Annotated in this window: 55 protein-coding genes, 3 tRNA genes and 1 pseudogene (2 of these 59 running past the window's edge); 29 read left to right on the top strand and 30 right to left on the bottom strand. The window is 52.1% G+C overall.

All coding sequences use genetic code 11. The features are described from left to right. The 5 genes from btsT to FEK43_RS05255 form a co-directional block, all read right to left on the bottom strand. Positions 1-647, bottom strand: the start of a protein-coding gene (btsT, locus tag FEK43_RS05275; protein ID WP_001309197.1) for a pyruvate/proton symporter BtsT. Its footprint begins 1504 nt before the window's first position; the window shows 647 of its 2151 coding nt (coding positions 1-647); the start codon lies at positions 645-647; its stop codon lies off the left edge, out of view. Positions 648-1148: 501 nt separating this feature from the next. Continuing rightward, positions 1149-2414, bottom strand: coding sequence for an FAD/NAD(P)-binding oxidoreductase (locus FEK43_RS05270; RefSeq protein ID WP_130204728.1), 1266 nt, complete (start codon positions 2412-2414; stop codon positions 1149-1151). Further along, positions 2395-2658: a 2Fe-2S iron-sulfur cluster-binding protein gene (locus FEK43_RS05265; RefSeq protein ID WP_131161293.1), complete on the bottom strand. Its 264-nt coding sequence runs from the start codon at positions 2656-2658 to the stop codon at positions 2395-2397. The genes FEK43_RS05270 and FEK43_RS05265 overlap by 20 nt, the downstream gene beginning before the upstream one ends. Beyond that, positions 2655-3764 (bottom strand): FAD-dependent oxidoreductase, encoded by a 1110-nt coding sequence (locus FEK43_RS05260; protein WP_130259569.1) that lies wholly within the window; start codon positions 3762-3764, stop codon positions 2655-2657. Before FEK43_RS05260 ends, FEK43_RS05265 begins: the two co-directional genes overlap by 4 nt. After that, the gene (locus FEK43_RS05255) at positions 3761-4708 is read right to left on the bottom strand and encodes a 4-hydroxyproline epimerase (protein WP_130259570.1); all 948 of its coding nucleotides are present in this window, start codon (positions 4706-4708) and stop codon (positions 3761-3763) included. Before FEK43_RS05255 ends, FEK43_RS05260 begins: the two co-directional genes overlap by 4 nt. A gap of 311 nt (positions 4709-5019) precedes the next feature. Between FEK43_RS05255 and FEK43_RS05250 the strand changes: the two genes are divergently transcribed. The 5 genes from FEK43_RS05250 to FEK43_RS05230 all read left to right on the top strand — a co-directional run bounded on the left by FEK43_RS05250 (position 5020) and on the right by FEK43_RS05230 (position 11179). Beyond that, complete coding sequence (locus FEK43_RS05250; protein WP_135408828.1) at positions 5020-5847, top strand: AraC family transcriptional regulator; 828 nt, start codon at positions 5020-5022, stop codon at positions 5845-5847. 151 nt (positions 5848-5998) lie between these two features. Continuing rightward, a complete protein-coding gene (locus FEK43_RS05245) occupies positions 5999-6919 on the top strand; it encodes a dihydrodipicolinate synthase family protein (protein ID WP_130204736.1) in 921 nt (306 codons plus the stop codon). 14 nt (positions 6920-6933) lie between these two features. Next, the gene (locus FEK43_RS05240; protein ID WP_135408830.1) at positions 6934-8544 is read left to right on the top strand and encodes an aldehyde dehydrogenase (NADP(+)); all 1611 of its coding nucleotides are present in this window, start codon (positions 6934-6936) and stop codon (positions 8542-8544) included. A gap of 11 nt (positions 8545-8555) precedes the next feature. After that, positions 8556-10157: an APC family permease gene (locus FEK43_RS05235; protein WP_130259572.1), complete on the top strand. Its 1602-nt coding sequence runs from the start codon at positions 8556-8558 to the stop codon at positions 10155-10157. An 11-nt stretch (positions 10158-10168) separates the two neighbouring features. Beyond that, on the top strand, positions 10169-11179 hold the full coding sequence (locus FEK43_RS05230) for an Ldh family oxidoreductase (RefSeq protein WP_135408833.1): 1011 nt from the start codon (positions 10169-10171) through the stop codon (positions 11177-11179). Between the two features lie 58 nt (positions 11180-11237). Here FEK43_RS05230 and FEK43_RS05225 read toward each other — a convergent pair whose 3' ends face one another. Next, positions 11238-12458: an amino acid deaminase gene (locus FEK43_RS05225; protein ID WP_135408835.1), complete on the bottom strand. Its 1221-nt coding sequence runs from the start codon at positions 12456-12458 to the stop codon at positions 11238-11240. A gap of 200 nt (positions 12459-12658) precedes the next feature. Between FEK43_RS05225 and FEK43_RS05215 the strand changes: the two genes are divergently transcribed. From FEK43_RS05215 to FEK43_RS05205, 3 genes are all read left to right on the top strand, one after another. Beyond that, the gene (locus FEK43_RS05215) at positions 12659-14101 is read left to right on the top strand and encodes a D-aminoacylase (protein ID WP_135408838.1); all 1443 of its coding nucleotides are present in this window, start codon (positions 12659-12661) and stop codon (positions 14099-14101) included. Between the two features lie 9 nt (positions 14102-14110). Then, positions 14111-14500, top strand: coding sequence for a RidA family protein (locus tag FEK43_RS05210; protein WP_000023754.1), 390 nt, complete (start codon positions 14111-14113; stop codon positions 14498-14500). A gap of 102 nt (positions 14501-14602) precedes the next feature. Further along, positions 14603-16072 (top strand): sodium:solute symporter family protein, encoded by a 1470-nt coding sequence (locus FEK43_RS05205; protein WP_130259575.1) that lies wholly within the window; start codon positions 14603-14605, stop codon positions 16070-16072. Between the two features lie 9 nt (positions 16073-16081). Here the strand turns inward: FEK43_RS05205 and FEK43_RS05200 are convergent, their stop codons facing one another. Further along, positions 16082-16945: a MurR/RpiR family transcriptional regulator gene (locus FEK43_RS05200; RefSeq protein WP_064530245.1), complete on the bottom strand. Its 864-nt coding sequence runs from the start codon at positions 16943-16945 to the stop codon at positions 16082-16084. A 181-nt stretch (positions 16946-17126) separates the two neighbouring features. Here FEK43_RS05200 and tsr point away from each other — a divergent pair, with 181 nt between their 5' ends. After that, positions 17127-18791, top strand: a complete 1665-nt coding sequence (gene tsr, locus FEK43_RS05195) for a methyl-accepting chemotaxis protein (protein ID WP_130204749.1) — start codon at positions 17127-17129, stop codon at positions 18789-18791. Positions 18792-18840: 49 nt separating this feature from the next. Here tsr and FEK43_RS05190 read toward each other — a convergent pair whose 3' ends face one another. Further along, positions 18841-20199 carry an MFS transporter gene (locus FEK43_RS05190; RefSeq protein WP_135408840.1) on the bottom strand — a complete coding sequence of 453 codons (1359 nt, stop codon included), beginning with the start codon at positions 20197-20199 and terminating at the stop codon, positions 18841-18843. A gap of 212 nt (positions 20200-20411) precedes the next feature. Continuing rightward, positions 20412-21326, bottom strand: a complete 915-nt coding sequence (locus tag FEK43_RS05185) for a GntR family transcriptional regulator (protein ID WP_135408842.1) — start codon at positions 21324-21326, stop codon at positions 20412-20414. 139 nt (positions 21327-21465) lie between these two features. Between FEK43_RS05185 and lgoD the strand changes: the two genes are divergently transcribed. Beyond that, positions 21466-22488 (top strand): L-galactonate oxidoreductase, encoded by a 1023-nt coding sequence (gene lgoD / locus FEK43_RS05180; protein WP_138158451.1) that lies wholly within the window; start codon positions 21466-21468, stop codon positions 22486-22488. A gap of 166 nt (positions 22489-22654) precedes the next feature. Here the strand turns inward: lgoD and opgB are convergent, their stop codons facing one another. From opgB to FEK43_RS05150, 6 genes are all read right to left on the bottom strand, one after another. Beyond that, on the bottom strand, positions 22655-24946 hold the full coding sequence (gene opgB / locus FEK43_RS05175) for a phosphatidylglycerol--membrane-oligosaccharide glycerophosphotransferase (protein WP_135408845.1): 2292 nt from the start codon (positions 24944-24946) through the stop codon (positions 22655-22657). A gap of 254 nt (positions 24947-25200) precedes the next feature. Next, positions 25201-25695, bottom strand: coding sequence for a DUF2501 domain-containing protein YjjA (yjjA, locus tag FEK43_RS05170; RefSeq protein ID WP_135404049.1), 495 nt, complete (start codon positions 25693-25695; stop codon positions 25201-25203). A gap of 48 nt (positions 25696-25743) precedes the next feature. Next, positions 25744-26481 carry a DNA replication protein DnaC gene (dnaC, locus tag FEK43_RS05165; protein WP_130204755.1) on the bottom strand — a complete coding sequence of 246 codons (738 nt, stop codon included), beginning with the start codon at positions 26479-26481 and terminating at the stop codon, positions 25744-25746. Between the two features lie 2 nt (positions 26482-26483). Further along, entirely contained in the window at positions 26484-27023 is a 540-nt protein-coding gene (dnaT, locus tag FEK43_RS05160) for a primosomal protein DnaT (protein WP_130259582.1), read from the bottom strand. A 106-nt stretch (positions 27024-27129) separates the two neighbouring features. Next, the gene (locus tag FEK43_RS05155) at positions 27130-27603 is read right to left on the bottom strand and encodes a threonine/serine exporter (protein ID WP_135408847.1); all 474 of its coding nucleotides are present in this window, start codon (positions 27601-27603) and stop codon (positions 27130-27132) included. Continuing rightward, positions 27594-28364, bottom strand: coding sequence for a threonine/serine exporter ThrE family protein (locus FEK43_RS05150; protein WP_130204758.1), 771 nt, complete (start codon positions 28362-28364; stop codon positions 27594-27596). The genes FEK43_RS05155 and FEK43_RS05150 overlap by 10 nt, the downstream gene beginning before the upstream one ends. Positions 28365-28992: 628 nt before the next feature. Between FEK43_RS05150 and FEK43_RS05145 the strand changes: the two genes are divergently transcribed. Together FEK43_RS05145 and bglJ are read left to right on the top strand one after the other, a co-directional pair. Then, a complete protein-coding gene (locus FEK43_RS05145; RefSeq protein ID WP_130204760.1) occupies positions 28993-29718 on the top strand; it encodes a response regulator transcription factor in 726 nt (241 codons plus the stop codon). Beyond that, complete coding sequence (bglJ, locus tag FEK43_RS05140; protein WP_130204762.1) at positions 29676-30353, top strand: DNA-binding transcriptional activator BglJ; 678 nt, start codon at positions 29676-29678, stop codon at positions 30351-30353. Before FEK43_RS05145 ends, bglJ begins: the two co-directional genes overlap by 43 nt. Before the next feature lie 37 nt (positions 30354-30390). On the opposite strand, the gene fhuF is transcribed toward bglJ, so the two are convergent. Next, a complete protein-coding gene (gene fhuF / locus FEK43_RS05135) occupies positions 30391-31179 on the bottom strand; it encodes a siderophore-iron reductase FhuF (protein WP_135408849.1) in 789 nt (262 codons plus the stop codon). Between the two features lie 140 nt (positions 31180-31319). Between fhuF and FEK43_RS05130 the strand changes: the two genes are divergently transcribed. Continuing rightward, positions 31320-31556, top strand: a complete 237-nt coding sequence (locus FEK43_RS05130; RefSeq protein WP_130259585.1) for a DUF1435 domain-containing protein — start codon at positions 31320-31322, stop codon at positions 31554-31556. A 27-nt stretch (positions 31557-31583) separates the two neighbouring features. On the opposite strand, the gene FEK43_RS05125 is transcribed toward FEK43_RS05130, so the two are convergent. The 4 genes from FEK43_RS05125 to rsmC all read right to left on the bottom strand — a co-directional run bounded on the left by FEK43_RS05125 (position 31584) and on the right by rsmC (position 33244). Beyond that, a tRNA-Leu gene (locus FEK43_RS05125) sits at positions 31584-31670 on the bottom strand. Between the two features lie 33 nt (positions 31671-31703). After that, a tRNA-Leu gene (locus FEK43_RS05120) sits at positions 31704-31790 on the bottom strand. A 28-nt stretch (positions 31791-31818) separates the two neighbouring features. Beyond that, positions 31819-31905: transfer RNA gene (locus tag FEK43_RS05115), tRNA-Leu, on the bottom strand. A 307-nt stretch (positions 31906-32212) separates the two neighbouring features. Then, positions 32213-33244 carry a 16S rRNA (guanine(1207)-N(2))-methyltransferase RsmC gene (rsmC, locus tag FEK43_RS05110; RefSeq protein ID WP_135408851.1) on the bottom strand — a complete coding sequence of 344 codons (1032 nt, stop codon included), beginning with the start codon at positions 33242-33244 and terminating at the stop codon, positions 32213-32215. 102 nt (positions 33245-33346) lie between these two features. On the opposite strand from rsmC, the gene holD reads away from it, so the two are divergent. From holD to FEK43_RS05070, 8 genes are all read left to right on the top strand, one after another. Then, complete coding sequence (gene holD / locus FEK43_RS05105) at positions 33347-33760, top strand: DNA polymerase III subunit psi (protein WP_130204768.1); 414 nt, start codon at positions 33347-33349, stop codon at positions 33758-33760. After that, positions 33729-34175, top strand: a complete 447-nt coding sequence (rimI, locus tag FEK43_RS05100; protein WP_001092450.1) for a ribosomal protein S18-alanine N-acetyltransferase — start codon at positions 33729-33731, stop codon at positions 34173-34175. The genes holD and rimI overlap by 32 nt, the downstream gene beginning before the upstream one ends. A gap of 14 nt (positions 34176-34189) precedes the next feature. Next, the gene (gene yjjG / locus FEK43_RS05095; protein ID WP_000870705.1) at positions 34190-34867 is read left to right on the top strand and encodes a pyrimidine 5'-nucleotidase; all 678 of its coding nucleotides are present in this window, start codon (positions 34190-34192) and stop codon (positions 34865-34867) included. A 90-nt stretch (positions 34868-34957) separates the two neighbouring features. After that, positions 34958-36547, top strand: coding sequence for a peptide chain release factor 3 (gene prfC / locus FEK43_RS05090; protein WP_000175943.1), 1590 nt, complete (start codon positions 34958-34960; stop codon positions 36545-36547). Between the two features lie 401 nt (positions 36548-36948). Next, on the top strand, positions 36949-37554 hold the full coding sequence (gene osmY / locus FEK43_RS05085) for a molecular chaperone OsmY (protein ID WP_112035949.1): 606 nt from the start codon (positions 36949-36951) through the stop codon (positions 37552-37554). A 126-nt stretch (positions 37555-37680) separates the two neighbouring features. Continuing rightward, positions 37681-37842 (top strand): DUF1328 family protein, encoded by a 162-nt coding sequence (locus FEK43_RS05080; RefSeq protein WP_000490275.1) that lies wholly within the window; start codon positions 37681-37683, stop codon positions 37840-37842. 121 nt (positions 37843-37963) lie between these two features. Further along, positions 37964-39037, top strand: coding sequence for a patatin family protein (locus FEK43_RS05075; RefSeq protein WP_138158449.1), 1074 nt, complete (start codon positions 37964-37966; stop codon positions 39035-39037). Then, positions 39034-39816, top strand: a complete 783-nt coding sequence (locus FEK43_RS05070; RefSeq protein ID WP_135408853.1) for a metal-dependent hydrolase — start codon at positions 39034-39036, stop codon at positions 39814-39816. Before FEK43_RS05075 ends, FEK43_RS05070 begins: the two co-directional genes overlap by 4 nt. A 601-nt stretch (positions 39817-40417) precedes the next feature. On the opposite strand, the gene FEK43_RS05065 is transcribed toward FEK43_RS05070, so the two are convergent. Together FEK43_RS05065 and FEK43_RS05060 are read right to left on the bottom strand one after the other, a co-directional pair. Next, the gene (locus FEK43_RS05065; RefSeq protein ID WP_135408855.1) at positions 40418-41281 is read right to left on the bottom strand and encodes a YjjW family glycine radical enzyme activase; all 864 of its coding nucleotides are present in this window, start codon (positions 41279-41281) and stop codon (positions 40418-40420) included. Beyond that, entirely contained in the window at positions 41253-42803 is a 1551-nt protein-coding gene (locus tag FEK43_RS05060) for a YjjI family glycine radical enzyme (protein ID WP_130204778.1), read from the bottom strand. Before FEK43_RS05060 ends, FEK43_RS05065 begins: the two co-directional genes overlap by 29 nt. A gap of 257 nt (positions 42804-43060) precedes the next feature. Between FEK43_RS05060 and deoC the strand changes: the two genes are divergently transcribed. The 4 genes from deoC (at position 43061) to deoD (ending at position 47339) form a co-directional block, all read left to right on the top strand. Continuing rightward, on the top strand, positions 43061-43840 hold the full coding sequence (gene deoC, locus FEK43_RS05055) for a deoxyribose-phosphate aldolase (protein WP_088544469.1): 780 nt from the start codon (positions 43061-43063) through the stop codon (positions 43838-43840). A 125-nt stretch (positions 43841-43965) separates the two neighbouring features. Beyond that, positions 43966-45288, top strand: a complete 1323-nt coding sequence (gene deoA, locus FEK43_RS05050) for a thymidine phosphorylase (protein WP_000477811.1) — start codon at positions 43966-43968, stop codon at positions 45286-45288. A 51-nt stretch (positions 45289-45339) separates the two neighbouring features. Continuing rightward, a complete protein-coding gene (gene deoB, locus FEK43_RS05045; RefSeq protein ID WP_130204780.1) occupies positions 45340-46563 on the top strand; it encodes a phosphopentomutase in 1224 nt (407 codons plus the stop codon). 56 nt (positions 46564-46619) lie between these two features. After that, positions 46620-47339: a purine-nucleoside phosphorylase gene (gene deoD / locus FEK43_RS05040; protein ID WP_000224878.1), complete on the top strand. Its 720-nt coding sequence runs from the start codon at positions 46620-46622 to the stop codon at positions 47337-47339. 160 nt (positions 47340-47499) lie between these two features. On the opposite strand, the gene FEK43_RS05035 is transcribed toward deoD, so the two are convergent. The 3 genes from FEK43_RS05035 to FEK43_RS05025 are packed head-to-tail and all read right to left on the bottom strand — an operon-like array spanning position 47500 to position 49483. Next, positions 47500-47763, bottom strand: coding sequence for a helix-turn-helix transcriptional regulator (locus tag FEK43_RS05035; protein WP_130217528.1), 264 nt, complete (start codon positions 47761-47763; stop codon positions 47500-47502). Positions 47764-47794: 31 nt separating this feature from the next. After that, a complete protein-coding gene (gene lplA, locus FEK43_RS05030; protein ID WP_130221684.1) occupies positions 47795-48811 on the bottom strand; it encodes a lipoate--protein ligase LplA in 1017 nt (338 codons plus the stop codon). Between the two features lie 27 nt (positions 48812-48838). Beyond that, positions 48839-49483, bottom strand: a complete 645-nt coding sequence (locus tag FEK43_RS05025; protein WP_130204786.1) for a YtjB family periplasmic protein — start codon at positions 49481-49483, stop codon at positions 48839-48841. Positions 49484-49588: 105 nt separating this feature from the next. Here FEK43_RS05025 and serB point away from each other — a divergent pair, with 105 nt between their 5' ends. Genes serB through nadR form a run of 3 tightly spaced genes read left to right on the top strand, consistent with a single transcriptional unit; the run spans position 49589 to position 53241 of the window. Further along, entirely contained in the window at positions 49589-50557 is a 969-nt protein-coding gene (gene serB, locus FEK43_RS05020) for a phosphoserine phosphatase (protein ID WP_001132956.1), read from the top strand. Positions 50558-50605: 48 nt separating this feature from the next. Then, positions 50606-51988: a DNA repair protein RadA gene (gene radA, locus FEK43_RS05015; RefSeq protein ID WP_001029698.1), complete on the top strand. Its 1383-nt coding sequence runs from the start codon at positions 50606-50608 to the stop codon at positions 51986-51988. A 20-nt stretch (positions 51989-52008) separates the two neighbouring features. Next, positions 52009-53241 (top strand): multifunctional transcriptional regulator/nicotinamide-nucleotide adenylyltransferase/ribosylnicotinamide kinase NadR, encoded by a 1233-nt coding sequence (nadR, locus tag FEK43_RS05010; RefSeq protein WP_130204790.1) that lies wholly within the window; start codon positions 52009-52011, stop codon positions 53239-53241. 271 nt (positions 53242-53512) lie between these two features. Here nadR and FEK43_RS05005 read toward each other — a convergent pair. The 5 genes and pseudogenes from FEK43_RS05005 to FEK43_RS04985 all read right to left on the bottom strand — a co-directional run. Beyond that, positions 53513-53641 (bottom strand): annotated as a pseudogene (locus FEK43_RS05005) (hypothetical protein); the annotation flags it as partial. A gap of 66 nt (positions 53642-53707) precedes the next feature. Continuing rightward, on the bottom strand, positions 53708-53920 hold the full coding sequence (locus FEK43_RS05000; RefSeq protein WP_000848792.1) for a DUF1471 domain-containing protein: 213 nt from the start codon (positions 53918-53920) through the stop codon (positions 53708-53710). A gap of 157 nt (positions 53921-54077) precedes the next feature. Continuing rightward, the gene (locus FEK43_RS04995) at positions 54078-54494 is read right to left on the bottom strand and encodes an SRPBCC family protein (protein WP_001140838.1); all 417 of its coding nucleotides are present in this window, start codon (positions 54492-54494) and stop codon (positions 54078-54080) included. Between the two features lie 25 nt (positions 54495-54519). Beyond that, positions 54520-55317: an SDR family oxidoreductase gene (locus FEK43_RS04990; RefSeq protein ID WP_000762716.1), complete on the bottom strand. Its 798-nt coding sequence runs from the start codon at positions 55315-55317 to the stop codon at positions 54520-54522. Positions 55318-55336: 19 nt separating this feature from the next. Next, positions 55337-56347, bottom strand: a complete 1011-nt coding sequence (locus FEK43_RS04985; protein ID WP_000023622.1) for an aldo/keto reductase — start codon at positions 56345-56347, stop codon at positions 55337-55339. A gap of 133 nt (positions 56348-56480) precedes the next feature. On the opposite strand from FEK43_RS04985, the gene FEK43_RS04980 reads away from it, so the two are divergent. Beyond that, positions 56481-56947 carry the 5' portion of a LysR substrate-binding domain-containing protein gene (locus tag FEK43_RS04980; RefSeq protein WP_000566334.1) on the top strand. 421 nt of this gene lie beyond the right edge of the window, so the window shows 467 of its 888 coding nt (coding positions 1-467); its start codon is at positions 56481-56483; its stop codon lies off the right edge, out of view.

Genomic DNA, 56947 nt, shown 5'->3' with positions numbered 1-56947 from the left:
CGAATAAAGCGCATGTAGATACCCATAAACAGCGCAATTGGTACGGTTGAGCAAACGGTGAAGACACCCCACGGACTTTCGGCCAGGGCTTTAACCACAATCAGCGCCAGGACGGCAAGGATGATGATCATGATTAAGAAACAGCCAAACAGCGCGATAGTTCCCGGTACTGGCCCCATCTCTTCTTTGATCATCTCACCGAGAGATGCGCCGTTACGGCGAGAGGAGATAAACAGCACCATAAAGTCCTGTACCGCACCGGCCAGCACTACCCCCGCCAGCAGCCACAGCGTGCCAGGCAGGTAGCCCATCTGCGCGGCGAGAACCGGACCAACCAGCGGACCAGCACCGGCGATAGCGGCGAAGTGGTGACCAAACAACACGTAACGGTTGGTCGGAACGTAGTTCAGACCGTCGTTGTTAATAACCGCAGGCGTCGCGCGCGTGGGGTCGAGTTTCATCACCTTCTGGGCGATGTACAGACTGTAGTAGCGATACGCCACCAGATACACCGACACAGAGGCGACCACGATCCACAGGGCGCTGACGTGCTCCCCCCGACGTAATGCAACTACCGCGAGGCAGAATGCACCGATGATTCCGAGAATCACCCAGGGTATGTGCTTGAATAGTTTTTTCGTATCCATAGTAAAACCTGGCATTTTACTCGTCGTCTTTTGGCTTACAGGCGCGGCAGCTGCGTTCGTTCACCTCTGTCACTTACTGTTGTAAGCTCCCGGGGATTCACTCACTGGCTGCCTTCCTGCAAACCAAAATCCATAGAGTAATTTGTTAATCATAGGCCGAAGCCGTTCTAGGTTTGCGTTGCGTTTGAGGAGGTAAATTGACCGCTATCCTGCAGTGATGTTGCCAGAGTTACGCGCGCGTAAAGTAAGGTAAATAACTGAGTGGTTATATTAGGGACGTAAGCGGTCAGGAATGGCGGTGAGCGGTTGGGCAAGAATTATTCGCCGGGCTAATATGTGATTGAGATCACGAATTTTTTTGCCTGGATAGATTTCTCGTTTGCGCCTCAATAATTGCCAGATGCGCCATGCTTATCTGGCCTGGATAGATTCTGCAATGTATTGAATTTGTAAGATTTACCAGACCGGATAAGCCATTAACGTCAAATCCTTATCAGGGATTTAATGTGGTGAAGGTGGCTGGTGCGCCAGGGCAATTAACGTTTCGCTGCGAGAGGGGGAAAGGGGTTCTCGCGGTTGCGGTAATGGCCAGCCGTACAACCATCGAGCGGTAGCGGCGCAGGTTCTCCCCTGACAGGCTCCCATGCCGCAGCGGGTCGTTAATTTGGCCTGCAGCCAGCTTTGTGCTTGCTCTACATCGCTACAGCGAATGTCTTCGCAGCGGCAAAGCAGCGTTTCTGGTGTCGCAACGCGCTTGAGACTTTCGGGCAGGGCAAAGGTTTTATGAAGTGCAAGGGCGAAGCGCTGCCACCCGGCACGTTTTTGTTGCAGAAACCTGGTTTCATGGGCGCGATCGGCCGCACAAAGTCCGGCTATCTCACCTTCTATCAGTGCCAGTTCACTGCCACCAAATCCAGTACATTCACCGGCTGCATAGATGTTTTTAACCGAGGTTCGCTGAAGTTCATCCACCTGCACGGCATCATTGCTGATGACACAATTGAAGAACAACCCTGGTTCAAGATTAGGCACCAGACCATAGCCAATAGCCAATTTGTCGCATGGCAGTGTGATTTCCCTACCATTGTGTCGGAGGGTGACAGCACGCAATGTGGCGTCGCCGTGAGCAGCGATAACCTGGCTTGCACTGAGATAACGACGAGGAAATAGTGTCGCCAGTTGGCGCAGCTTACCCGGCCAACGCCATAGCCCGAGGCCAAAGCGCAATAGCGCTGCGCGTGGGGCTTGTTCCACAATCGCCACCACTTCGCCTCCGGCACGGCGAACGGTGTCAGCAACGGCCAGTAATAGTGGCCCGCTTCCGGCAATAACCACTTTTTGATTCGCCATGTGCAGCCCCTGTTTCACTTGTGCCTGTAACCCACCCGCGCCACTGACACCGGGCAGCGTCCAGCCTGGAAACGGTAATGCAAGTTCACGAGCACCGCAGCAGAGAATCAGCTTATTCCAGCTTACTGTGCCGTAGTCTTCTGCAGTTTCGAACAGTACACAATTTTCGCTGCGGCGGGCGATTAACCTCGCTCCGTTGAGCACACGAATCCGCGATTCGTTGGCAACGGCATCGCGGTAATGGCGGGCCAGTGGAGGAAGCTGACTTTGTGGGCCATCGCGCCAGATTTGACCGCCAGGACGCGGATTATCATCAAGAATGATGACCTGCTTATCGCACTTTGCTGCGGCCAGAGCAGCTGATAGCCCCGCCGGACCTGCACCGAGAATTAAAATGTCACACTGTAAGGTCTGCATATCCGCTCCTTTCAATCTGCATGTCTGGCTGGCAAAGGGTCTGACAACCTGGTACCCGACGACCATTAACGCTCACCCGACACTCCTGGCAAACTCCCATGCCGCAGAAGGGTGTACGTGGTTGCCCGCTCACCGAAAGGCGCGTAATGGGGTTATTAGTTAAGGCCAGTGCCGCCGCTACGCTAATACCCGTCGGGACAAACCAGGGCTGTCCGGCAATAAAAACTCGAATGGTGCCACTCATGCGCTGGCCTCCAGGGAGATAAGTCTGGCGGGTAGCCAGGGGGCAGGAGATACGAGGCTACGTTCACCCAGCAACTGTGCGGCTAACAGCGACGCGCTGGCGGGGGCAGTGGTCACGCCAAGCCCTTCATGACCAAGAGCCAGCCAGACGCCAGCACGGGAAGGATGCGGACCGAGAAGGGGATTGCCATCCTGCGAGGCGGCGCGAAAACCGCTCCAGCAACGAATAATATTGAGCGTTGCCAGAGACGGCAGAAAGTGTTGCGCTCTGGACAGCATCGCGGCCAGGAGTGGAAGGTCCAGTTCGCGATCCAGGTTATCGAACTGACGCGAAGAGCCAACCAGCAGTTGGCCGGTGGGACGAGGCTGCACATTAAAGGCCACTGACGTGCCGCCGCCGTGAGCACTGGCGCCGTAGCCAAGTTCAACCAGTTGGTGATTGACCAGTGGACCATAGCGATCAGTAATCGCCAGTTGGCCTTTCTTCGCGCGCAGCCATGGCTCCCCCAGTAACGTATTGGCCCCCAGACCACTGGCGATGACGATCGCGTCGGCGCGTAATTGGCGACCGCTCTGTAATGTCACTGTTGGTTCTTCCAGACGAATGGCGGGATCAACCAGATGTGTCAGCTTATCGCCCGCATTGGCAATAAACCAACGGGCAACGTTTGGGGCATAGACGATGCCATCGCCCGGCACCCATAACCCGCCGGATAGCCCCGGGCGTAGCATAACTTCTCGCTCGGCCAATTGTGCGGTGCTTTGCATTTCGCTGTTTACTTTCTGCGATGCCAGACGTCGCTGCTTCTCTCGGGCAATTTCCAGTTCTTCTGGTGTTTCCGCCAGCCACAATGTGCCACAGCCGCGCCAGGCACAGCTTTGTGGTAACTGAGGCGTCAACGTGCGCCACAATTCCAGCGACCAGGCAGAGAGCGTAAGTTCTGCGGGATCATCATCCATACAGACCAGATGCCCCATTCCTGCAGCTGTAGCTCCGGCTCGGCCGTCGTCAATTAACGTGACTCTCACCCCTCGTTTTGCCAGTTGCCATGCGCAGGCGGCCCCGATGATGCCTGCGCCGATGACAATGACCTCCGTGCTGTTCACAGGCTAATCCCCCAGCAGAAGGGATCGTCCGGATTAAGGAGCAGGCGATTGTCGCCGCATACCCAGGCTTCTCCACGAATGGTGGGGATAATCTTCTCGCCATGGCGGGTATAGTGAGCCGTAAACTGGCTACCAATAATACTGGCCTGGCGCCAGATATCGCCGGGGGCGAGTTTTCCGTCCTCTGCCAGACAGGCCAACTTGGCGCTGGTGCCTGTGCCACAGGGAGAACGATCCCACGCTTTGCCAGGGCAAAGGACGAAGCTACGGCTATCCGCCTGATCGTCATCGGCAAAAAGTTCGATATGATCGATAATGCCACCATTTTCACCGACGATACCCGCATTATCGAGTCCTTCCCGTACCGCCCAGGCGTATTCAGTTAACTGCGGGATTTGTTCCGGCACAATATCAAATGGATGATCATTAATAAGAAAAAACCAGTTGCCACCCCAGGCGATATCACCTGTAACTGTACCCACCGCCGTTTCCACACTTACCTGTTTTTGCCAGCGCCAGGCCGGAACGTTTTCAACTGACACACTGCCATCGTCATGCAATGTGGCGTTTACATCTCCAACAGGGGTTTCAATGCGATGAACGCCTGGTTTAATACGATCTAACCAGGCCAGTGAAGCAACAAGCCCGATAGTGCCGTGCCCACACATATTCAGGTATCCAGCATTATTGAAAAAGATGACACCTGCCGTGGCATGAGGGGAAACCGGCTCACACAGTAGCGCGCCGACCAGCACGTCGTTGCCGCGTGGCTCAAGAATTATGGCTTTGCGCCAACTGTCAAATTCCCGGGCAAAACGTTCGCGCCGTTCGGCCATGCTGCCGCTACCGAGATCGGGAAAGCCATCAATAATCAACCGGGTCGGCTCGCCTCCGGTATGGGAGTCGATAGCCCTGAGTTCAGTGATTTGGTGAGGAACATGCATGCTTTGGCTCCATGTGGTTAACGAAATGTTTCTAAATGCTGGCGTAATTGCAACTTTATCGCTTGAAGGGTTTCTGCAAGGGAAATGACGAAATCAGCACAGTGAATTATTTTGCGACACCAGGAGCTGTCATACTTTTTTAATATTAATCATCTTGTTAGTGATGTGTTAGACCAAGAACAAGCGTTCGTCAGTAGTGAGAGCAACGGAAAGTGGAAATACACGGAAGGATCGCAAAATGCGCTTTCAGTACTTGTTATGTTAACTAAAGGTTAATAAACATTCATCCTCAATCGCTATGAGGAACAGCTATGTCCAGCATATGTCATCAGACTATTGAGTTTTCCCCTTGTGAAGAAACTGCGCTGGCCGTTGATGAACTTAGTCAAATTTGCGAGGGGCTGGCGCGGCAGCGTCCACAAAATATTCAGGCATTGTTAAATGCACTGGCACTGATTGCGCCACTTCTTAACGCCATTCCTAATGTGGTGTTTTTTATTAAGGATGTGCAGGCCCGTTATCTGTTAGTCAATATGACGTTGGCGCGACGCTGCGGGTTTAAAAACGTGACATCGCTACTGGGGAAGACATCGGCAGATGTTTTCCCTTCTGCACTGGGACGAGGATATACCGAACAGGATCTGCGTGTGCTACGCGAAGGGGTTGCGTTACGTGATCAACTGGAGATGCATCTCTATAACGGGCGCGAACGCGGCTGGTGCCTGACGCAGAAACTGGCACTGCGCGATATGCAGGGGCGTGTGATTGGAATGGCGGGGATCTCACATGATCTCCAGGAAGCACATGCGCGTCATCCTGCCTGGCAACGTCTGGCGATCATCGATGAGCACATTCGCAATCACTACCACCGCGCGATCTCTATGGAAGAGTTGACTGAAATGAGCGGAATGTCTGTGGCGCAAATTGAACGCTACTGTAAGCGGATTTTTCACCTGACTCCTCGCCAGATGATCCACAAAGTTCGACTGGAAAAGGCCACTGAGTTGCTTGCAGGAAATACGCCGATTACCGATATCGCTTTGCAGTGCGGTTATACCGACCACAGTGCGTTCAGCCGTCAATTTAAGGCGATGACAGGCTCAACACCGCGTGATTTTCGGATGACGTTGGTCGGGTAGCACGACAAATCGCAACCGGGCATTGTGCTAATTTCGTCATCCTGGGGAAAGAAAATCGACAAGCCGCCAGCGCAAGGAGAGGTCAATCTGTTAATGAGGATTCACTTTTAATTCACATTAACGCAACAGGTTGACAATAAGGAAACCAAAGATGAGCAATAAAGCGATTAACTGGAGTGGCGTTTTTCCGGCGGTTAGCACTCAGTTCCGTAGTGATTACTCACTTGATTTGGATGCCACCCATGCGGTGATGAAAAACCTGGTTAAAGACGGGGTTTCTGGCCTGGTAGTGTGCGGTAGCGTAGGAGAAAACACGTCACTTACCACTCAGGAAAAACTGCAAATCATCGAAGTCGCGAAAGATGCTGCTGGCGGAAAAATTCCGGTGATTGCCGGGGTTGCTGAGTTCACCACCGCCTTTGCCCGGACGATGGCAAAAGAGGCCGAGAAGGTCGGTGTTGATGGCGTTATGGTGATGCCTGCTTTGGTTTACTCGTCTAAGCCTCATGAAACTGCAGCGCACTTCCGCAGTGTGGCAATGGCGACCGACCTGCCGATCATGGTCTATAACAACCCACCGATTTATAAAAACGATGTCACCCCTGATATCCTGGAAACACTCGCTGATTGCGAAAATATTGTCTGCTTTAAAGATTCCTCTGGTGATACTCGTCGTTTTATCGATCTTCGCAATGCGGTAGGAGATCGCTTTGTGCTGTTTGCAGGGCTGGACGATGTCGTGGTTGAGAGCATTGCGGTGGGCGCTGAAGGCTGGATTTCCGGGATGTCAAACGCCTTCCCACGCGAAGGTGAGACGTTGTTCCGTTTGGCAAAACAACAGCGTTTTGACGAGGCTATGGCGCTGTATCGCTGGTTTATGCCGCTGCTGCATCTCGATGCGCGCCCTGACCTGGTGCAGTGTATCAAGCTGTGCGAAGCCCTGTTGGGGCGTGGCAGTGAGGTTACTCGCCCGCCGCGTCTGGCGCTGGAAGGTGAAACGCGTGCCCAGGTTGTGGCGATAGTTGAGAAAGCGCTGGCGACTCGCCCTGCGCTGCCGGACGTGGGCCTTTGAGGTGGGGAGAGACTATGACTGAAACTTTCCCTTTCACCGGGCAACAGTTCATCGCCGGGCAACGTGTTGCCAGCGGTGAACCGTCGCTGGTCAGCCTGCGAGCGCAGGATGGCGAACCTACCGGGCAACGTTTTTACCCGGCCTCCGTGGAGGAGGCCGCGCAGGCGGCTATTGCGGCGCAGCAGGCTTTTGTGCGCTATTCACAGACCAGTGCCGGGCAACGTGCCGATTTTTTAGAAACCATCGCCGATGAACTTGATGCGGCAGGCGACGAACTGTTCGCTACGGCACATCAGGAGACGGCGTTACCCCTGGCGCGTTTACAGGGAGAGCGGGCAAGAACCAGCGGGCAGATGCGCATGTTTGCCGGGTTATTACGTCGGGGCGATCTGTTTGAGGTAAGAATTGATACTGCGTTGCCAGAGCGTCAGCCTTTGCCTCGACCGGATTTGCGCCAGTATAAAACGGCTCTCGGGCCGGTGGCGGTATTTGGTGCCAGCAACTTTCCACTCGCTTTTTCTACCGCCGGTGGTGATACAGCAGCGGCACTGGCTGCAGGATGCCCGGTAGTTGTGAAAGCGCATCCTGGGCATATGGCAACGGCAGAAATTATCGCGTCAGCGATCGCTCGTGCCGTGACTAAATGCGCCATGCCCGCAGGCGTATTCAATATGATTTTCGGTACTGATATCGGTGCTGAACTGGTGAAACATCCCGCAATTCAGGCGGTGGGTTTTACCGGCTCATTACGTGGTGGCATGGCACTCTTTCGTTTGGCTCAACAGCGTCCACAGCCGATACCGGTTTTTGCCGAAATGTCGGCTCTCAATCCCTTTTTCATTCTGCCGCAGGCGCTATCAGTACGTGCCGATACGCTGGCCCGCGATTTAGTCGCGTCGTTCACGCTGGGATGTGGACAGTTCTGCACTAAACCAGGCTTGGTTGTGTTGCTGAAGGGGGAGAAAAACGCGGACTTTTTGCAGCAACTGGTTGAGAAAGTGAATGCCGCCTCACCGCAACTCATGCTGAACGCCTCCACGCTTGAGCACTATCGCCACAGCGTAGAGAAACTGGCAGGACATCCGACAATTCAGTGTTTGGCGGGGGACGATAATCATCAGACCGGACGTGCAGAGGCTCGTCTCTATCAGGCTCAGGTGGCAAGCGTACTTGAAAAAGATCCTCTGTTGCAGGAGGAAGTGTTCGGGCCGCTCGCGATTGTGGTTGAAGCCGCTGATGAAGCGGAGTTGTTGCAGGTGATTAACGCTCTGCAAGGGCAACTTACTGCCACACTTCAGGCGGATGAGGATGACCGGCAACTGGCTGGTCGTTTATTGCCGTTGTTGGCTGATAAAGCCGGACGCGTATTGTTCAATGGCTATCCCACCGGCGTCGAGGTTTGCGATGCCATGGTACACGGTGGTCCGTTCCCGGCAACCACCGACGCGCGCGGCACGTCCGTAGGCACGCTGTCCATTACTCGTTTTCTGCGCCCGGTATGCCTGCAAAATGTACCTGCTGCTCTATTACCGCCTGCGTTGCAGGACAGTAATCCATTAAACCTGCTGCGCCTGGTTAACGGCCAGTGGACCCGGGAAGCCATTTCCTCCTTGTTGACTCATTGAAGGGCATCACTATGACAATTCCTTCTACCCAAAGCACGCAAACCGTCGTTGTTGAGTCGGGGAAGTTTAAAAAGCAGTTAACGCTCACCGACTTGACCTTTATTGGTCTGGGGGCGATTTTTGGTTCTGGCTGGCTGTTTGCTGCCAGCCATGTCGCATCGATCGCTGGCCCAGCCGGGATTGCTTCCTGGGTTATTGGCGGTTTTGCGGTGTTGCTACTGGGGATTATTTACTGCGAACTGGGGGCGGCGCTTCCCCGCGCGGGCGGTATTATTCGTTACCCGGTATTTTCGCACGGCGAATTGATGGGCTATCTGCTGGGCTTTATTACCCTGATTGCCTTCTCCAGCCTGATCTCCATTGAGATTGTAGCCGCACGGCAATATGCTGCCGCCTGGTTTCCGGCGCTGACGCAGACGGGGAGCAGTGACCCGACGCTGTTAGGCTGGGTGGTGCAGTTCTTACTGTTGTGCTTCTTTTTTGCCCTGAACTACTACAGTGTCAAAACGTTCGCCCGCTCGAACAATTTTATTAGTGTGCTGAAGTTTCTGGTGCCGTTGCTGGTGGTAATAACGTTATTTGCCTTCTTCAAACCGGAGAATCTGCATATACAGGGTATGGCTCCATTTGGTATGTCAGGAGTGGAAGCGGCAATTAGCGCGGGTGGGATTATCTTCGCTTACCTTGGGCTGACACCGATTATCTCCGTTGCCAGCGAGGCGCAAAATCCGCAACGTACCATCCCATTTGCGCTGATCCTCTCGGTAATTCTCTCGACCATCATCTACGTTCTGTTGCAGGTCGCCTTTTTGGGTAGTATTCCTACTGAATCGCTAAGTGGGGGTTGGGCGGAGATCAGTAAGAACTATTCGCTGCCGTATCGTGATATCGCCATTACCCTTGGGATGGGCTGGCTGGCATTTATGGTGGTATGTGATGCTATTGTGTCTCCCAGCGGCACTGGCAATATTTACATGAATGCGACACCGCGCGTGATCTATGGCTGGGCGAAGGCGGGAACATTCTTTAAAACCTTTACTCATATCGATAAGGAGTCAGGTATTCCACGTCCGGCACTGTGGCTGACGTTTGGTTTATCTATCTTCTGGACGCTGCCGTTCCCGTCGTGGGAGCAATTGATTAGCGTGGTTTCTGCGGCTCTGGTACTGAGCTACGCCATCGCGCCGGTTACAGCTGCCGGGCTGCGTCGTAATGCACCAGATATGCCGCGCCCGTTCCGCGTTCGTGGTTTTGCGGTGCTCGGCCCACTCTCTTTTATGATTTCCGCGCTGATTGTTTTTTGGTCTGGTTGGGGAACGCTTTCCTGGCTGCTGGGGCTACAAATCGTAATGTTTGTGGTTTACGTGGTTTGTAAGTCGAAAGTGCCTGTTCAGCATGTCAGCCTGGCGCAGCAGATTAAATCTTCATTGTGGCTTATTGCCTTCTATGCCCTGATTATGCTGTTTTCCTGGTTGGGTAGTTTTGGCGGTAGCGGCATTATAGGTCACCCGTGGGATACTATCGTCGTCGCGCTGATGTCGTTGGGAATTTATTACTGGGGCGCATACACCTGCCTTCCTCGGGCGAACTTTAACGGGGATGAAGAAGAATAAAGGAGTAGAAAATGGATAGAGTAATCCTCTCATTATCAGAGGCTTACGCACTAGCCTATCATGCGCTCATCAGTAACGGATTTAGTGAGCAACATGCGGTGGTGATTGCGAAAAACGTTACCGCCGGGGAGCGCGACGGCTGTGCCTCGCACGGTTTATGGCGACTGCTGGGGATTGTTGACACGCTGCGAAAAGGGAAAGTCTCTGCCGATGCTCTGCCGACAGTGGAATCTCAGGCTCCGGCAATCGTTAAGGCCAATGCCAAAGGTGGCTATTCGCTGTTGGCTTATCAGCAGGCACTGCCGTTACTGATCGAGAAAACGCGTCAGTGCGGGATTGCAGCACTGGCGATTAATCATTGTGTTCACTACTCCGCCTTATTTGCGGATGTTGAACCGCTGACTGAAGTCGGACTGGTGGCGCTGGCGACCACGCCAAGCCATGCCTGGGTTGCGCCGAAAGGGGGGCGCAAACCTCTATTTGGTACTAACCCAATCGCGTTTGGTTGGCCGCGCGACAAGCAGCCGCCATTTATTTTTGATATGGCGACCAGTGCGGCGGCACGCGGGGAGATTCAGTTACATCAGCGAGCCGGGAAATCACTTCCTGAAGGTTGGGGGATCGACAGCAATGGCAACGCCACCACCGATCCACAAGCTGTGCTGGACGGAGCAATGTTAACCTTCGGCGGTCATAAAGGTTCGGCACTGGCAGCGATGGTGGAGCTGATTGCGGGGCCACTGATTGGCGATATGACCAGTGCTGAGTCTCTTGCGTGGGATAATGGTGCAGGTGGTTTGCCATATGGTGGAGAGTTGATCCTGGCACTCGATCCGCAGCGTTTTCTTGGTGAGGATGCCGGGAGGCATCTGGCAAGGGCGGAAACACTGTTTAGTCAGATGCAGGCACAGGGCGCGCGCCTGCCGGGAGAACGTCGCTACCTGGCACGATTGCGCAGTGAGCAACAGGGTGTAGAGATCAGCCAATCACTCTATGACGATATTCGATCCTTAAGTAGCTGATAGATACTAAAGGATATACATACAATTAATGGCGGGAAGGATCCCGCCATCTGCGCTATCAAAACAACGTATCCAGCTCTGCCAGTACGTTGTAGTCGTCATCAGTCAATAACAACGTTTTCCATTTGTCGAAGGTCAGGCACGGATGGGAAGTGCCAAACACCAGAATATCCCCCACCTGCACGTCGCTATTAGCTGACAATTGCAACATGCAGTGCTGATCCATAATGCCGACACTGCGAATAGCCTCAGGATCAAATGCCAGTGGCTGGCCGTTGCGATAGTGGGCGACTGGTTGCGGCAGTCCGGCGTCGAAGGCGCAATCACGCTTACCAAAATTAACCACTGCACGATCGGCCTCTGGCACCGATTGCACCATGGCGACCAGTTCCAGTGCAGATGTGAGATCGCCTGCCAGATCGCAAGCCACGGGATCACGGGCGATCAATTGCTGTTGCGCGATGTCGTAGATCCCTGCGTCATGGGTGATGTAGCAGCCTGGGCGAATGACGATTCGGCAGTTAGTCGGTTTTTCTGCCGCCAGCCAGATATTGCACACCACGTCATACCAGACCGTGCCTGCTCCGGTGAGAATAAACTCGCCATCAACCAGACTTGCCATATCACAAGCCAGTTGTGCGGCATCCTGCAGCAGAGCTTCTACCTGCGGCTGTGGATCGTCACCGTGTAAAACCCCTTCATATAACTCCAGCCCGCGCAGACGTAGCCCTGGTAATTGGGCCGCTTGTTTAGCCAGTGCCAGTGCGGCATCCGTTGAGCGGCAACCACAGCGCCCGCCGGGAACCCCCAGCTCAATCATCACGTTCAGCGTCTGTTGCTGGCTGGCAAAAAAGACAGACAAAGCGCGGGCGTTCTCAATGCTGTCGATACAGCAGATAAAATCGACTTTCGGGTAATGCCGTTGCAACTGGGCAATCAACTGCATATTCGCCTTGCCGACCAACTGGTTAACCATCAGCACACGCTGAATACCGCTCGCCATTGCCGCACCAGCCTGCCACGCGCTACCGACACCAATTGCCCAGGCACCAGCCGCCTGCTGCGCCTGAAAAATCCACGGCGTCATGGTGGTTTTACCGTGCGGTGCCAGCGAAACGCCGCGCGCGTCAGCATAGCGTTGCATCCACATAATGTTGTTCTCCAGAGCCTGCTTTTTAATGATCGCGGTAGGTAAACAAACATCTTCGGCAAGGATATTTGCGGGCATTTGCATCAGAGCAGATTTATGGGGAACCAGAGGTTCTGAGTGGTATTTCATAACATTTACCTTTTGAGTTTTTCACCGTATCGGATGCGAGTATCATTTGTAACTAAATGAAATATAGGCATTTAGTTTATTTATCTTATGATTTGTGAATAAAAGTATCAGAAAATCATCTGGGTTTTGCGTAGTTTTCCACTGTTTTTCATCCTTGTAAATGGTTAACTTATCACCATTGCAGAAATGGAGTGACGAACATGCAGGTTGACTGGTTATTCAAAAATGTGACGGTTATCGACGGCAGCGGCGGCCCTGAATTTCGCGGTGACGTGGCAATAACAGGTGATCGGATTGTCAATATAGCCCCTGCGCTTAACGTTACGGCGCAGCAGGTCATTGACGGTGAAGGACGGGTGCTGGCACCAGGGTTTATCGACGTTCATACCCATGACGATATCAACGTTATTCGCATCCCGGAATATCTGCCAAAAATCAGCCAGGGGATCACCACCGTGATTGTCGGCAACTGCGGGATCAGTGCAGCGTCGGCGAAAATGAAAGGCGAAGTCCCTGACCCGATGAATCTGTTGGGGGAAGCGGAGCACTTTATTTATCCCACCGTTGAAAGCTATGCCCAGGCAGTGGAAGCAGCCAGACCGTCACTGAACGTAGGCACGCTGATTGGTCATACGGCGCTGCGTAATAATCATATGGACGACCTGTTTCGCCCGGCGACGGCGGATGAAATTGCCGCTATGCGTGCCGACTTACGTCTGGCGTTGAGTCAGGGAGCGCTGGGGTTAAGTTCCGGACTGGCTTATGCCACGGCATTTCAGGCGACTACCGAAGAGGTAATGGCGCTGGCGGAAGAATTAGCCGGTGAGAAGGGGGTTTATACCACTCATCTGCGTTCTGAATTCGAACCGATTCTGGATGCGCTGGATGAGGCGTTTCGTATTGGGCGTCATGGCAAAGTGCCTGTTGTGGTTTCCCACCATAAATGCGCCGGGGCGAAAAACTGGGGGCGGACAAAAGAAACGTTGGCTTTTTTTGACCAAATGCGTCAACACCAGGAAATTGGCTGCGATGTCTACCCTTACTCAGCCAGCTCTTCAACGCTGGATCTCAAACAAGTCACCGACGAATTCGATATTGTGATCACCTGGTCACAAACACATCCGCAGCAGGCCGGGAAAACACTGGCACAAATCGCCACCGACTGGCAGATGAGTATGCTGGAGGCCGCGAAGCTGCTAATGCCTGCCGGGGCTATCTACTACAACATGGACGAGCGCGACGTCCGCCGAGTGTTGAGTTATCCGGTCAGTATGATTGGCTCTGACGGCCTGCCTAATGATCCCATGCCGCATCCGCGTTTATGGGGCGCTTTCCCTCGTGTGCTGGGTCACTATTGTCGTGATGAAGGCTTATTCCCGCTGACCACGGCTATCCACAAAATGACCGGGCTTTCTGCCAGCCGTTTTTGTCTGCCCCAGCGTGGACTGGTAAAAGTCGGCTATTTTGCGGACCTGGTGTTGTTCGATCCGCAAACCATTCGTGATGTTGCCAGTTTTTCTGATCCCAAACGCCCGGCAGAGGGCATTGAAGCGGTGATGGTAAATGGTGTTATGAGCTATGGTCGCGATAAACGCATTACAGGCCGTGCGGGCCGTTTCCTGCGCCGCCAGACCTCACATTAAGGAGTGAATATGAGCATTAAACGTTACGGTACGGAAGGTGGAACAGGCACTGGTGGGCAGCATTTGCCGTTTGCCAGGGCGGTTGAGGCGGGCGGCTGGCTGTACGTCTCCGGGCAAACACCCATGAAAAACGGTGAAGTGGTAGAAGGCGGTATCGTTGAACAGTCACGACTGGCGATCCAAAACTGTGTCGACATCATGACTGAAGCCGGTTATAGCCTGGCGGATGTGGTTCACGTGAAAGTGATCCTGACTGACGCCCGCTATTTCCAGTCCTTTAATAAAGTATTCAGAGAATTTTTTGGCGAGAATCCGCCTGCACGTATTTGTTGTGTGGCTGATCTGGTTGTCGATTGTAAAGTCGAAGTCGATGTGACCTGTTATAACGCGACCCGCTAATAAATTTAAGAATTAAAAAAACAGACCGCAATTGAGTGCTGAATACATTCAGCACTCCGGGGACTCTTACATTATTTTCTCTCTACTGGCAGGATGTGAATTATGAACAGTCATATCTTTTTAGTCGGCTTTATTATTTATGCCATCGCCATGATTTGGCTTGGTTGGTTTGTTTCTCGTAATCAGAAAAGCGGAGAAGATTTTCTGCTGGGCGGGCGTTCGCTGCCGCTGTTTCTGACGCTGGGCTCAACCGTTGCCACGATGGTCGGCACGGGTTCCAGTATGGGCGCAGTGGGCTTTGGCTACAGTAATGGCTGGGCCGGAATGCTTTATGGCGTCGGTGGAGCCGTAGGTATATTGCTGGTGGCGTGGCTGTTTGCTCCGGTACGTAAATTACGTTTTATGACCATGAGTGAAGAACTCTCTTATTATACTGGCGGGAGTCATTTAATTAAAAATATTGTCGGTCTGATGATATTTATTGCCTCTATTGGCTGGCTGGGCGCGCATATTTTAGGTGGCAGTATGTATCTTGCCTGGGCAACAGGTATTGATCTTACTGTAGCAAAATTAATTATCGCCTTAGCTTTTGCGATTTACGTTATTATCGGCGGTTATTCGGCGGTAGTGTGGACAGACACCATTCAGGCCTTAATTTTGTTCTTTGGTTTTATTTTGATGGCTATTCTTGCCGTTGTTCACGTAGGCGGCTGGAGTGCGATTGAACAGGCGATGGACCCAAAAGCGATGAGCCTGTTTGCGATTGATAAAATGGGCGTGTTACCTGCGCTTTCGCTGGCGCTGGTTATTGGCGTAGGTGTGCTGGCAACACCGTCTTATCGCCAGCGTATTTACTCGGGTAAAGATGTTCCCTCTGTACGCCGTTCGTTTGTTATTACTGGCGTGTTGTATCTGTTCTTCTCAATTCTGCCTGCCATTATCGGCATGGCGGCGTTCACCATGAACCCGAATCTGGAAAACAGTAACTATGCCTTCTTGTTCGCCACCAGTTTTCTGCCGCCATTGCTTGGCCTGGTGGTACTGATTGCCGGGCTTTCTGCCACCATGTCTTCCGCCAGCTCTGATGCCATCGCTGCGGTGGCGATTATGATGCGCGACGTCTACACCATGGTTACCGGCAGAATGCCGCCGGAGAACAAGGCAATCACTTACTCACGCTGGATGCTGACCTTTGTTATTGGCCTGGCGCTGGTCTTTGCTCTGACCTCTAATGACATCATCAGCTACATTACCAAAATGATTTCGATGCTGATGTCCGGGCTGTTTATCTGCTCGATTCTCGGTCGCTTCTGGCTACGCTTTAACTGGCAGGGCGCGCTGGCGGCGTTAGTGAGCGGTATGGTGATGTCAATTGTGGTGCTGATGAATGCCGACTGGCTGGCTTACTGGGGTAACCCGTGTATTCCGTCAGTGCTGGGAAGCCTGGTCGCTGGCGTACTGGTGACGCTGGTAACGCCAGCAAGCGAGATCAGCCGGGAAGAAGCTCTGGCTATTATCACCAATGAGCGTGAAAACCAGAGTGTCGTGATCACCAAACCTGAAGAGGCATAACCAATAGTGCTAATCGCCAAGTGGCTGGCGGTTAGCGCCACCCCGATGGCTGTCTAGTGCCAGTTTTATCCGCCGCAGGCGATCTTTCGCCTGCGCTTTATTTGCCATAGCCAGCTCTGTTGCCAGCACATCGATCATCGCGAGCATGGCGTAACGGGAAGGGGTGGGCTTAAAAATGTAATCACTTTCCTGAACCAGCAACGGCAATACCAGATCCACCTGTTCTGCCAGTGGTGTTTGTGCAGGCGTAATGGCGATAACTCGCGCGCCGTACTGACGGGCGATAGCGGCACTTTCGATGATTTCCGGTGTATAACCGCCCAGCGATAGCACAATCACCACATCCTGCGGCATAACCGCAGAGCACATCATTCTCATCATGAGTGAGTCGTTCTGACTGACCACTGGCAATCCCAGGCGGAACAGACGGTACTGGATCTCCTGCGAGCAGATGGTAGAACCGCCGCCCGTTCCCAATGCAAGAATTTGCCGCGCCTGGCTTAACCAACTGACCGCCTGGCTGATGGCGTTCATATCCAACGAGCGACGATGCGTTTCCAGCACGCTGATAATTGATTCGTAGATCCCCTGAACACCGTCAAGATCCGGTACATCGAGAATAAACCGCTGCCCGATAGCCAGTGACTGCGCCAGTTTGACTTTCAGTTCGCGGACATCTTTGCAACCCAATGCACGGGCAAAACGTGTCACCGACGCCTGGCTGGTTTGTGTTAACCGCGCCAGCTCAGCAATTGGCAGTTCCACGGCTGCGGAGACGTCATCAAGAATAAATTGTGCGATACGCTTTTCAGTGGCGGTTAACGCCATAAACCGTTCGGTAATGCAGGAGATGATATCGATGCTATAAGCCATGGGAGTATCACTGATTCAGTAAAAACTGGTACTTTGTACCATAAAAATTGCTCCAGAGTGTGACCCTCATAAAAAATGTAAGTACGCAGCGACAAAAAAACGCTCAACACCGCTCCAGATCATAAAGTTTTCTACCACCAGGCCGACAACCTGAGTATCAGGTCTGGAGGGAAGAGAAACCATGTTTAAACGTATTAAGATCGTGACCAGCTTATTGCTGGTTTTGGCCGTTTTTGGCCTTTTACAACTGACATCAGGCGGTTTGTTCTTTAATGCCTTAAAAAATGACAAAGAAAATTTCTCCGTTTTACAAACCATTCGTCAGCAGCAATCCACGCTGAATGGCAGCTGGGTCGCGTTGTTGCAGACACGTAACACTCTCAACCGCGCGGGTATCCGCTACATGATGGATCAGAACAATATTGGCAGCGGTTCAACCGTCGCCGAGCTGATGCAGAGTGCCAGTATTTCGCTGAAGCAAGCGGAAAAAAACTGGGCGGACTACGAAGCGTTGCCGCGTGACCCGCGTCAGAGCACAGCCGCAGCGGCGGAAATCAAACGTAATTACGATATTTACCACAATGCGCTGGCGGAGCTGATCCAGCTGTTAGGCGCAGGCAAAATCAATGAGTTCTTTGATCAGCCAACTCAGGGATATCAGGACGGTTTCGAGAAGCTGTATATGGCTTATATGGAGCAAAACGATCGTCTCTACGATATTGCCGTCAGCGATAATAATGCTTCCTACAACCAGGCGATGTGGGTGCTGGTGGGTGTGTTGATCGTCGTGTTAGCCGTCATTGTGTCCGTCTGGTTTGGTATTAAAGCCTCGCTGGTAGCACCAATGAATCGCCTGATCGAAAGCATTTGTCATATTGCTGGCGGGGATTTGGTAAAACCCATTGAGGTGGATGGTTCTAACGAAGTAGGACAACTGGCTCAGAGTTTGCGCCATATGCAAAGTGAACTGATGCGTACTGTCGGAGATGTACGTAACGGTGCTAATGCCATTTATAGCGGTGTCAGCGAAATTGCCACGGGTAATAACGATCTCTCATCACGTACTGAGCAGCAAGCGGCTTCACTGGAAGAGACGGCGGCCAGCATGGAGCAACTGACTGCAACGGTGAAACAGAACGCCGAGAACGCGCGTCAGGCCAGTCATCTGGCGTTAAGTGCTTCTGAAACCGCGCAACGTGGTGGCAAGGTAGTGGATAACGTGGTACAGACGATGCGCGATATCTCCACCAGTTCGCAGAAGATTGCCGATATTATCAGCGTTATCGATGGTATTGCCTTCCAGACCAATATTCTGGCTTTGAACGCGGCGGTTGAAGCGGCGCGCGCGGGCGAGCAAGGGCGTGGTTTTGCGGTAGTTGCGGGGGAAGTGCGTAACCTGGCGCAGCGTAGCGCCCAGGCGGCCCGTGAAATTAAAAGCTTGATTGAAGACTCCGTAAGTAAAGTGGATGTCGGATCTACGCAGGTCGAAAGTGCCGGGGAAACCATGACAGAGATTGTCAGCGCCGTAACACGCGTTACTGACATTATGGGAGAAATCGCTTCAGCCTCTGATGAGCAAAGCCGTGGCATTGATCAGGTTGGTTTAGCGGTTGTCGAAATGGATAGGGTAACGCAACAGAACGCCGCGTTAGTGGAAGAGTCTGCTGCCGCTGCCGCCGCGCTGGAAGAGCAGGCCAGCCGTCTGACCGAAGCCGTAGCGGTGTTCCGTATACAGCAAACGCAACAGCGTCAGTATGAAGCTTTGCCAGTGGTAAACGCAGCGTTGCCGGTTGTGTCGCGCAAAATTGCCGTCGCTGATAGCGGGGATAACTGGGAAACGTTTTAATCGCCATGAAAAATGCCCGATAAGCGATGACTTATCGGGCAAGGGAAAATTACTCTTTATGTGGATCGCTAATTGGCTGATGCACCATGAAGATGTACGCCAGCGCACCTGCCGCTGTGACACAACCGCAGATAATCAATGCCAGGCGAAACGAGTTGGTGGTATCAACAATGAAACCGGTAACAACTGGCGCGAAAGAGGCGCAGATGAAGCTGGCAAAGTTCTGGATACTACCCACCGTCGCAGCCATGCGAGAAGCTACTGCTACGTGGACCAGCCCCCAGCCGGATGTTCCGGCAAAGTGCAGGAAGAACAGCGCCATGCCAATCAGTAGAACCGCTGTCATGGGCGTTGTCGCTTGCGGTACTACCAGAGTAAAGGAGGCTGAACAGAACATCCCAGTAACAATACATATCTTACGATTCTTAATCGGATCCATCCCTCTTTTTACCAGCCAGTCGGTCGCATATCCGTTGAGCAGCATCCCTGTTCCCCCAAACATAAAAGGTATTGCCGCCATCAAACCGGTGCTTTTTAAATCCAGGTGATAGACTGTTTGCAGGTAACCTGGCAACCAGGCAATGTACAGCCACCCTGCATAGTTCATACCGCTGAAACCGAGCATCATTCCCCACATTGTGCGGTTACGAAACAGGCTGCGCCATTCGGCAAAATTGAGTGGATCGCGGCGGGTATTGACGCTACCGCTGTTAAGATAGGTTTGTTCAACGGCGGTCAGTGTTATCTGCTCGCGGTTGCGATAGAGCATAAACCAGGCGATGGCGAGAAAAATGCCCAGTGTGCCAATGGAAATAAACATTCCACGCCAGCCGATGGCCAGCATCATCGCTGCCAGAATCGGTGGGCTTAAGGCAATGCCAAGGACGGAGGCTGCGTTGAAAAAGCCCATAGGACGCCCACGCTCTTTGATGTTGAACCAGTCGTTAATGACTTTGACACCACACGGGTTCATCGGTGCTTCACCGAGTCCCATACCAATACGTACCAGCACAAACTGTGTGAAGTTGTGTACCAGGCCAGACATTGACTGGAACAGCGACCAGACGATCATCCCCAGCCCAAGTATCAGTCGGGGGCCTTTACGGTCCAGCAGCACGCCGCTGGGCAATTGCCCAATCCCGTAAGAGAGCGAAAACACAGAGAGCAACGCACCAATTTCGGTGGCGTTTAACCCCAGTTCTTGACGAATAGTTAAATTCGCAACTGACAGCGAGCTGCGATCAAGAAAGTTTATTACCGCTGCAACAAATAACAAAAACATGGCGATGGTTCTGATGCGTTTAATTCTGGGGCTGCATTGAACTAATTTCTCTGGCTGCTCAGGTATATCTTCCGATAACGAACTAAACGAAGAGCGTGGTGCGAGGTTAATATTTCCTTTTTTCACGCCGGACTCCTGTGTTTATATTTAATCGTTTGCGTAATAATATATTGCGCAAGGTTGATATTAATGGCAGATGAAAGCTTTAGGCTTTCACTACCGCTCACAAAAATATTTATAGTCGACTGATTGTGAGAATAAGTAAGCGGGAATTTTGCTGTGTTTATATTTTGATAAAACCGTGCACAAGCTAATGGTTTGCTGTTTTTAATCTGTACTTAATGAGGGAACCGTTTGTTCTTATTGATGGAGCGAATCATCGATTGTTTGGCTGAATTTAAATGGCTACGTAGTGTGATAATGGCATCCAGATTGCTGCGACATATCAAAGCGCATAGAATGGTCATATGTTCATCTATAGCAATAATATTGCGCTGCTTGAGATCGCTTTCATCCCATTGCAGATGAAAATGAAAGATAACTGAGATTATTTCAAACGAGTGGTCAAAAAAGATATTCTCGGTCGCTGAAAGAAGTAGGGCGTGAAAATCTCTGTCCAGTTGTGAGAACATGCGAAAGCTGCTGCCGATGTTGTCCCGTAGCGTCCGGTGACGTTCGAGCATGGTTTTTGCCTCCAACCAGCGTGGATCATTATCAGGCAGGTTGAGAAAATGCTTAATTGAGTGCGTTTCAAGCATTTCACGCAGTTCAAAAAGCTGTTCGGCGTAGGACTGGTCGAATTGCTTCATGCTCCACTGGCCGCGTTTTTCACTTTGAATAAAGTTATAACACCATAATTTTGAAATATATTTCCTTGCTGTCATTGAGCTAACTCCCGCCGCTCGTGCCAGTTGTAGCTCAGAAAAAGTTTCCCCAAGGAGTAACTGACGCTGATTTATCATCGTAAAAAAAAACTGCTCAAATACTTTATTTTGTTCATTCATCAAAGTAGTAGTAGAGGCAAATCCGTCGTTATGATCAGGTTTACGCGCGATGACGTATTCGTTTCCTGACAGGATAATGACACCGCATTGGTGTAAATGGCTAAGAATATGACGCACCGTAGTTCGACTGACACTGTACATTTCCGCCAGTGCGCTTTGCGAAGGGAGTGGGGAAGGGATATACCCACGTGCCATATCATCAATGAACTGGTTAATCACATTGTAGCGTAAATTTTTCGAACGACTCATATTTTCCTCCTTGTCGCGCCATTAAAACCCGATTTAAAACATTTTTATGTGTGTGTTTTCACAAAATGGATTTTACGTTGCGCAGGTGTTTTTTATTTTTATAAATATCTAAGAAAATGAAAAAATGGAGAGCGGAATCATGTCTAAGATAAATATATTAATTTGTCAGAAACCAAAGGAGTTAGTCTGGAAACAACGTGAAATGCCTATTCCTGGTAACGAAGAAGCATTAATAAAAATTAAGTCTGTCGGGATTTGTGGTACCGATATTCATGCCTGGGGTGGAAATCAACCATTTTTTAGTTATCCACGCGTTTTAGGCCATGAAATATGTGGGGAGATTGTTGGGATGGGAAAAAATATTGCTGATCTTAAAAATGGTCAGCAAGTTGCGGTTATCCCTTATGTTGCGTGTCAGGAATGCCCTGCGTGTAAAAGTGGTCGCACCAATTGCTGTGAGAAAATTTCGGTCATTGGCGTGCATCAGGATGGCGGTTTTTGTGAGTATTTGAGCGTGCCGGAGGCGAACATTTTGCCTGCCGATGGTATTGATCCGCAGGCGGCAGCGTTGATTGAACCTTTCGCTATTAGCGCTCATGCGGTTCGTCGCGCAGCAATTGCGCCTGGTGAGCAGGTGCTGGTGGTCGGGGCGGGACCAATTGGTCTGGGCGCGGCAGCAATCGCTAAAGCCGATGGTGCACAGGTGGTGGTGGCGGATACCAGTCCGGCGCGGCGTGAGCATGTGGCAACGCGTCTGGAGTTACCCGTGCTGGACCCGTCAGCTGAGGATTTTGACGCGCAGCTGCGAGCGCAGTTTGGTGGTTCGCTGGCGCAGAAAGTGATCGACGCGACAGGTAATCAACATGCGATGAATAACACCGTGAATCTGATTCGTCACGGCGGCACGGTGGTCTTTGTCGGTCTGTTTAAAGGCGAGTTGCAGTTCTCCGATCCGGAATTCCATAAAAAAGAAACGACGATGATGGGTAGCCGAAATGCCACGCCGGAAGATTTTGCGAAAGTCGGGCGGCTGATGGCGGAAGGGAAAATTACTGCCGACATGATGTTAACCCATCGCTATCCGTTCGCCACGCTGGCAGAAATCTATGAGCGCGATGTGATTAACAATCGTGAGTTGATTAAGGGCGTAATTACTTTCTGATAATCGAGTTGCCATGCAGCGCCCGGGGAAATGTTGGGCGCTGTTTTTTCTGTTTTCAATAATGTTTTGTAGGTCGGAGAAGGCGTTTTCGTCGCATCCGGCATTATGTACTCAATGTTGGATGCGACGCTTGCGCGTCTTATCTAACCTACAAATCAGTCAGTGATTACCCTTCACGCGCCACCACTTTGATTTCCACCATACCAATGCCGAGCTTACGCGGCGAATGGCCGAGAATATTCCCTTCGTTGGTTGAGACAGGTTCTGGCGGAACAATTACCAGCGTGTCGGCATCGGTTGGGTTCTCGAAATGCAGCGTGGTGGTGGTCACTTCATTGTCCAGCACGATGGTTTGTTCTTCGTTGCCTACGCGTACCGGAATGGGACGGCTGGCGTTATTACCGTATGCTTTGGCGGTGATCACCAGGTCAAATTTCTTCGGCAGAGGATGTTTGTACTCGATTTTCACTTCATCGCCCAGCTGCGCGTTGGACCAGCGTCCCCACGACTCCGGACGGGAAATCCCGCTAAACTGTTTCACTTCTTCCGGTGCACCTGCGACGTTAAAAATGAAACTGTCGGCTTTGTAGCGAATATCGTTATCGACAATCTTCAGCGTATCGACATTGCCTTTGTAGCGTTCCATATCGATGACGGTATCTTTAAATACGGTTTTGCCCTTCCACGTCGTTTTATCAACATGTTGAACAATTTGCTGACCACCAAGCTGCCCCTGGGAAACACACCAGTCAGTGGAGAGAGCCAACTCTGGCGCCCATAGCTGCGCCATCTTGTAGCAGCGATCAACCCAGACGAAATTGTCGCGCGGCGCGAAATCGGCCAACTGGAAACGAAGTGGTGCAGAATATTCACTTTCTGGCAGTGGTTCCACACGTTTATCCGACACGCGTAACAGCAGCGGCAGACGGAAATGGGTACCCGAGAAGGCGATCATGTTTTTATTCTGATCGATGGTGAACTCTTTCATCTCGGTGGGGAATTTCCACAGACGAATGATATCGGGCTTCCACGCCAGCACTTTCTCTTTAATGTTGAGGAACACTTCCGACATGGATTGACCAGAGAGGCTACTACGCCCAAGGCCGATAAAGTTATCGCCACCAAGAATATCCAGCACTGTAGCGCCGTTGTCCATGGTGTTGCGCTTCACCGCCAGCGTCTCTTGCTGTGGCTTGTCGCCACGAATGACGAAAAACAGGTTGTTACGATCCTGTTTATTAAGGTATTTCCACGCCGTGTTGTTCATCGCTAAATGGTCAGATGAGACGACGATGACGGTATCTTTAAACCACGGTGACGCTTTGATTTTATTGATAAACGTCGCGATGTTCTCCTGGCTGCAACTTACCGCACTGAATGACTGATTCGGCTTACCGTCAAAATCATATTTTTTGCGGTTGCAGGTGCGAGAGATAAAACCATCCGGGTGATGGGTATCGACCGTCAGAGTAAACAGTGAGAATCGCTGACCAGAGCGGGAAAGCTCTTCAAACTTTTTCCACGCTTCATCCAGCACGGTATCGTCGTAGAATCCCCAGTCGTTGCGATAATGCGGATCCGCCACCACACTTTTCAGCTCTTCTGCACCATACAAATGGTCGAAGCCGTGTGATTTCAGGAACACATCTTTACCCGCAAAACGCAGGTTAGCCCCTTGCACAAAATAGTTCTGATAACCTGAGTTTTTCAGGATATCGCCAAGACAGATGTTCTGCGGGAAGAAGCTGGAAACCGAGGCAGAGGCGTTACCTTCAAACGGAGCAAACAGTGGAATCCCGCACTGAGACGCCACCATGCCCGCGATAGTGTAATCCGTTCCTGGTAGTTGCTGAGTATGACTGAAATCCAGCCCTTCATTTTTCAGTGCGCCCAGTTCGGGAGTGAGGTCCGGAAAAGCGTCGTTATCAAAATAGGTCCGCTCCAGACTCTCACCATAGATATAAACCAGGTTAAGTTTGGGGGCAGGGATGGTTTTCGACGGTTCTTTATAATAAGCAGCAAAGTCAGGATCGCCGTCGCGTGACTGGGATTTTACCAGCTCCGTTATCTGGCGAAACGCCGGGCTGGCGTCCACAGAACCCAGCGCCAGTAAGAGTGCCAGCAGGCTGTAGCCAAAATGGTGAGGATGATGACGGCGTCGGCGTAGGATCCAGCCCAGCGCGCCGAAAACTACCGCCAGTGCCAGCACGATACCCACTCCCGGCAGGATATACTTGCTGACGCCAGCACCGGTCAGGCTGTTAGTTAAGGTATAGAGCACCGCGTCGTTAATGCCGTCGCCAGTAAAATAGTCACTGGCAAACAGGGTAATGTTTAAAACGACAAATAACCCCAGTACCGTTAACGTGGCGGCAAACCACCAGGTGTTACGTCCCGCTTTCCATGCGTAGATCAGCACAGAGGCGAGAAATAGGGCGAAAGAGAATAGTTCTGACAACGGGCGATCCTCACTAAAACAGGCCGGTTAGCCGATGTTTAAGATTTTTTGAGAAACACAATGTAATGGTGCTGCCATATAGCTGCAATTCTAGTGTCAAAAAAATGCGATGTTGTTAGGAATTAGTTTATAAACAGACTTTTTTGCGCAAGAAAGCTTCCCGTGTAACAGAGGGAAAGACGTCCAGAAACAGGGAAAAGAGCGGGGAAGGGCCGCGTTAGTTTGTTAATAGCTAAAACGCGGCGTTATGCGGATCAGGAAATAAAGTTCAGACCTTGCTTTAACACCAGATCGCAGGCTTTGGTTTTTACCTTTTCAGCCAGAGGCGTCGTACCGATGTTATCCAGGTTAAGCTGCTGACCATCTTTGGTTTTTAGCAAACCCTGAATGCCATCCAGATAGTTGGTATCTTCTTTCTGTTCTTCGCTGTTCAGGCCCAGCTTCTCCAGGACCTGATTTTTGATGTTTTCCGCGTCGGTAACTGAAGCCAGTTTTTGCTTCGCGCAGTATTGCAAAATGCCTGCGGCATTGTTCATGTTGTCTGCGCTTAACGCTTGGTTGCCACTACCAAGCAGGTTAGTTAATGAGGCGAGCGACCAACCGCCTTCCTGTGTGGTGCTGTTTTGGTTGCCAAGTTCGCTGGCGGCGCTGGAAAGCGCATCTTTCCAGGACGCGGCATGCACCCCGGTGGAAATTAATGCGCTGGTGGCAATTGCACAGCACAGAAGGTGTTTAATAGTTTTCATCATCATTACTCAAGGTGGAATTGTGTCGCAGTATAGCGCCGGAAAGGAGGATTAATACTCTTTACCCGTTACCCGGCTACGATAGCTTTCCCAGTTAAAAATAACCCACAGACTGTTACCCAGTCGCATACGATCCATAACGCGTTCGCCCAGTAACTTGGTCATCTCGTCCATATTGCTGTTGGTCAGCATCCCGGTCGGGCGTTTGGAAGAAGAGCGGCGATCGACGATCTGGTTGATGATCACTTTTTCGTATTTCGATTCGGTCTGCACGCCGATCTCATCGATCACCAGCAGGTCAACGTTGCTCAGATCGTTAAGCAGTTGTTCTTCGCTGGTACCGCTATTTCTGAAGGTATCTTTCATCGCCGACATAATATCGGCCACGGTGATGATCAATACGGATTTACCGCGTAGCAGCAGTTCGTTGCAGATTGCCGCCGCCAGATGGTTTTTACCAGTTCCCGGCTTGCCAGAAAAGATAAAGCTGGCGATGTTGCCGTCGAACTCTTCGACATACTGGCGCGCTTTGCTCAACGCATTCATCTGCCCTTCGCACTCAACACGATAGTTCTCAAAGGAGCAGTTTTGATGCAGTGGACGAATGCCAGAGCGGTTAAAGGTACGCTGCATTTTCATCGCCCGATTCTCGCGCTCAAGAGCGGCGGCACGGAGCGCCCCTTGTTCTTTCTGCCACGCCAGAAGTTCTTCACCCGTTTTGAAGGCGGGTTTGATATGGGCTGGCATCATTTTTTGCAGACGTTGCATCAGGTCGCCAACGTTTTTCATCGTTACCCTCTGAATCCCGGTGGAATTTGGCTGTCAGGTTCACTGACTGTGTTCACATCTCGTTTCGTTAATCCGCCATTGCTGGCACGACCTATTTGCAGGCTGCGCGCCAGTTTTTGTTGCCACTGCACATGATGGAAGACTTTGCCTTCCGCCTGCCAATAAGAAATAAATGACGCCAGTTCTTCGGCGGTTACCGGCTCTTTTAGCGCCACGCCCCATAATGCCGCCTGACGGATAAAGTCGGTATCGGGTTGCCAGTCTGGGTACATGGCGAATTTACCCATGGGTACGGCAACGGGGGCGGCTTGCGGTTCCTGATAGAGTTGATCGTCCAGGGCCACGTCACTTCCCGGACGCGTCAGTTTTTCTTCCAACGCCAGCAGTTCAGCAAGACGCGCGGGCGTAACGGCATAAAACGCCGGGGCATTGTTGGCAAATACGGCAACCATGCCGCCTTCTGCTTTTGCCAGAACGGTTTGGTGATCGTGTACCAGGGCGTCAATACCAACGACGTCCGGGGTCAAAACTCTGGAGGACATACTGTTTCTCAATATGGAACGATGAACGAGAAGGGAGATTACTTTTATAGTAACACACGGATGAGGCCAGGCAGCCTCTCATCCATGTGCTTTAAGCGAGGCAATTTTATACGCGGGGGCGCTTGCGGTACAACCACAATCCAGGAACGGAAAGACCGATGGATAACGCGCCAACAATTGATGAAGCGGTAAGAAAGTTAGTTAACAGGGTAATCATTAACGGCTCGCTGTAACCTAACTGACTGATTTTTACCGCTGAAATCATTGCAGTATACGCCGGGATGCCCGGGAACATCGGAATGACAGCCGCCACGGTAAAGACTTTCGGGTGCGCCAGATACCAGCGCGACCACTGAATACCAATGGTGCCGACCAGTAGCGAAGCCATAAACGTCGACCACTCAATATTGAGTCCAGTAGTCATTAAAATCATTCGCGAACCATGACCCATCGCGCCAAGCAGCGTACACCAGCGTAATGCCCGGATTGGCACGTTGAACACCATCGCAAAGCCGACTGCTGGGATTGCCGCGAGAATCATATCCTGCGCTAATGCTAATAGAAATTCGATTACACCCATCCGCGTAGCCCCCAAATTGTGAGTGCCATCACCACGCCAACGCAGGTTGCCAGTGTCAGCAGGCTGGCAATCGCCCAGCGTGCCAGTCCGGTATTTATATGACCTTTAAACATATCGGCTACAGCATTTATCAACGGAAAACCCGGCACCAGTAAAAGAACACTGGCCGCCATTGCCACAGTAGGCGTATGACTGAATGTCGGAAGTTGTAGAAGAAGGCCAGAAATTGTGGTGGCGGCGAAGGCAGTGATGCAAAAGTTTATTTGTGGATGGAGGTGGCGTTGTGCCAGTAGCTGGCGGATATACATGGCGATCATACTGGCGAAGAATGTAATCAACGCACCATCCCAACCACCGTTATTCAGTTTACAGAAACAGGCGCAAGAGAGTCCCACCATCAAAGCGACCAGCCAACGCGGATAGCGCAGGGGATGTATTTGGCTAAAACGTTTCTCAACACCTTTGTAATCCAGCAGCTTATGTTCCGCCAGAATCACAATGTGTTGTACCTCAGTAACCACATGCATATTAATGCCGCGATCGTGGTTTTTGCGCGTAGATGTCAGACATTGACCATCTTTAATGGTGGTCAGCACTATGGCGTTCGAAGAGATAGAACTTTCGACGCAGTCCATCCCTAACGCCCGACCCAGTCGTGAAGAAAGCTCGTCAACCAACGCACTTTCCGCACCATGTTGTAAAAGAAATAACCCGCACTGGATACATAGCCGTGTAACGGCTCGCTGTTGCTCTGTTTGCATAACTCGCCCTTTGTCATAGACGCGTTGCGTATTTTTCAAAAAATGAGAACCCTTTTGTATCACGAAGCATGACTGTTTTGACGTTGGTTAAGATCAAAATTGCGCTGATTAATCCTGGTTGCGGTGATGAGTTCGCTGAAGGGAAGCGATGCAAGTTTTGAGTGGAATAAATAATTTCATGAATATTATCATTAAAATGAATTTATCGTTTTGTTTTTACGCGATTGAGTAATGGCTGATGAAATAATTTTTTTCGGAACCGGGTAAGAAATATCCTTCAGTTTTTATTGGTTTTTTTCTTGATATTCTGGTTAAAGGATTTTCATTTAACTTTTATTCGTTATTTTAAATGATATCTTAAACTGATTGATTTTGAGGGTTTTGATTAAGTATTTCTAACAACATAATTTAGATATTTTAAATGTGTCAGAGGTATTTTTCCAGGTTATTATTTGATGCTAGTCTCCTGAAACATACAAAGGATTTTTTGTGTGGCTGGGGTAAACTGATATGAAGTGAATGCTAAGGATAAATTATTCGCTCAATCTATTAATTTGTTGGAGTCATTTGAAGGGTGAATGTCCTGAATAAACCATCATAATTTATAGACAGTGGATATGGAGGATATATGTTGCCAGGATGCTGCAAAAATGGAATTGTTATCAGTAAAATACCCGTTATGCAGGCAGGGTTAAAAGAGGTCATGAGGACCCATCTCCCTGAATACGATATAACGAGTAGCACCTCTGCGGAGGAGCTGACCATATTACAATTACGTCGTGCTGGGTTAGTTATTGCCGATTTAGCCGGACAAACAGAAGATCCGCGTTCTGTTTGTGAACATTACTATTCATTGATCTCACAATACCGGGAAATTCATTGGGTTTTCATGGTTTCGCGAGCCTGGTACTCTCAGGCGGTGGAGCTGCTTATGTGTCCAACTGCGACGTTACTGTCCGATATCGAGCCCATTGAGAATCTGGTCAAGACCGTTCGTTCCGGCAATGTCCATGCAGATCGCATCAGCGCCATGCTGACTTCGCCTGCAATGCCGGAAATTCAGGAAGTTGGTTATCGCACCGTGATTCTTACCCTTTCTGAACGCAAGGTACTGCGGCTGTTAGGTAAAGGATGGGGCATCAACCAAATAGCTTCATTGCTTAAGAAAAGCAATAAAACCATCAGCGCACAAAAAAACAGTGCGATGCGTCGGCTGGCAATTCACAGTAACGCTGAGATGTATGCATGGATTAATAGCGCACAGGGGGCAAGGGAACTTAACTTGCCTTCTGTTTATGGAGATGCCGCGGAATGGAACACAACCGAATTAAGAAGAGAAATGTCGCACTCATAGAAAAGTGCGTCATGAGCAGTATCGGTATTGAGAGTTTATTCAGAAAGTTTGCGGGTAATCCTTATAAACTCTATACGTACACCAGCCAGGAGGCTTTTCAGGATGCTATGTCGCGGGTTTCATTTGCGGCGGTCATTTTTTCTTTTTCTGCCATGAGAACTGAGCGCAGGGAGGGATTATCTTGTCTGACTGAGCTGGCAATCAAATTTCCACGTACCCGGCGTTTGGTTATTGCGGATGATGATATTGAAGCGCGGTTGATTGGCTCATTATCGCCTTCTCCTTTGGATGGTGTGTTAAGTAAAGCATCAACACTGGATGTTTTTCACCAGGAGCTGTTTCTGTCATTAAATGGCGTACGTCAGGCGACCGATCGACTGAACAACCAGTGGTATATTAATCAAAGCCGGACGCTGAGCCCGACGGAGAGGGAAATATTACGGTTTATGTCGCGTGGCTACTCAATGACGCAAATTGCTGAACAGCTTAAACGGAATATAAAAACGATCCGCGCGCATAAATTTAATGTGATGTCGAAACTGGGTGTCAGTTCTGATGCCGGATTGCTTGAGGCGGCAGATATTCTGTTATGTATGCGGATTTCAGAAACAAGTAATGTGTTGCATCCATATTAATCTACTTAATGCCGGGTTTATCCTCCCGGCAGTGTGCTTATTTCAGCGTGCAATCCCCACACTGTTGCACATCCGGTAAGCGATAACGCTGGCAACAGGTGCGGCGCACCAGCAGGCCGTCGCGCAGCACGACTGTGCGCCACAATGGATTATCTTCGCCGCTGGAGAGCGTTTTCTCAAAGAACAGGGCATGGCGGAGCGATTCAACTAACGCCTCGCCAAGCAACTGCTTCATCTCAGTCAGATACCAGTTAATCAAATAACCGGTATTACTCCAGATAAGTTTGCCGTTAATTTCACCTGTCGCTTCTAATGCCTGCACAACCGGAACCAGCGCCTGGCTGATTAACGTTTCCATTCGCTGCTGTGGCGAATGTGATGTTGCGTTTTTATCTTCACACACATCGACCCAGAAACAGGCAGCACGACCGGTTTCGTGAAACTCAACGTGGAAATGTTCCGGGGAAAGATCTAACGCTTTATCCTGCGTCAGCAGCGCCAGCATTAATGGCGGCACCATCAGGCCGATATACCACTGCGCCCACAGTGAGATTAGCGGTTTGTTCTCGCGGATCATCATTGGTTGATTGCGGTAGATATGATCGGAGTAGACCGCCAGTAGAGAACTTAGCGCATTGGGAGAGGACCATTGCGCCAGCGTCATGGCACTAAGCGGGGCGGGTTCATCCAGACGGATAAACTCCAGCAAATGTTCACGATGTTCGGCGATCGTCGCGCGAACCGCTTGTGCAAGCGTGGGATCTTGCGGCTTGAGATGCGTTCGCCAGATAACATCTTCATAGAGCGGTGCGGAACGATAGGTCATAATAGTGATAGTAATCTAAATGATAATGATTGCTAATCCTATCGATAGGTTTACCCGATATCAAGGGATTTCTCTGGCTTGCAAATGATAAAAATTATCATATGATATTGGTTATCATTATCAATAAAAGAGATCAAACCATGTTGCAACGTATGCTGGGCAGTGGCTGGGGAGTGTTGCTGCCAGGATTGCTGATTGCAGGGCTGATGTATGCGGATTTATCGCCGGATCAGTGGCGGATTGTGATTCTGATGGGATTAGTATTGACGCCGGTGATGCTGTATCACAAACAATTACGGCACTACGTTTTGCTACCATCGTGCCTGGCGCTTATTTCTGGCGTTATGCTGATGATAATGAACGGGAATCAGGGATGATAAAACAGGGAAGGAAGTAAAGATAATTGGTGCGAGGGGGGGGACTTGAACCCCCACGTCCGTAAGGACACTAACACCTGAAGCTAGCGCGTCTACCAATTCCGCCACCTTCGCACAGTCATCTTACTTTTTTGATATCGCCACGTTTGGTGCGAGGGGGGGGACTTGAACCCCCACGTCCGTAAGGACACTAACACCTGAAGCTAGCGCGTCTACCAATTCCGCCACCTTCGCCCAGTGCGAGCAATATCAACGTGGTTTTTGGTGCGAGGGGGGGGACTTGAACCCCCACGTCCGAAAGGACACTAACACCTGAAGCTAGCGCGTCTACCAATTCCGCCACCTTCGCATACCATCAATTCTTAAAAAAGAATTGCTACCACGGAGGCGCATTCTAGTGGTTTTCAGCTTTTCGTCAATAGTTAATTATCGACGGAGGTGTAATTGCTGGAAAAATGGCCATCAGCGGATTGTGGATAATTCGTTTGTCGGTCGGATAAAGCGTTCACGCCGCATCCAGCACGGCATGCGGGTACAGATGCCAGATGCCAGATGCGACGCTGACGCGTCTTATCTGGCCTACGGGTAACGTACATTGGTTGGATAAGGCGTTCACGCCGCATCCGACACGGTATGCGGCGACAGATATCAGATACTTAACCTTTCTTCGCCTGGCGGGTCATAATGGCGCGATACACCTTGAAGCGCCCGGTTTGTGCGATAACTTCATGGAAGCCAAATGTCTCATCCAGCACATCCGGATAAGGCAGGAAGGCGTTCGCTACAATTCGTAACTCGCCGCCGCTGTTAAGATGACGCACCGCGCCGCGAATCAGCGTTTGCGCTGCATCCAGGCTGGTTTGCATCCCATCGTGGAACGGCGGGTTGGAGATGATCATATCAAAACGACCTTTCACTTCGGAAAAGACGTTGCTGGCAAAGACTTCACCTTCAACACCGTTGGCAGCAAGTGTTGCACGGCTGGCTTCTACCGCTGGCGCAGAGACATCGCACAGAGTGAGACGAATTTTTGGCGAATGGCGCGCAAAGGCAACCGAAAGCACGCCCGCGCCACAGCCGACATCCAGCACTTTACCTTTGGTGTGCGGGGTTAACGTTGAGAGCAGCAACTGGCTACCGACATCCAGACCGTCGCGGCTAAACACGCCAGGCAGCGTTTTGACCGTCAGGCCATCGACGCTGTATTCGCCCCAGAATTTATCGGCATCAAACTCCGGCTGTTTTTCCAGACGACCAAAATAGAGGCCACAGCGACGGGCGCTGTCGACTTTATTCAACGGCGCATAATCTGCCAGCATCTGCTCGGCGCTGCGCACGCCGCTGCGGTTCTCGCCAACGACAAAAATATCCGTCCCCACCGGCAGCAGAGAAAGTAAATTCATCAACTGGAACTGGGCTTCCGGTTTATTCTTCGGCCAGTAGTAAATCAGCGTATCGCAATCTGCGACATCATCCGCCGTGGCGACCAGACTAAAACGGGCGTTATCCCCCATTTGGCGGCTTAAAACCTGCCAGTGGTGGAATTGCTGGGTATGAGCACGGCTGGCCGCGGTTTCTAAACGCGCGGGCAGGTCATCCTGTAAGTCTCCGGCAAACAGAATACGGCTTTGTTCGAAATCATCACTGTGACGCAGCAAGACTTCACTTGCCGGGGTAAATGCAGACATGGAATGCTCCTCAATTGATACTGGCGGCGATTATAGCCATATGTTGGCGCGGTATCGACGAATTTGCTATATTTGCGCCCCTGACAACAGGAGCGATTCGCTATGACATCCCGACGAGACTGGCAGTTACAGCAACTGGGCATTACCCAGTGGTCGCTGCGTCGCCCTGGCGCGTTGCAGGGGGAGATTGCCATTGCGATCCCGGCACACGTCCGTCTGGTGATGGTGGCAAACGATCTTCCCGCCCTGACCGATCCCCTGGTGAGCGACGTTCTGCGTGCATTAACCGTCAGCCCCGATCAAGTGCTGCAACTGACGCCAGATAGGATCGCGATGCTGCCGCAAGGCAGTCGCTGCAACAGCTGGCGGTTGGGTACTGACGAACCGCTATCACTGGAAGGCGCTCAGGTGGCATCACCGGCGCTCACCGAATTACGGGCAAACCCAACGGCACGCGCCGCATTATGGCAACAAATTTGCACATATGAACACGATTTCTTCCCTCGAAACGACTGATTTACCAGCAGCTTTCCACATTGAACAACGCGCCCACGCCTTTCCGTGGAGTGAAAAAACCTTTGCCAGTAATCAGGGCGAGCGTTATCTCAACTTTCAGTTAACGCAAAACGGCAAAATGGCGGCGTTTGCGATTACTCAAGTGGTGCTGGATGAAGCTACATTGTTCAATATTGCGGTCGATCCCGACTATCAGCGTCAGGGGCTGGGAAGGGCGCTGCTGGAACATCTGATCGACGAACTGGAAAAACGCGGCGTGGCGACGCTATGGCTGGAAGTCCGTGCTTCAAACGCTGCCGCCATTGCCCTGTACGAAAGTTTAGGCTTTAACGAGGCGACGATTCGCCGCAATTACTACCCCACCACGGACGGTCGCGAAGACGCCATCATCATGGCGTTGCCAATCAGTATGTAAGACAAGGTGGAATAATGAAGTGGGACTGGATTTTCTTTGATGCCGATGAAACGCTGTTTACCTTTGACTCATTCACCGGCTTGCAGCGGATGTTTCTTGATTACAGCGTCACCTTTACCGCTGAGGATTTTCAGGACTATCAGGCCGTTAACAAGCCACTGTGGGTGGATTATCAAAACGGCGCGATCACTTCATTACAGCTTCAGCACGGGCGTTTTGAAAGTTGGGCCGAACGGCTGAACGTCGAGCCGGGTAAACTCAACGATGCCTTTATTAATGCGATGGCAGAAATCTGCACGCCGCTGCCGGGCGCGGTTTCCCTGCTTAACGCCATTCGTGGTAACGCCAAAATCGGCATAATCACCAACGGTTTTAGCGCCTTGCAGCAAGTGCGTCTGGAACGCACGGGCCTGCGTGATTACTTCGATTTGCTGGTGATTTCCGAAGAAGTTGGCGTTGCCAAACCGAATAAGAAAATTTTCGATTATGCGCTGGAACAGGCGGGTAATCCTGACCGTTCACGCGTGCTGATGGTTGGCGACACTGCCGAGTCCGATATTCTCGGTGGCATCAACGCCGGGCTTGCGACCTGCTGGCTGAATGCGCACAATCGCGAGCAACCAGAAGGCATCGCGCCCACCTGGACCGTCTCTTCGTTGCACGAACTGGAGCAGCTCCTGTGTAAACACTGATTGCCTCCCCCCCGTTGATGGGTAAAATAGCCGCAATTTTTCGTTTTCAACAAGCGCGGCGCGATGCCGCTTACTCAAGAAGAAAGAATTATGACGTTGTCTCCTTATTTGCAAGAGGTGGCGAAGCGCCGCACTTTTGCCATTATTTCTCACCCGGACGCCGGTAAAACTACCATCACCGAGAAGGTGCTGCTGTTCGGACAGGCCATTCAGACCGCCGGTACGGTAAAAGGCCGTGGTTCCAACCAGCACGCTAAGTCGGACTGGATGGAGATGGAAAAGCAGCGTGGGATCTCCATTACTACGTCTGTGATGCAGTTTCCGTATCACGATTGCCTGGTTAACCTGCTCGACACCCCGGGGCACGAAGACTTCTCGGAAGATACCTATCGTACCCTGACGGCGGTGGACTGCTGCCTGATGGTTATCGACGCTGCAAAAGGTGTTGAAGATCGTACCCGTAAGTTGATGGAAGTTACCCGTCTGCGCGATACACCGATCCTCACCTTTATGAACAAACTTGACCGTGATATCCGCGACCCGATGGAGCTGCTCGATGAAGTTGAGAACGAGCTGAAAATCGGCTGCGCACCGATCACCTGGCCGATTGGCTGCGGCAAGCTGTTTAAAGGCGTTTACCACCTTTATAAAGATGAAACCTATCTCTATCAGAGCGGTAAAGGCCACACCATTCAGGAAGTCCGCATTGTTAAAGGGCTGAATAACCCGGATCTCGACGCAGCTGTTGGTGAAGATCTGGCACAGCAGCTGCGTGACGAACTGGAACTGGTGAAAGGCGCATCTAACGAGTTTGACAAAGAGCTGTTCCTTGCGGGCGAAATCACCCCGGTATTCTTCGGTACTGCGCTGGGTAACTTCGGCGTCGATCATATGCTGGATGGCCTGGTGGAGTGGGCGCCTGCGCCGATGCCGCGTCAGACCGATACCCGTACCGTAGAAGCGAGCGAAGATAAATTTACCGGCTTCGTATTTAAAATTCAGGCCAACATGGACCCGAAACACCGCGATCGCGTGGCGTTTATGCGTGTGGTGTCCGGTAAATATGAAAAAGGCATGAAACTGCGCCAGGTGCGCACCGCGAAAGATGTGGTGATCTCCGACGCGCTGACCTTTATGGCAGGCGACCGTTCGCATGTTGAAGAAGCGTATCCGGGCGACATCCTTGGTCTGCACAACCACGGCACCATTCAGATCGGCGACACCTTTACCCAGGGCGAGATGATGAAGTTCACCGGTATTCCGAACTTCGCGCCAGAACTGTTCCGTCGTATCCGGCTGAAAGATCCGCTGAAGCAAAAACAGCTGCTCAAAGGGCTGGTACAGCTTTCCGAAGAGGGCGCGGTGCAGGTGTTCCGTCCGATCTCCAACAACGATCTGATCGTTGGTGCGGTTGGTGTGCTGCAGTTTGATGTGGTGGTATCGCGCCTGAAGAGCGAATACAACGTCGAAGCGGTGTATGAGTCAGTCAACGTCGCCACCGCTCGCTGGGTAGAATGCGCGGACGCGAAGAAATTCGAAGAGTTCAAGCGTAAGAACGAAAGCCAACTGGCGCTGGATGGCGGCGACAACCTCGCTTACATCGCTACCAGCATGGTCAACCTGCGCTTGGCGCAGGAGCGTTACCCGGACGTTCAGTTCCACCAGACCCGCGAGCATTAATTCTTGCCTCCAGGGCGCGGTATCCGCCGCGCCCTGTCAATTTCCCTTCCTTATTAGCCGCTTGCGGAATGTTCTTAAAACATTAGCTTTTGCTTATGTTTGCGCGTTTTTTAGTCGATGTGGCGAGCGGTTTCAAAATTGTGATCTATATTTAACAAAGTGATGACATTTTTGACGGCTTTAAATACCGATCAATACGTAGATATCAGTATTTAAAACCGCTAACTGTCATCCGATTGATATTAATAACTGATTCAGAGGCTGTAATGGTCGTTATTCATCACTCATCGCTTTTGTGATGGCGACCATTGACTTCTGTACAGGGTGAAGTCTCTCCCTTTCAGCAATGCAACCTCGTGTTGCCTGGCTCAAATTACGAGCAAACATACAGGAATAAATCGATGACTATGACAAGACTGAAGATTTCGAAAACTCTGCTGGCTGTAATGTTGACCTCTGCCGTCGCGACCGGCTCTGCCTACGCAGAAAACAGCGCGCAGACAACCAATGAAAGCGCAGGGCAAAAAGTCGATAGCTCTATGAATAAAGTCGGTAATTTCATGGATGACAGCGCCATCACCGCGAAAGTGAAGGCGGCCCTGGTGGATCATGACAACATCAAGAGCACTGATATCTCTGTCAAAACCGATCAAAAAGTGGTGACCCTGAGTGGTTTCGTTGAAAGCCAGGCCCAGGCCGAAGAGGCTGTGAAAGTGGCGAAAGGCGTTGAAGGCGTGACCTCTGTCAGCGACAAACTGCACGTTCGCGACGCTAAAGAAGGTTCTGTGAAGGGCTATGCGGGTGACACCGCCACCACCAGTGAAATCAAAGCCAAACTACTGGCGGATGACATAGTCCCTTCCCGTCATGTGAAAGTTGAAACCACCGACGGTGTGGTTCAGCTCTCCGGTACCGTCGATTCCCAGGCACAAAGCGACCGTGCTGAAAGTATCGCCAAAGCGGTAGATGGTGTGAAAAGCGTTAAAAATGATCTGAAAACTAAGTAATTCGTCGTAATTCGTTCTCCCGAACTTTGTCGGGAGGCGCGATGTGCACCACACTAAAAATATCGCATTGAGTGATTTTCACGCTCATATCAAGCGGTGACATTAACTATGGTAAAGGAGACGCTTATGTTTCGTTGGGGCATCATATTTCTGGTTATCGCGTTAATCGCCGCCGCACTTGGGTTTGGTGGTCTGGCCGGTACCGCTGCAGGCGCAGCTAAAATTGTCTTTGTCGTCGGGATTATTCTGTTCCTGGTGAGTTTGTTTATGGGCCGAAAACGACCCTAGATTTCAAACTATTAAGAAAATTTTATACAAGGCCAGTCCAGCGGACTGGCTTTTGCGGTTTTAGCGGATAATAAATTGCGTTACTTTGTCAGTCTTTCACAACAAAAACAGGAAGGCAGAGGTGGGGCAGCGAATACCTGTAACGCTTGGTAATATTGCGCCGTTGTCGCTAAGGCCGTTCCAGCCTGGACGAATTGCTCTGGTGTGCGAAGGCGGCGGGCAGCGTGGAATTTTCACGGCTGGTGTGCTGGATGAGTTTATGCGCGCGCAGTTTAATCCTTTCGATCTTTATCTCGGCACATCTGCCGGGGCGCAGAACCTTTCGGCATATATCTGCAATCAGCCCGGTTACGCGCGCAAAGTCATCATGCGCTATACCACAAAACGCGAATTTTTCGATCCAGTGCGCTTTGTACGTGGAGGAAATCTTATCGATCTCGACTGGCTGGCGGAGGCCACCGCAAGCCAGATGCCGTTGCAAATGGACACCGCCGCGCGGCTGTTTGACAGCGGTAAATCCTTTTATATGTGTGCCTGTCGTCAGGATGACTACGCGCCGAATTACTTTTTACCAACCAAACAAAACTGGCTGGATGTGATTCGCGCCTCCAGTGCGATACCTGGTTTTTATCGTAGCGGAGTGTCGCTGGAAGGCATTAACTACCTGGATGGTGGGATCAGTGATGCGATTCCGGTTAAAGAGGCGGCAAGGCAGGGAGCAAAAACGTTGGTCGTCATCCGCACCGTGCCGTCACAAATGTACTACACGCCGCAGTGGTTCAAGCGCATGGAACGCTGGCTGGGTGACAGTAGCCTGCAGCCGCTGGTCAATCTGGTGCAGCATCATGAAACCAGCTATCGTGACATTCAGCAGTTTATTGAGAAACCACCGGGCAAGCTGCGGATATTCGAAATTTATCCGCCGAAGCCATTGCATAGTATTGCGCTCGGTAGTCGGCTTCCGGCACTGCGCGAAGACTATAAACTTGGGCGTTTATGCGGTCGTTATTTCCTCGCCACGGTTGGCAAGCTATTAACTGAAAAAGCGCCGCTTACCCGCCATCTGGTGCCAGTGGTGACGCCGGAATCGATAGTCATTCCGCCTGCGCCAGTCGCCAACGATACGCTGGTTGCCGAAGTGAGCGACGCTCCGCAGGCGAACGACCCGACATTTAACAATGAGGATCTGGCTTGATTTGCCGTTTTATCGACACCCACTGCCATTTTGATTTCCCGCCGTTTAGCGGCGATGAAGAGGCCAGCCTGCAACGCGCGGCACAAGCGGGCGTAGGCAAGATCATTGTTCCGGCAACCGAGGCGGCAAATTTTGCCCGCGTGTTGGCACTGGCGGAAAATTATCAGCCACTGTATGCCGCATTGGGCTTGCATCCGGGTATGTTGGAAAAACATAACGATGCATCGCTGGATCAGTTACAGCAGGCGCTGGAAAGGCGTCCGGCGAAGGTGGTGGCGGTGGGGGAGATCGGCCTGGATCTCTTTGGCGACGATCCGCAATTTGAGAGGCAGCAGTGGTTGCTCGACGAACAACTGAAACTGGCGAAACGCTACGCTCTGCCGGTGATCCTTCATTCACGGCGCACGCACGACAAACTGGCGATGCATCTTAAGCGTCACGATTTGCCGTGCACTGGCGTGGTTCACGGTTTTTCCGGCAGCTTGCAGCAGGCCGAACGGTTTGTACAGCTGGGCTACAAAATTGGCGTAGGCGGTACTATCACCTATCCACGCGCCAGTAAAACCCGCGATGTCATCGCAAAATTACCGCTGGCATCGTTGTTGCTGGAAACCGACGCGCCGGATATGCCGCTTAGCGGTTTTCAGGGGCAGCCTAACCGCCCGGAGCAGGCTGCGCGTGTGTTTGCCGTGCTTTGCGAGTTACGCCCGGAACCGGCGGATGAGATTGCCGAAGTGTTGCTTAATAACACGTATACGTTGTTTAACGTATGTGGGTAGTTTGTCTTTCGTGCCGGATAAGGCGTTCACGCCGCACCCGGCAGTTGGCGCACAATGCCAGATGCGACGCTGACGCGTCTTATCATGCCTACAAGTCTGTGCCGAACCGTAGGCCGGATAAGGCGTTCACGCCGCATCCGGCGGTCGGTGCACAATGCCTGATGCGACGCTTGACGCGTCTTATCATGCCTACAGACCTGTGCCGCATCCGGCAGTCGGCGCACAATGCCAGATGCGACGCTTGTCGCGTCTTATCATGCCTACAAGTCTGTGCCGAACCGTAAGCCGGATAAGGCGTTCACGCCGCATCCGGCAGTCGGCGCATAATGCCTGATGCGACGCTTAACGCGTCTTATCATGCCTACAGGCCTGTGCCGAACCGTAGGCCGGATAAGACGTTCACGCCGCACCCGGCAGTTGGCGCACAATGCCAGATGCGACGCTGACGCGTCTTATCATGCCTGGAGGTCTGTGCCGAACCGTAGGCCGGATAAGGCGTTCACGCCGCATCCGGCAGTCGGTGCACAATGCCAGATGCGACGCTTAACGCGTCTTTTCATGCCTGGAGGCCTGTGCCGAACCGTAGGCCGCATCCGGCATGTCACAAATACAGCGCCGGAAATATCAACCGGCTCACCCCGCGCTCCCGTAACGCATCAGCCAACGGCTCAACATCTTCCGGTGTGGCGCTCGCCCAGCTTTGCGCCTCGCCATACACGCCGTGGGCATGAAACGCGTTCAGGCGAACAGGAACATCGCCAAGTCCCTTGATAAACGCCGCCAGCTCATCGATGTGTTGCAAATAATCCACCTGGCCAGGGATTACCAGCAAACGCAGTTCCGCCAGCTTGCCGCGCTCTGCCAGCAAACAGATGCTGCGCTTAATCTGCTGATTATCGCGTCCGGTTAGCTGTTGATGGCACGCGCTCCCCCACGCTTTGAGATCGAGCATCGCGCCGTCGCAAACCGGGAGTAATTTTTCCCAGCCGGTTTCGCTCAACATACCGTTACTGTCCACCAGACAGGTGAGGTGGCGCAGTTGCGGATCATTTTTGATAGCAGTAAACAGCGCCACCACAAACGGCAGCTGGGTCGTGGCTTCGCCGCCGCTCACCGTTATCCCTTCAATAAACAGCACCGCTTTGCGGACATGGTTAAGCACCTCATCCACGCTCATGGATTGCGCCATTGGCGTGGCATGTTGCGGACACATCTTCAGGCAGGTATCACACTGCTCGCAAACCACAGCGTTCCACAGCACTTTGCCGTCAACAAACTGCAACGCCTGATGCGGACACTGTGGCACGCACTCTCCGCAATCATTACAGCGCCCCATCGTCCACGGATTGTGACAATTTTTGCAGCGCAGATTGCAGCCCTGCAAAAACAGAGCCAGACGACTGCCTGGCCCGTCAACGCAGGAGAAGGGGATAATCTTACTGACTAAAGCGCATCTGCTGTTCATGGCTTATCACGCGCGGCTGGCGTTCCAGAATACGAGTGTTACGTGCGGCCTCTTCGCCCAGCCAGGTGGTGTTGGTGCGTGAACCTTCGGCGCGATATTTTTCTAAATCCGACAAACGCACCATATAACCGGTAACGCGAACCAGATCGTTACCGCTGATATTGGCGGTAAACTCACGCATTCCGGCTTTAAAGGCACCGAGGCAAAGCTGTACCAGCGCCTGCGGATTACGTTTGATGGTTTCATCGAGCGTCAGAATGTCGCTGATGCCGGAATAATAATAAGCATGATGCGGGGCGACAGTTTGCAGATGGGTGATCGGATCTGGCTCATCGCCATACGGCAAGCGTGCGCCCGGCGTGGTGCCGATATCAGAACTGATCCCCGACTGTGCGTGCAACATGGCGCGTTTTTGCCAGCCATATTTCACGGGGGTATTGGCGACAAACTCCGCCAGTTGCGCGCTGATGCGATAACCCACTTCATTTGCAGCGGCTTCTTTACCGTAGCGCGCGGCAATCCCTTCTTTCTCGCACAGCAAGTTAACCGCTTCTGCCAGCCCATACATGCCAAACATTGGCACAAAACGTTCAGGGTTAATCAGCCCTTCTTTCACCAGGAAGCTATTCTCAAAGAAGTGTGATTGTTGATAGAGGAATTCACACCGCGCATCGATGATGGCGATCTGCTGTTGGCAGTAGTGCGGTAGAGTGCGCGTAAAGAAGTCTTCCAGCGATTCACTGCGCTCGGCAATGGCTTTCAGGTTAAGGCGCACCAGCGTGCTGCCACCCCCCGCCAGCGGCAGTGAGTTGTAACAGCTCACAATCCCGTAGCCCCCTTTTGTGAAAATTTTATCATGCACCGGGCCGTTGGCGATGTGCGGTTTGCTACATTCACAGATGTTTTTCGCCACTTCCAGCAGCAGGTCATCAGGGGTAATTTCAGGATCGTAGATAAAGGTCAGGTTCGGTGAAACCTGCTTCAACTCTGCATCTGCGCGTAAAATTGCTCGGGTAATGGGCGAATCAGACGGGCCGATATTGGCATGCATAAAGGCGTCTGGCAGGGTTCTGTCGAGGTAACGCCAGAAACGTTTTATTCGAATGTCGATCTCGTCTTGTGTTAGAATTCTAACATACGGTTGCAACAACGCATCCAGCTGCCCCAGGTAGACCGGCATCGATGTGACCGAAGGGACATGATGATAAAGAATGGTCAACAGAGAGAGCGCGTCATCAAGATCTTTCGCGCCTTCCAGCTCCAGCCATTCGGAACCGTTCGCCAGAAAACGGGCGTAATCGGGTAAGACATAGCGCGGTTTGTACGGCGCATGACCTTCAAACATATCGCAGATTACGCCTTCATCCAGCGCGCGGCGGGCTTCGGCAGGCAGCTGCGGATAAGGCAGATTGTTTTCTGCTTCCAGCGCCAGAAAATGGCGTTTCTGCTCCGGACTAAGCACCGGGCTTGTGACAATTTGCTGGCAACGTTGTTGCAGTGCAATCTCGTGAGAAGTGGGCATCTTCTTTTCCTTTTATGCCAAAGGTGATGCGCCATTGTAAGAAGTTTCGTGATGTTCACTTTGATCCTGATGCGTTTGTCACCATCGGTGCATTCATTTGAAAGTGAATTATTTGAACCAGATCGCATTACCGTAATGCAAATTTGTAAGTAGATTTTCTTAATTGTGATGTATATCGAAGTGTGTTGCGGAGTCGATGTTAGAATACTAACAAACTCGCAAGGTGAATTTTATTGGCGACAAGCCAGGAGAATGAAATGACTGATCTGAAAACAAGCAGCCTGCGTGCACTGAAATTGATGGACCTGACCACCCTGAATGACGACGACACCGACGAGAAAGTGATCGCCCTGTGTCATCAGGCCAAAACTCCGGTCGGCAATACCGCTGCTATCTGTATCTATCCTCGCTTTATCCCGATTGCTCGCAAAACGCTGAAAGAGCAGGGCACCCCGGAAATCCGTATTGCTACGGTAACCAACTTCCCACACGGTAACGATGACATTGAAATTGCGCTGGCAGAAACCCGTGCGGCAATCGCCTACGGTGCTGATGAAGTTGACGTGGTGTTCCCGTACCGTGCGCTGATGGCGGGCAACGAGCAAGTTGGTTTTGATCTGGTGAAAGCCTGTAAAGAGGCTTGCGCGGCAGCGAATGTACTGCTGAAAGTGATCATCGAAACCGGCGAACTGAAAGACGAAGCGCTGATCCGTAAAGCGTCTGAAATCTCCATCAAAGCCGGCGCTGACTTCATCAAAACCTCTACCGGTAAAGTGGCTGTGAACGCGACGCCGGAAAGCGCGCGCATCATGATGGAAGTGATCCGCGACATGGGCGTAGAAAAAACCGTTGGTTTCAAACCGGCGGGCGGCGTGCGTACTGCGGAAGATGCGCAGAAATATCTCGCCATCGCAGATGAACTGTTCGGTGCTGACTGGGCAGATGCGCGTCACTACCGCTTTGGCGCTTCCAGCCTGCTGGCAAGCCTGCTGAAAGCGCTGGGCCACGGCGACGGTAAGAGCGCCAGCAGCTACTAAGTAAGATGCTTTGCGCCTGATGCGCTGCGCTTATCCGGCCTACGAGACGTATCACCCGTAGGCCGGATAAGGCGTAGACGCATCCGGCAAAAGCCGCCTCATACTCTTTTCCACGGGAGGTTACCTTGTTTCTCGCACAAGAAATTATTCGTAAAAAACGTGATGGTCATGCGCTGAGCGATGAAGAAATTCGCTTCTTTATCAACGGCATTCGCGACAACACTATCTCCGAAGGGCAGATTGCCGCTCTCGCGATGACCATTTTCTTCCACGATATGACGATGCCGGAGCGTGTCTCGCTGACGATGGCGATGCGAGATTCAGGAACCGTTCTCGACTGGAAAAGCCTGCATCTGAATGGCCCGATTGTTGATAAACATTCCACCGGCGGCGTCGGCGATGTGACTTCGCTGATGTTGGGGCCGATGGTCGCTGCCTGTGGCGGCTATATTCCGATGATCTCCGGTCGTGGCCTCGGTCATACTGGCGGTACGCTCGACAAACTGGAATCCATCCCTGGCTTCGACATCTTCCCGGATGACAACCGTTTCCGCGAAATCATTAAAGACGTCGGTGTGGCGATTATCGGTCAGACCAGCTCACTGGCTCCGGCGGATAAACGTTTCTACGCGACCCGCGATATTACCGCAACCGTGGATTCCATCCCGCTGATCACCGCCTCGATCCTGGCGAAGAAACTTGCGGAAGGTCTGGACGCGCTGGTGATGGACGTGAAAGTGGGTAGCGGCGCGTTTATGCCGACCTACGAACTCTCTGAAGCCCTTGCCGAAGCGATTGTTGGTGTGGCTAACGGCGCTGGCGTGCGCACCACCGCGCTGCTCACCGACATGAATCAGGTATTGGCCTCCAGTGCAGGTAACGCGGTTGAAGTACGTGAAGCGGTGCAGTTCCTGACGGGTGAGTATCGTAACCCGCGTCTGTTTGATGTCACGATGGCGCTGTGCGTGGAGATGCTTATCTCCGGTAAACTGGCGAAAGATGACGCCGAAGCGCGCGCAAAATTGCAGGCGGTGCTGGACAACGGTAAAGCGGCAGAAGTCTTTGGTCGTATGGTGGCAGCACAAAAAGGCCCGACCGACTTCGTTGAGAACTACGCGAAGTATCTGCCGACAGCGATGCTGACGAAAGCAGTCTATGCTGATACCGAAGGTTTTGTCAGTGAAATGGATACCCGTGCGCTGGGAATGGCAGTGGTTGCGATGGGCGGCGGTCGCCGTCAGGCATCTGACACCATCGATTACAGCGTCGGCTTTACTGATATGGCGCGTCTGGGCGACCAGGTAGACGGTCAGCGTCCGCTGGCGGTTATCCACGCGAAAGACGAAAACAGCTGGCAGGAAGCGGCGAAAGCGGTGAAAGCGGCAATTAAACTTGCCGATAAAGCACCGGAAAGCACACCAACTGTCTATCGTCGTATCAGCGAATAACGGTATACTGATCTGATCATTTAAATTTGAAGCACTGAGTACGGAGAACATATGAAACGTGCATTTATTATGGTGCTGGACTCATTCGGCATCGGCGCTACAGAAGATGCAGAACGCTTTGGTGACGTCGGGGCTGACACCCTGGGTCATATCGCAGAAGCTTGCGCCAAAGGCGAAGCTGATAAAGGTCGTAAAGGCCCGCTCAATCTGCCAAATCTGACCCGTCTGGGGCTGGCGAAAGCACATGAAGGTTCTACCGGTTTCATTCCGGCAGGAATGGACGGCAACGCTGAAGTTATCGGCGCGTACGCATGGGCGCACGAAATGTCATCCGGTAAAGATACCCCGTCCGGTCACTGGGAAATCGCCGGTGTCCCGGTTCTGTTTGAGTGGGGATACTTCTCCGATCACGAAAACAGCTTCCCGCAAGAGCTGCTGGATAAACTGGTTGAACGCGCTAACCTGCCAGGTTACCTCGGTAACTGCCACTCTTCCGGTACGGTCATCCTGGATCAACTGGGCGAAGAGCATATGAAAACCGGCAAGCCGATTTTCTATACCTCCGCTGACTCCGTGTTCCAGATTGCCTGCCATGAAGAAACTTTCGGTCTGGATAAACTCTACGAACTGTGTGAAATCGCCCGTGAAGAGCTGACCAACGGCGGCTACAACATCGGTCGTGTTATCGCTCGTCCGTTTATCGGCGACAAAGCCGGTAACTTCCAGCGTACCGGTAACCGTCACGACCTGGCCGTTGAACCGCCAGCACCGACCGTATTGCAAAAACTGGTTGATGAAAAACACGGCCAGGTGGTTTCTGTCGGTAAGATTGCGGACATCTACGCTAACTGCGGTATCACCAAGAAAGTGAAAGCGACCGGCCTGGACGCGCTGTTTGACGCCACTATCAAAGAGATGAAGGAAGCGGGTGATAACACCATCGTCTTCACCAACTTCGTTGACTTCGACTCTTCCTGGGGCCACCGTCGCGATGTCGCAGGCTATGCTGCGGGTCTGGAACTGTTCGACCGCCGTCTGCCGGAACTGATGTCTCTGCTGCGCGATGACGACATCCTGATCCTCACTGCTGACCACGGTTGTGATCCGACCTGGACCGGTACTGACCACACGCGTGAACACATTCCGGTACTGGTTTACGGCCCGAAAGTAAAACCGGGTTCGCTGGGTCACCGCGAAACCTTCGCGGATATCGGCCAGACTCTGGCAAAATATTTTGGTACTTCTGATATGGAATATGGCAAAGCCATGTTCTGATGGATTTGGGCGGAGCGTTGACTCCGCCTTTGTTATGTCACAAAAAGGATAAAATAATGGCTACCCCACACATTAATGCAGAAATGGGCGATTTCGCTGACGTAGTTTTGATGCCAGGCGACCCGCTGCGTGCGAAGTATATTGCTGAAACTTTCCTTGAAGATGCCCGTGAAGTGAACAACGTTCGCGGTATGCTGGGCTTCACTGGCACCTACAAAGGTCGCAAAATTTCCGTAATGGGTCACGGTATGGGTATCCCGTCCTGCTCCATCTACACCAAAGAACTGATCACCGATTTCGGCGTGAAGAAAATTATCCGCGTAGGTTCCTGTGGCGCTGTTCTGCCGCACGTAAAACTGCGTGACGTTGTTATCGGTATGGGTGCCTGCACCGATTCCAAAGTTAACCGCATCCGTTTTAAAGATCATGACTTCGCGGCTATCGCTGACTTCGACATGGTGCGTAACGCAGTAGATGCAGCTAAAGCCCTGGGCGTTGATGCTCGCGTTGGTAACCTGTTCTCCGCTGACCTGTTCTACTCTCCGGACGGCGAAATGTTCGACGTGATGGAAAAATACGGCATCCTCGGCGTGGAAATGGAAGCGGCTGGTATCTACGGCGTGGCTGCAGAGTTTGGTGCGAAAGCACTGGCTATCTGCACCGTGTCTGACCATATCCGTACTCACGAGCAGACCACTGCTGAAGAGCGTCAGACCACCTTCAACGACATGATCAAAATTGCACTGGAATCCGTTCTGCTGGGCGATAAAGAGTAATTGTGTTTCGCTGAAAGGCGATTGTCGTGTTAAGCCGGAGCGGGAGACTGCTCCGGCTTTTTAGTATCTATTCATCAATAGCGACTGATATATAGATTTACTATTATTTTTCATATGGATAGGAAATAAAATCCATTCAAGTATCTATTCACGAATCTATTCATTTATGTTCAACCGTCATCCAGTAAGGGCATATCAGCAACTCTGGCGGACAACCATAAATTCCTGCCATTTTGCTTTTGATATTTGAGCTAAGCCGTTCCGTCTTTTCGATCCGTTTTAGAGAATTAATCGAGATACCTAACATTTTACTTACTTCAGCAAGCGATAATTTATGCCTGATACGCACGGCGGCTAGCCAGGATATACCCTGGCTGAACATTAAATTGATAATCTCCCGTTCCTGGTTCTCCAGATCGATCATATTTCCTTCCCTGGATATTTTAATGAGCGAGTTACCGTACCGCCCCCGCTATCCACGCCGACAACTCCCGTAGCTCTTTTTCCTGTTCAGGGAAGTCGACCAGCAGCGCTTCGCACTCCTGTTGCAGCATATCCGCGCGGTAAAGACAGCCTTGCAGCCGCCCGGCGAGAGCTTCCAGCGGCGCGGGGTTAAGGCTGTCGGTAAACACCTGGGCGCGGGTGATATGGCCTTTTTCAACGTCGAAATGCAGTTCTACGCCGCCCCAGGTAAAGCGTTCGTCCAGCAGATGCGAGAACGCCGGAGCCTGACCGAAGTTCCACTCCCAGCTACTCTGGCGGGCAAAGGTTTCGGCGAAGTTCGGCAAGTCTGGCGTTTTGTCCGGGGAGATGATTTCCGCTTCTGTGCGCTCGCCATAATGGGCGAAAAAGGCCTCGGTTATGGCCTCGCAAACCTGCTCATGGGTAATTCCCGGTAGCAGCTCGGTCAGATTGGTCACGCGGGAACGTACTGAAGTAATGCCTTTCGCCGCCAGTTTCTTTTTATCCGGATTGAGATAGTTTGCCAGGCGGCTGAGGTCGGCATTGAGCAGCAAGGTGCCATGGTGGAAACCGCGATCCTTGGTTTCGCGATAGGCCGAGCCTGAGACTTTGCGGTCACCTTCGGCGGTTTTCACCACCAGATCGTTGCGCCCGGAAGCTTCTGCGGTGACGCCGAGCGCGTTCAGCGCATTAAGCACAATCTCCGTGGAGATGGTTTTATCGTACTCCGGCTTGCCAGCCATAAAGGTAAAGCAGGTATTGCCGAGATCGTGGAACACCGCGCCGCCACCGCTGCTGCGCCGTGCCAGGCGGACGTTATCTTCTTCCATCCGTCGGGTATTACACTCTTTCCACGGGTTTTGCGCACGACCAATCACTACCGTGTCGGCATTGCGCCAGAGAAACAGAACGCGCTGCGTGGCGGGCATCTGGCGAAAAATACACTCTTCCACCGCCAGGTTAAACCACGGATCGTAAGAGTCAGAAATGAGCAGGCGTAATGTGGACATAACGATTTCCTTTCTTGTAGTAATGGGTCACTCTTTTTTCTCGCTTTCTTCCTCTTCCGGTACCGGTTTGCTGGCGGTTAACAGGAAGGGCGATTGCTGCCAGCGGGTACGTTTACCCTGCAACAGTGTGCGAGTTAGCACCACACCGATTGCCAGCGAGAGCAGCAGCATCAGGCGTAGAATATTGGTGGTGTTATCCACCTGTTTGGCTTCGGTGGCGAGCGTATGGGTATCGAGCGTGAGGCGCAGATAGCCGAGCGGTCCATTTTTCCCCTTAATCGGTTCGACAATCTGCTGGTTAAAATAGCCACCTGCTTTTTTACCGTCGAGCGCCAGTCGGTCGCGCACCTCGACGCTTTCGCCTGCGCGGGCGATAAGATCGCCTTGTTCGTCATACACACCCGCGTCGAGGATGCGACTTTCGTCCGTCAACTGATCGAGGATCGCCCGAATGCGTTTTTCATCAGGTGAGTTGGTACGCATCAGCGGCGCAACGTTCAGGGTTACCTGATGCGCCAGGGTACGGGCCAGTTCTTCCAGCTGTGGATTACGCTGTCGCTGGTGGTTTTGACTAAACCATGATGCTCCCTGCATTAGTGCGACTAACAACGCGAGACAGAACAGGACAATCACTGCCCGATGCAGCCGGAATTTTAGTTTTGTGCGAGCCATATTCCACCCGTTGAAAATTTGAGACTTAATGTTGCCAGAAGCAATGGATACAAGGTAGCCTCATGCGTTATTTTCCCTGCTTCGAACGATTTTACAGGAGCCTTAATGCCTAACATTACCTGGTGCGACCTGCCTGAAGATGTCTCTTTATGGCCGGGTCTGCCTCTTTCATTAAGTGGTGATGAAGTGATGCCACTGGATTACCACGCAGGTCGTAGCGGCTGGCTGCTGTATGGTCGTGGGCTGGATAAACAACGTCTGACCCAATACCAGAGCAAACTGGGCGCGGCAATGGTGATTGTTGCCGCCTGGTGCGTGGAAGATTATCAGGTGATTCGTCTGGCAGGTTCACTCACCGCCCGGGCTACGCGCCTGGCCCACGAGGCGCAGCTGGATGTCGCGCCGCTGGGGAAAATCCCGCACCTGCGCACGCCGGGTTTGCTGGTGATGGACATGGACTCCACCGCCATCCAGATTGAATGTATTGATGAAATTGCCAAACTGGCTGGAACGGGCGAGATGGTGGCGGAAGTGACCGAACGGGCGATGCGCGGCGAACTCGATTTTACCGCTAGCCTGCGTAGCCGCGTGGCGACGCTGAAAGGCGCTGACGCCAATATTCTGCAACAGGTGCGTGAAAATCTGCCGCTGATGCCAGGCTTAACGCAACTGGTGCTGAAGCTAGAAACGCTGGGCTGGAAAGTGGCGATTGCCTCCGGCGGCTTTACCTTCTTTGCTGAATACCTGCGCGACAAGCTGCGATTAACCGCCGTGGTAGCCAATGAACTGGAGATCATGGACGGTAAATTTACCGGCAATGTGATCGGCGACATTGTGGACGCGCAGTACAAAGCGAAAACCCTGACCCGGCTGGCGCAGGAATATGAAATTCCGCTGGCGCAGACCGTGGCGATTGGCGATGGTGCCAACGACCTGCCGATGATCAAAGCGGCAGGGCTGGGGATTGCCTACCATGCCAAGCCAAAAGTGAATGAAAAGACGGAAGTCACCATCCGTCACGCTGACTTGATGGGGGTATTCTGCATCCTCTCTGGCAGCCTGAATCAGAAGTAATTGCCCGCCCGTCATCCTGCGGGCGGCACAGCATTAACGAGGTACACCGTGGCAAAAGCTCCAAAACGCGCCTTTGTTTGTAATGAATGCGGGGCCGATTATCCGCGCTGGCAGGGGCAGTGCAGCGCCTGTCATGCCTGGAACACCATCACCGAGGTGCGTCTTGCTGCGTCGCCAACGGTGGCGCGTAACGAGCGTCTGAGTGGCTATGCCGGTAGCGCCGGAGTGGCTAAAGTCCAGAAACTCTCCGATATCAGCCTTGAAGAGCTGCCGCGTTTTTCCACCGGATTTAAAGAGTTCGACCGCGTATTAGGCGGCGGCGTTGTGCCGGGAAGCGCCATTCTGATTGGCGGTAACCCAGGTGCCGGGAAATCCACGCTGCTACTGCAAACGCTGTGCAAACTGGCGCAGCAGATGAAAACGCTGTATGTCACCGGCGAAGAGTCGCTGCAACAGGTGGCAATGCGTGCTCATCGCCTTGGCCTGCCGACCGACAATCTCAATATGTTGTCGGAAACCAGCATCGAGCAGATCTGCCTGATTGCCGAAGAAGAGCAACCGAAGCTGATGGTAATTGACTCGATCCAGGTGATGCATATGGCGGATGTTCAGTCATCGCCAGGCAGCGTGGCGCAGGTGCGTGAAACGGCGGCTTATCTGACGCGCTTCGCCAAAACGCGCGGTGTGGCGATTGTCATGGTCGGTCACGTAACCAAAGATGGTTCACTGGCTGGCCCTAAAGTGCTGGAACACTGTATCGACTGTTCGGTGCTTCTGGACGGCGATGCCGACTCCCGTTTTCGCACCTTACGTAGCCATAAAAACCGCTTCGGCGCGGTGAATGAGCTGGGCGTATTTGCGATGACCGAACAGGGGCTGCGTGAAGTCAGCAACCCTTCAGCCATCTTTTTAAGCCGTGGCGATGAAGTGACCTCTGGTAGTTCAGTGATGGTGGTATGGGAAGGAACGCGTCCACTGCTGGTGGAGATTCAGGCGCTGGTCGATCACTCGATGATGGCGAATCCACGCCGCGTGGCAGTAGGGCTGGAACAAAACCGTCTGGCGATCCTGTTGGCGGTGCTGCACCGTCATGGTGGGTTGCAAATGGCCGATCAGGATGTATTTGTGAACGTGGTCGGCGGCGTGAAGGTAACAGAAACCAGCGCCGACTTAGCGTTACTGCTGGCGATGGTTTCCAGCCTGCGTGACAGACCGCTACCGCAGGATCTGGTGGTATTTGGTGAAGTCGGGCTGGCAGGGGAGATCCGCCCGGTGCCCAGCGGCCAGGAACGAATCTCGGAAGCGGCGAAACACGGTTTTCGGCGGGCGATTGTTCCGGCGGCTAACGTACCGAAAAAAGCGCCGGAAGGGATGCAGATTTTTGGCGTTAAAAAACTCTCCGACGCGCTTAGCGTGTTCGACGACTTATAATGAGAGATACGGAGGGAGATATGTCGTCATTTGATTACCTGAAAACTGCCATCAAGCAACAGGGCTGCACGCTACAGCAGGTAGCTGATGCCAGCGGTATGACCAAAGGGTATTTAAGCCAGTTACTGAATGCTAAAATCAAAAGCCCCAGCGCGCAAAAGCTGGAGGCGTTGCACCGTTTTTTGGGGCTTGAGTTTCCACGGCAGAAGAAAACGATCGGCGTTGTATTCGGTAAGTTCTACCCACTGCATACCGGACATATCTACCTTATCCAGCGCGCCTGTAGCCAGGTTGACGAGCTGCATATCATTATGGGCTTTGACGATACCCGTGACCGCGCGTTGTTCGAAGACAGTGCCATGTCGCAGCAGCCGACCGTGCCGGATCGTCTGCGCTGGTTATTGCAAACCTTTAAGTATCAAAAAAACATTCGTATTCATGCCTTTAACGAAGAGGGCATGGAGCCGTATCCGCACGGCTGGGATGTGTGGAGTAACGGCATCAAAAAGTTTATGGCTGAAAAGGGGATCCAGCCGGATCTGATCTACACCTCGGAAGAAGCCGACGCGCCGCAGTATATGGAACATCTGGGGATCGAAACAGTGCTGGTCGATCCGAAACGCACCTTTATGAGTATCAGCGGTGCGCAGATCCGCGAAAACCCGTTCCGCTACTGGGAATATATTCCTACCGAAGTGAAGCCGTTTTTTGTGCGCACCGTGGCGATCCTCGGTGGTGAATCGAGCGGTAAATCCACCCTGGTAAACAAACTCGCCAATATCTTCAACACCACCAGTGCGTGGGAGTTTGGTCGTGATTATGTCTTTTCGCATCTCGGCGGCGATGAGATCGCATTGCAGTATTCCGACTACGATAAAATCGCGCTGGGACACGCACAATATATTGATTTTGCAGTAAAATATGCCAATAAAGTGGCGTTTATCGACACTGATTTTGTGACTACTCAGGCGTTCTGCAAAAAATACGAAGGGCGCGAACATCCGTTTGTACAGGCGCTGATCGATGAATACCGTTTTGATCTGGTGATCCTGCTGGAGAACAACACTCCGTGGGTGGCGGATGGTTTACGCAGCCTCGGCAGTTCGGTGGATCGTAAAGAGTTCCAGAACTTGCTGGTGGAGATGCTGGAAGAGAACAATATCGAATTTGTGCGAGTTGAAGAGGACGATTACGACAGCCGTTTCCTGCGCTGCGTGGAGCTGGTGCGGGAGATGATGGGGGAGCAGGGATAACCGTGACGAAACTGCTCAAAGGCGAGGTATAAAATGAGTTTTTTTGATGAGTTGAAAACCTCTCTGGAAGAGACTGTCGAGATTAGAAAGAACCTGTACGGGTGACCCGCTACGAAATTGCGGATGCTAAGGCTATTCGTGAGCAACTTCATACTCCAACCGACCGGTTGCGTAGCCAGAATGCAATCAAATCTGACAGTTCGCTTCGGCGCGCGCTTTGGTGTATTTACCGGAGTAAATCAGCGTGCCGTGGAAAATTATGCGCAGCGCTTCTGCTGATTTGCGTACCTTCGCAGATGATAAGTCCAGCACTGGCGCGCTGCGCGTAATACTCCGCCATCATGTCAATCGCAACGTCACCCGCACCGGCGCGGGAACGCGTCATCGGTGGCAGTACAATACGGTTTTTTCATGGCAACGCATTCAGCGCATATTTAGCAAATTACGTAATGGGTTCCTCGCGCGATTATTTATACAGTTCGGCACTCATGGTGACGGTATTGCCCATGCGAGCGCTGGTAATTTTGTATTCAGAGGCGTTCATCTCTTTCGCTTTCTGCGCAATAACCGCTTCAGCGGAATCCAGTGTTGTACCGGTTGCTGTCACGCTTTGCGCCGATGCGTTAAACGCCGCGACAGAGAAAAGAGAAGCCGTAAAAATTGCGATGATCGTTTTCATGTTTATATTCCAGAGTGTCTTAATTGTTTGGCGTTTATTAACGCGATGGGGAGAGAATACGCCTGCTGCCTGATAACATAAATGATACAAATGGCAATAGACTATTCTGTTTTTGTTAATAATCAGACGCCGGACGTTCCGACGCCTGTCGATCGCATCAGGCAACAAAGTTGTCCTTTAGCGCCTTGAGACCATCCCGATAGATGCCGGTAAACAGCGCCTCGGCCTCTTCGTTCGTCACATTCACCGGGGTGAATTCACCGAACCATTCCACACGGGAAACCTGGCTGTCGGCGGTTTCATGAACGGTAATGGTGGAGAGGTAATCCACCACCGGGAACGGTGCCTGAATAATGGAATAGGTATAACTGCGTTGACGGTTATCAAACGCTTCCAGACGTTCAACCACAGTGCCGCCGTCAGAGGTTGTCAGCGAACGAACGCGACCGCCTTCTGTCACTACGCTTTTCGGGATGAACGGCAGCCAGTCTGGCAGCGCATCAAAGCCGCCCATCAATTGCCATACGGCGTCGGCAGAAGCCGGAATTTCGATCGATACAGTTGTTTTAGCCATGATAATTTTCTCTTAATTTATAGGGTTACATTGTCAGGGTGTCGACGACGCCGCCATCGACGCGCAAGGCTGCCCCTGTGGTTGCCGAGGAAAGCGGTGACGCGAGATAAACCGCCAGATTCGCCACTTCTTCCACATCTGCCGCACGCTGGATGATGGAACTCGGACGCGAGGTTTTAACAAACTCATCGGCCTGTTCACGCGCACTGCGTCCCGATTGTGCAGCGGCATCCGCCAGCATCTCTTTCAGGCCATCGGTAAAGGTTGGCCCTGGCAGAATGGCGTTGACGGTCACACCGGTCCCCGCCAGTCGTTTCGCCAGACCATGAGAAACCGCCAGATTCGCGGCTTTGGTGACGCCGTAGTTGATCATGTCGCCAGGGATTGCCACGCCGGATTCGGACGAGACAAAGATAATCCGCCCCCAGCCCTGTTCCGTCATGCCTGGCGCATAGTGACGCGCCAGACGAACGCCGGAGAGGACGTTGACGTTATAGAAGTGCATCCACTCATCATCCGGAACGCTAAAGAAATCTTTATCGTTAAAAATGCCCAGATTATTGACCAGCACATCAGCCGTTGGGACTGCAGCGATCAGCGCAGCCACGCCGTCTTCGGTGCTGAGATCCGCCACCACGCCGCGCAGTGACGCTGTGGGAGTTTGTGCCGCAATCGCAGCCATGGCGTCATCAACGCCGCTCTGTTTACGGCCGACGACAACCACCGTTGCGCCTGCTTTTGCCAGTCCGGCGGCGATACCCTGCCCAATGCCGGAGGTTGAGCCGCTGACCACCGCGACTTTACCTGTCAGATCCAGTTTCATCGTTTTCTCACCAGGTTGATTAACGGGTCGGCAGCGGAGCGTTTTCCGCAACCAGATTTTGACGGCGCATTTCTGCCCAGAATTCAGCCGGAACAGGCGCATTCAGTGCAGCCAGATCTTCTGCCATACGGCCAGGACGGCTGGAGCCAGGAATAACCGCTGCAACGGCCGGGTTTGCCAGCGCGAACTGCAGCGCAGCCGCTTTAACGTTCACATTGAAACGTGTGGCAATGGCGTTAATTTGCGCCACTTTCTGCTGGATGGCCGCAGAGGCTTTCTGATATTCAAAGTGCTCGCCGCCTGCCAGTACGCCAGAGCTGTATGGACCGCCCACAACGATATCCACGTTCTGTTCCAGTGCTTCTGGCATCAGGCGTTGCAGCGCACGTTCGTGATCCAGCAGGGAATAACGCCCCGCCAGCAGGAACGCATCCGGCTTCGGTTCGTCCAGCGCCAGCGTCAGTTCGCAAGGTTCGACGCGGTTCACACCCAGTCCCCAGGCTTTAATCACACCTTCGTCACGCAAACGCGTCAGCGCACGAAATGCACCGGTACGGGCAATGTTGAACTGCTCCAGCCAGCTGTCACCGTAGAAGTCCTGCGCCGGGTCGTGGATCCAGACAATGTCCAGACGGTCTGTTTTCAGGCGTTTCAGGCTGTCTTCAATCGATCGCAGCGTGGCGTCAGCAGAGTAGTCATTCAGAATTTTGTTTTTCAGGCCGTGTTCGAACAGGCCACCTTTTTCACCGAAATCCCGTTTTGCCGGATCTTCCATTTCGTCCAGCATGATGCGACCGACTTTGCTACTCAGAACGTATTCATCGCGTGGATACTGAGACAGCGCTTCACCCATGCGGATTTCAGAAAGGCCAGAGCCGTACAGCGGCGCGGTATCAAAGTAACGCACCCCCAGGTTCCAGGCTTCGCTCACGGTGGCGTGGGCCTCTTCTTCCGGAATGGCACGGAACATGTTGCCAAGTGGTGCGCCGCCTAAGCCAATTTTGCCGGGGAGTAAATTTTTAATGCTCATAAGATGTCCTCAATTATTCGGTTTGTGTTAGGGCGTTTTTTTGCTATCGCCCTGTGACGTGGATCACAATACCTTGCGATGTTGTGACTTGATAGGACATAATTCGTCTGACTTAAGTCCTTTGAGGTCTAACATGATTGATTTACGCCAACTGAAGTACTTCGTGGTGGTCGCAGAAGAAGAGCACGTGGGACGCGCAGCCGAGCGATTACATATCTCGCAATCGCCGCTGAGCCGCCAGATTGCACAACTGGAAGAACGACTGGGGCTGACGCTGTTTGAGCGTAATCAGCAGCGCATTCGCCTGACCGCTGATGGACAGACATTCCTTGCCGAAACACGTTCGTTGCTGACACACGCCAACCGCCTGGAGTCGTTAGGCAAACGCCTGGGACGGGGGGAAGATGGGGGCTTGTGTATTGGCTATATCGAAAACGCCATGCATTCCGGTGTACTTTCTACGGCGTTACGTACGTTACGTGTATCGCGTCCGAATGTGCATATCGCTCTTTACAGCCAACCACCGGCTACCCAGATTGAAGGCCTGCGCCAGCGCAGTCTCGATTTTTCTCTGGTCGATACGCCGCCCACCGACAGCGA

The sequence above is a fragment of the Escherichia sp. E2562 genome (assembly GCF_005781075.1).
Lineage (GTDB): Bacteria > Pseudomonadota > Gammaproteobacteria > Enterobacterales > Enterobacteriaceae > Escherichia.
This window is presented reverse-complemented; position numbering and strand designations above follow the sequence as displayed.

Bases quoted from the DNA above. Each gene is read 5' to 3' on its own strand.
- FEK43_RS05200 (WP_064530245.1), bottom strand. From the start codon at position 16,945: ATGGCTTATAGCATCGATATCATCTCCTGCATTACCGAACGGTTTATG.
- FEK43_RS05185 (WP_135408842.1), bottom strand. From the start codon at position 21,326: ATGAGTCGTTCGAAAAATTTACGCTACAATGTGATTAACCAGTTCATT.
- FEK43_RS05245 (WP_130204736.1), top strand. From the start codon at position 5,999: ATGAGCAATAAAGCGATTAACTGGAGTGGCGTTTTTCCGGCGGTTAGC.
- FEK43_RS05240 (WP_135408830.1), top strand. From the start codon at position 6,934: ATGACTGAAACTTTCCCTTTCACCGGGCAACAGTTCATCGCCGGGCAA.
- dnaT (WP_130259582.1), bottom strand. From the start codon at position 27,023: ATGTCCTCCAGAGTTTTGACCCCGGACGTCGTTGGTATTGACGCCCTG.
- FEK43_RS05145 (WP_130204760.1), top strand. From the start codon at position 28,993: ATGTTGCCAGGATGCTGCAAAAATGGAATTGTTATCAGTAAAATACCC.
- nadR (WP_130204790.1), top strand. From the start codon at position 52,009: ATGTCGTCATTTGATTACCTGAAAACTGCCATCAAGCAACAGGGCTGC.
- dnaC (WP_130204755.1), bottom strand. From the start codon at position 26,481: ATGAAAAACGTTGGCGACCTGATGCAACGTCTGCAAAAAATGATGCCA.
- FEK43_RS05065 (WP_135408855.1), bottom strand. From the start codon at position 41,281: ATGAACAGCAGATGCGCTTTAGTCAGTAAGATTATCCCCTTCTCCTGC.
- FEK43_RS05150 (WP_130204758.1), bottom strand. From the start codon at position 28,364: ATGCAAACAGAGCAACAGCGAGCCGTTACACGGCTATGTATCCAGTGC.
- lgoD (WP_138158451.1), top strand. From the start codon at position 21,466: ATGTCTAAGATAAATATATTAATTTGTCAGAAACCAAAGGAGTTAGTC.
- FEK43_RS05215 (WP_135408838.1), top strand. From the start codon at position 12,659: ATGCAGGTTGACTGGTTATTCAAAAATGTGACGGTTATCGACGGCAGC.
- yjjG (WP_000870705.1), top strand. From the start codon at position 34,190: ATGAAGTGGGACTGGATTTTCTTTGATGCCGATGAAACGCTGTTTACC.
- FEK43_RS05060 (WP_130204778.1), bottom strand. From the start codon at position 42,803: ATGCCCACTTCTCACGAGATTGCACTGCAACAACGTTGCCAGCAAATT.
- FEK43_RS05035 (WP_130217528.1), bottom strand. From the start codon at position 47,763: ATGATCGATCTGGAGAACCAGGAACGGGAGATTATCAATTTAATGTTC.
- deoD (WP_000224878.1), top strand. From the start codon at position 46,620: ATGGCTACCCCACACATTAATGCAGAAATGGGCGATTTCGCTGACGTA.
- serB (WP_001132956.1), top strand. From the start codon at position 49,589: ATGCCTAACATTACCTGGTGCGACCTGCCTGAAGATGTCTCTTTATGG.
- prfC (WP_000175943.1), top strand. From the start codon at position 34,958: ATGACGTTGTCTCCTTATTTGCAAGAGGTGGCGAAGCGCCGCACTTTT.
- FEK43_RS05265 (WP_131161293.1), bottom strand. From the start codon at position 2,658: ATGAGTGGCACCATTCGAGTTTTTATTGCCGGACAGCCCTGGTTTGTC.
- FEK43_RS05000 (WP_000848792.1), bottom strand. From the start codon at position 53,920: ATGAAAACGATCATCGCAATTTTTACGGCTTCTCTTTTCTCTGTCGCG.
- rimI (WP_001092450.1), top strand. From the start codon at position 33,729: ATGAACACGATTTCTTCCCTCGAAACGACTGATTTACCAGCAGCTTTC.
- lplA (WP_130221684.1), bottom strand. From the start codon at position 48,811: ATGTCCACATTACGCCTGCTCATTTCTGACTCTTACGATCCGTGGTTT.
- FEK43_RS05250 (WP_135408828.1), top strand. From the start codon at position 5,020: ATGTCCAGCATATGTCATCAGACTATTGAGTTTTCCCCTTGTGAAGAA.
- FEK43_RS05205 (WP_130259575.1), top strand. From the start codon at position 14,603: ATGAACAGTCATATCTTTTTAGTCGGCTTTATTATTTATGCCATCGCC.
- yjjA (WP_135404049.1), bottom strand. From the start codon at position 25,695: ATGATGAAAACTATTAAACACCTTCTGTGCTGTGCAATTGCCACCAGC.
- FEK43_RS05270 (WP_130204728.1), bottom strand. From the start codon at position 2,414: ATGCAGACCTTACAGTGTGACATTTTAATTCTCGGTGCAGGTCCGGCG.
- FEK43_RS04985 (WP_000023622.1), bottom strand. From the start codon at position 56,347: ATGAGCATTAAAAATTTACTCCCCGGCAAAATTGGCTTAGGCGGCGCA.
- FEK43_RS05230 (WP_135408833.1), top strand. From the start codon at position 10,169: ATGGATAGAGTAATCCTCTCATTATCAGAGGCTTACGCACTAGCCTAT.
- deoB (WP_130204780.1), top strand. From the start codon at position 45,340: ATGAAACGTGCATTTATTATGGTGCTGGACTCATTCGGCATCGGCGCT.
- FEK43_RS05210 (WP_000023754.1), top strand. From the start codon at position 14,111: ATGAGCATTAAACGTTACGGTACGGAAGGTGGAACAGGCACTGGTGGG.
- FEK43_RS05235 (WP_130259572.1), top strand. From the start codon at position 8,556: ATGACAATTCCTTCTACCCAAAGCACGCAAACCGTCGTTGTTGAGTCG.
- FEK43_RS04990 (WP_000762716.1), bottom strand. From the start codon at position 55,317: ATGAAACTGGATCTGACAGGTAAAGTCGCGGTGGTCAGCGGCTCAACC.
- FEK43_RS05025 (WP_130204786.1), bottom strand. From the start codon at position 49,483: ATGGCTCGCACAAAACTAAAATTCCGGCTGCATCGGGCAGTGATTGTC.
- FEK43_RS05130 (WP_130259585.1), top strand. From the start codon at position 31,320: ATGTTGCAACGTATGCTGGGCAGTGGCTGGGGAGTGTTGCTGCCAGGA.
- holD (WP_130204768.1), top strand. From the start codon at position 33,347: ATGACATCCCGACGAGACTGGCAGTTACAGCAACTGGGCATTACCCAG.
- osmY (WP_112035949.1), top strand. From the start codon at position 36,949: ATGACTATGACAAGACTGAAGATTTCGAAAACTCTGCTGGCTGTAATG.
- deoC (WP_088544469.1), top strand. From the start codon at position 43,061: ATGACTGATCTGAAAACAAGCAGCCTGCGTGCACTGAAATTGATGGAC.
- FEK43_RS05155 (WP_135408847.1), bottom strand. From the start codon at position 27,603: ATGGGTGTAATCGAATTTCTATTAGCATTAGCGCAGGATATGATTCTC.
- tsr (WP_130204749.1), top strand. From the start codon at position 17,127: ATGTTTAAACGTATTAAGATCGTGACCAGCTTATTGCTGGTTTTGGCC.
- FEK43_RS05225 (WP_135408835.1), bottom strand. From the start codon at position 12,458: ATGAAATACCACTCAGAACCTCTGGTTCCCCATAAATCTGCTCTGATG.
- rsmC (WP_135408851.1), bottom strand. From the start codon at position 33,244: ATGTCTGCATTTACCCCGGCAAGTGAAGTCTTGCTGCGTCACAGTGAT.
- fhuF (WP_135408849.1), bottom strand. From the start codon at position 31,179: ATGACCTATCGTTCCGCACCGCTCTATGAAGATGTTATCTGGCGAACG.
- FEK43_RS05255 (WP_130259570.1), bottom strand. From the start codon at position 4,708: ATGCATGTTCCTCACCAAATCACTGAACTCAGGGCTATCGACTCCCAT.
- bglJ (WP_130204762.1), top strand. From the start codon at position 29,676: ATGGAACACAACCGAATTAAGAAGAGAAATGTCGCACTCATAGAAAAG.
- FEK43_RS04995 (WP_001140838.1), bottom strand. From the start codon at position 54,494: ATGGCTAAAACAACTGTATCGATCGAAATTCCGGCTTCTGCCGACGCC.
- FEK43_RS05080 (WP_000490275.1), top strand. From the start codon at position 37,681: ATGTTTCGTTGGGGCATCATATTTCTGGTTATCGCGTTAATCGCCGCC.